This is a genomic window from Enterobacter cloacae complex sp. IR5422 (assembly GCF_049238165.1).
Lineage (GTDB): Bacteria > Pseudomonadota > Gammaproteobacteria > Enterobacterales > Enterobacteriaceae > Enterobacter > Enterobacter roggenkampii.
This window is the reverse complement of record NZ_JBMKHT010000031.1, coordinates 1-53,940: the sequence shown is the minus strand read 5'-3', so window position 1 is coordinate 53,940 and position 53,940 is coordinate 1. Positions and strand designations below refer to the sequence as shown.

Genomic DNA, 53,940 nt, shown 5'->3' with positions numbered 1-53,940 from the left:
CAAAATCAGCCACGAAGAGACGATTTTGGGCTGAAAATTGGAAAATTGAGCCACAGGACGTCGATAAAGGACGGTTTGGGGCGTCATATCGGGAGCTGCGGACCACTTAATCGCAACTTCCTTAACTTTCGCCAGCTTTGCCGTGTGACAGGTTTACGCGCTAAAGGAAAATCAAATGCAGGTCACTATTGAAGGTGTCCAGTATGCTTCTTCCTGCGTCATTTCCTCGCGGATCGGGATTGCAAAAACGATGCACCAGCATACATACGTTCTGAAAGAGGTTAAAGCAGGCGTTCATTGAGTGCCTTTGATAATGTTGAATTTGTGGTGAAATTGCCAAGGGTGAATGGCGTGACCGCTCGTTCTTTTGGCACCGCATACCTAGATCGTTAAGCCTCAAAGCGGTAGATCAGCATTATCCACCACATCCCTTAAAGCCAGTGGCATCCGCTGGGGGTTTGATAATAGATTATGCATCTAAAGAGTTTTATACTCGCCTTTGGTCAAGCAGAAGAGGGTGATGAAATGTTTGCTGAGTATGGCGATGATATTGAAGACGATGAAGATGATGATTTCGACAGAGTTCCTAGGGGTCAGGAGTGTGATCATTGCGATAAAGTTGCAACTCATGCTTTAGGAGATCACTACTACTGCGACGATCACTATGGTGATTAACGTCTAAACCGCCCACGGGCGGTTTTTTATTGGAGCTAATATGCCTCCGCGCACACCAAAAGCCTGCCGTGTTCGCGGCTGCCGTTCCACTACAACAGACTCAACAGGTTACTGCTTTTCCCACAAAGCTGAAGGCTGGCGCCAATATAAGCCAGGCCAAACCAGACAGCAGAGAGGATATGGCACTAAGTGGGAGATTATCCGTGCGCGCATCCTAAAGCGTGACAATGGTCTGTGTCAGAGCCATATCAAGCAGGGGATTGTTAAGCAGGCGTCATGCGTTGACCATATTATTCCGAAGGCACAGGGCGGTACAGACAATGATGCCAACCTGCAGAGCCTGTGCTGGGCATGTCACGCCACCAAGACCGGGAAAGAAGGTCACAGGTGAGAATTGTTGTTATTTAAGATGAGCGAAGGGGAGGGGGAGGTCAAATCTCTGCAACCCTGAGTCTTCCGGACTGCCCGCCTCCTCGAATTTTTTTACCCGCGAAAAATCAAATTTAACCTGGAGTGTCGCTTATGGCTGGAACGACGGGGCGTTCCGGGCGTCGCCCCAAGCCAACGGCGCGCAAGGAGCTGGCTGGTAACCCCGGCAAGCGAGCCCTTAATAAAGAAGAACCAGTTTTCACACCCATTAAAGGCGTTGAACCCCCGGAATGGTTTTCCGAAGACGATGGTATGCCGATGGCCGCCGTCATGTGGGAACTGACCACGAAAGAATTATGCGGGCAGGGTCTCCTCTGTGTAACCGATCTTGCGGTGCTGGAACGCTGGTGTGTGGCATACGAGTTCTGGCGTCGTGCTGTCAAAAACATCGCCCGTGATGGCCTTTCAATCGTTGGGGCCATGGGTGGAAAAATTAAGAACCCGGAACTTACAGCCAAGAAAGAACAGGAATCGGAGATGAGTTCTACCGGTTCAATGCTGGGGCTTGATCCGAGTAGCCGCCAGCGTCTGATCGGTATGGCCGGTCAGAAAAAAACCTCAAACCCATTCCTGAAGATGATCAACTCATGAGCCGGAAATCGTACCCTAACGTTAACGCCGCGAATCAGTACGCCCGCAACGTTGTGCGGGGTAAAGTCCCGGCGTGCCAGTTTGTCATTCAGGCCTGCCAGCGTCATATCGACGATATGGCCCAGGAGAAGAGCCGAAAATTCCGATACCGCTTTGACAAGGATATGGCGGAGAAAGCCGCAAAGTTTATTCAACTATTGCCGCATACCAAAGGCGAATGGGCGTTTAAGCGGATGCCGATCACCCTGGAACCGTGGCAATTGTTCATTGTCTGCTGCGCATTTGGTTGGGTACAAAAAGGCACTAAGCTTCGTCGCTTCCGTGAGGTCTACACGGAAATACCGCGTAAGAACGGTAAATCGGCTATCTCTGCTGGGGTGGCGCTATTTTGCTTTACCTGTGACAACGAATTCGGGGCAGAGGTTTATTCCGGTGCCACGACTGAAAAACAGGCATGGGAAGTATTCAGACCAGCGCGCCTCATGTGCAAACGCACGCCGCTGCTGGTGGAGGCGTTTGGTATAGAGGTGAACGCTTCTAACCTGAACCGTCCGGAGGATGGTGCACGCTTCGAGCCGCTTATTGGCAACCCCGGCGACGGGGCTTCACCACACTGTGCCATTGTCGACGAATATCATGAACACCCGACTGATTCGCTTTACACCACAATGCTGACAGGTATGGGCGCTCGCCGCCAGCCGCTGATGTGGGCTATCACCACGGCAGGCTACAACATTGAGGGGCCGTGCTACGACAAAAGGCGGGAAGTGATAGAGATGCTGAGCAGTACGGTACCGAACGAAGAATTATTCGGGGTTATCTACACGGTCGATGAAGGCGATGACTGGACCGATCCAAAGGTACTGGAGAAAGCAAACCCAAATATGGGCGTGTCGGTCTACCGTGATTTTTTGCTCAGCCAGCAACAGCGAGCCATCAATAATGCCCGTCAGGCTGGCGTGTTCAAAACGAAGCACCTCAACATCTGGGTTGCTGCCCGAGCAGCTTTCTTTAACCTTGTATCGTGGCAGAACTGCGAGGATAAGACCCTTACGCTGGAGCAATTTGAGGGACAGCCGAGCGTGCTGGCGTTCGACCTGGCACGCAAACTCGACATGAACAGCATGGCGCGTCTGTTTACGCGGGAGATTGACGGTAAAACGCATTACTACTGTGTCGCACCGAGATTCTGGGTACCCTATGACACGGTGTTCAGCGTCGAAAAAAATGAAGACCGTCGTACTGCTGAGCGTTTTCAGAAATGGGTTGAGATGGGATTGCTGACGGTAACGGATGGTGCTGAGGTTGATTATCGATACATTCTGGAAGAAGCCAAAGCAGCGAACAAACTCAACCCGGTTAGCGAATCACCAATAGACCCGTTCGGCGCAACTGGCCTCTCCCATGATTTGGCAGATGAAGGTCTTAACCCCATCACGATCATCCAGAACTACACCAATATGTCTGACCCGATGAAAGAGCTTGAGGCAGCTATTGAATCTGGGCGTTTTCATCATGACGGAAACCCAATCATGAGCTGGTGTATCAGCAACGTCGTCGGGAAATACCTTCCAGGTAACGATGACGTGGTTAAGCCTATCAAGGAGCAGAACGAAAACAAAATCGACGGCGCTGTAGCGCTGATAATGGCAGTCGGTCGGGCAATGCTTAAAGAGCCTGGCGATTTCCTTTCATCACTTGATCCGGACGATGACCTCTTAATTCTATGAAATCACTTATTACTGATGTTATCGGGCTTGCCGGTTTCGGCTTGCTTACGTCCGGGGTTTACCTGCGGTTTGGTCTTGCCCCGGCACTCATGTTCGCAGGTGGGCTAATGGTGCTGTGCGCCCTGGCTATGGCCAGAGGGGGTAAACGTGCTGCTTGATGCCTTATTCAGAAGTGAATCACTGGAGAACCCATCCACACCAATAACGGGTGATTCGATTGATACCGATGGTTTATTTCGTGCTGATGTTTATGTGAGTCCTGAAACAGCTATGAAGCTGGCTGCGGTATATGCCTGTATTTATGTCCTGTCATCAAACCTTGCTCAGATGCCGCTGCACGTCATGCGAAAACACAACGGTAAGGTTGAACCTGCGCGGGACCATCCGGCATTTTATCTTGTTCATGACGAGCCAAATACCTGGCAGACCAGCTATAAATGGCGCGAGTTAAAGCAGCGTCACATCCTCGGGTGGGGTAACGGGTACACCTGGGTAAAACGTGATCGTCGAGGTGAAATTACTTCACTGGATTGTTGTATGCCGTGGGAGACAACGCTGATTAATACCGGCGGGCGATACATCTACGGGGTTTACAACGAAGAAGGTGCGTTCGCGATTAACCCTGATGACATGGTTCACATCCGTGCGCTGGGGAATAACCATAAGATGGGGCTTAGTCCTGTAATGCAGCATGCTGAAACTATCGGCATGGGAATGAGCGGGCAGAAATACACTGAGAGCTTTTTCAGTGGGAATGCCAGACCTGCAGGGATTGTTTCAGTCAAAACACCGCTCCAAAAAGAAAGTTGGGGCTGGCTTAAAGAGCAGTGGCAAAAGGCGGCGCAGGCATTACGCAGCCAGGAAAATAAAACCATGCTGCTTCCTGCTGACCTGGACTATAAGGCGCTGACAGTTTCCCCTATCGATGCCCAGATAATCGATATGTCAAAGCTCAACCGGTCGATGATTGCCGGAATTTTTAACGTGCCGGCGCATATGATTAACGACCTGGAGAAAGCCACCTTCAGCAATATTACTCAGCAGGCCATCCAGTTCGTCCGTTACTCCATGATGCCCTGGGTAACTAACTGGGAGCAGGAGCTCAACCGCCGTCTTTTTACCCGCTCCGAGCTTGCTGCCGGGTATTACGTCAGGTTTAACCTCACGGGGCTTTTACGCGGTACCCCGCAGGAACGAGCACAGTTCTATCACTTCGCCATTACTGACGGCTGGATGAGCCGCAACGAAGCCCGCGCTTTTGAAGACATGAACCCAGTCGATGGCCTGGATGAAATGCTTGTCAGCGTCAATGCCGCTAACCCGGCAGACAATTTCAAAACCACCGAAACCAAAGAGGATAAAACCGATGAGTGATCGCGAGACTCGCTGTTACAGCGGTGAGGTCCGTGCCGAACAGCAGGGGGAGCAACCCACGCGCATTATCGGTTACGGATCGGTGTTTAACAGCCGCTCTGAGCCCCTCTGGGGATTTCGCGAAATTATCAAACCCGGAGCATTCGATGATGTGCTTGGCGATGATATCCGCGGGCTGTTTAACCATGACCCTAACTTTATTCTCGGTCGCAGCGCTTCCGGAACATTAAGTGTTAGCGTCGATGACAAAGGGCTCCGCTACGACATTGCGGCACCTGACACCCAGACCATTCGCGATCTGGTGCTTGCACCGATGATGCGCGGGGATATCAATCAGTCTTCTTTTGCATTCCGTATCGCTCATGATGGCGAGAACTGGTACCAGGACGACGAAGGGATCGTCATTCGCGAAATTAACCGTTTTTCACGCCTCTTTGACGTGAGTCCGGTGACCTATCCGGCATATCAGGAAGCTGATTCAGGAATTCGTTCCATGAAAGCCTGGCAGGAAGCGCGCAACAGCGGCGCGCTGGCGCAAGCCATTAACCAACGAATGGCGCGTGAGCGCCTGCTGACTCTTCTTAACGCGTAAGGAAAAACCATGAAACTGCACGAACTGAAGCAAAAACGAAACACGATCGCTACCGATATGCGTGCATTGCACGAAAAAATTGGTGATGCCACCTGGACCGATGAGCAGCGTACACAGTGGAATGCTGCAAAATCTGAACTGGATAGTCTGGATGAACGGATTAAGCGTGAAGAGGAATTGCGCCGCCAGGACCAGACGTATATTGATGGCCATGAAGGAGAACAGCGCCAAAATTTGGGTAATGACCCGGCTAACCCGCTAGCAAAACCCGATGAACGTCGAGCTGCAGCCTTCGATAAGTTTTTACGTCATGGCTTTGGTGAACTTTCTTCTGAAGAACGCCAGGCGATTAAAGAACTGCGCGCCCAGGGTACCACGCCTGATGCGAAGGGCGGTTATACCGTGCCAACTCAGATGTTGAATAAAATTGTGGACTCCATGAAGGCCTACGGTGGCATCGCCAGCGTGGCGCAAATCCTCAACACCTCCAATGGACAGGACATAACCTGGTCAACATCAGACGGTACAGCTGAAGAGGGGGAGCTGCTGGGCGAAAACACGGAAACAACCGAAGAAGACGTGACGTTTGGCACGGCAATTCTGGGTGCCAAAAAGTTGTCATCCAAAATCATCAAGGTTTCAAACGAGTTGCTGCAGGACAGCGGTGTTGATATTGAAGCTTATCTGGCGTCGCGCATTGGTCAGCGTATTGGGCGCGGTGAAGCAAAATATCTGGTTCAGGGTACCGGAGCAGGAACGCCAGTGCAGCCAAAAGGCCTCGTGGCTTCAGTTTCCGGGACGGTGAATACTGCCGCAGCTGCCTCGTTCACCTGGCAGGAGATGAACAAACTTAAACACGCAATCGACCCGGCTTATCGCGGTGGGCCAAAGTTCCGTTGGGCGTTTAATGATTCGACGCTTCAGGTGATCGAGGAGATGGTGGATGGGCAGAACCGCCCGCTGTGGCTTCCGGATGTGGCAGGCGGTACCCCGGCCACCATTCTGAATATTCCGTATGTGATCGACCAAGCGATTGACAGTATTGCCGCGGGTAAAAAATTCGCGTTCCTCGGCGATTTCGATCGCTTTATCGTGCGACGTATTACCTACATGACGCTTAAACGCCTGGTAGAACGTTATGCTGAGTACGATCAGACCGCCTTCCTGGCATTCCATCGCTTCGATTGTGTGCTGGAAGATGTGGCAGCCATCAAAGCGCTGGTGGGTAAACCTGCGTAACAGCATTACCGTCGTTTAAAAACTCACTGCCGCGAAAGCGGTTTTTTTATGCCCGTCTTACGGCGGGCATGGAGATATCTATGCTCCTGACACTGGAAGAAATTAAGCACCAGCTGCGGCTTGAGGAAGATTACAACGAAGAGGATGAGCACCTGACGCTGTTAGGAAAAGCTGCACAGGCCAGAACAGTGAGTTTTCTTAATCGCACTCTTTATTCGGAGAGTACAGGCGTTCCAGACACCGATCCTGACGGGGTGGTTATGACAGATGACATCAGGTTGGGGATGTTGCTACTGGTCACTCACTTTTACGAAAATCGTTCATCTGTATCAGAAGTTGAAAAAACAGAGATGCCTCAGTCATTCACCTGGCTTGTTGGCCCTTATCGGTTCATTCCGTTATGAAACTTCGTCAGGCGCAAACCAGCGCGACATACCTGCTTCCCGATCCGGGAGAGCTGGATAAACGGGTTCATATCAGAAAACGTGTTGATGTACCTGCTGCTGATTTCGGTACCGAGCCTGAATACCCGGTGTCATTTCCTGTCTGGGCAAAGGTGGTTCAGACCAGCGCTACGACATACCAGGAAACAGCTCAGACTGACAACGTCATCACACATTACATAACCATCCGCTGGCGAAGCGGTATCACATCAGATTTTGAGGTAGTGCAGGGCGATCAGGTGTTTCGCGTTAAGCGGGTGCGGGACCTGAACAGTAAACGCCGATTCCTGCTTCTTGAATGCACCGAACTTGGCGCTGAGTCAGTGACAGCCGGAGGGAACAGCAATGGCAACTCCCTTTTTTCACGTTGATTTTGAACAGCCTAATGAAATGCGTTTTAACCGGGCGCGCGTTCGTCGGGCGTTTATTCATATTGGTCAGCGGCACATGCGCGATGCCCGCCGTCTGGTGATGCGACGGGGACGATCTGAACCGGGTGAAAACCCAGGCTATCAGAGCGGCCGCCTGGCGAAATCCATCGGTTTTATGGTTCCCAGGGCAAGTAAAAACCGTCCAGGTTTTATGACCCGCATTGCTCCTAACCAGCGCAACGGACAGGGCAACAGGTTAATCACTGGCGACTTCTACCCTGCATTTCTTTTTTACGGTGTTCGTGGTGGCGCTAAACGTCGCCGTAGTCATCATCGTGGTGCTTCCGGCGGTAGCGGCTGGCGCATGGCTCCGCGTAACAACTTCATGGTAGAGACGCTGAAAAGAAACGGCCCGTGGACGCGCTATTACCTGGCGCGCGAGTTGCGCCTCTCACTGAAAACGGAGAAACGCCGCTGATGAAGCTGACCCCTATTATTGCCACGCTTCGCGCCCGCTGCGACATTTTCCAGAACCGGGTGGCCGGTGCTGCTCAGTTCAGGGATTTGCCTGAAGTTGGCAAAATGCTTTTACCTGCAGCCTATGTCGTGCCGGGGGATGATTCCCCCGGTGAGCAGAAAAGCCAGACTGATTACTGGCAGACACTAAGGGAAGGTTTTTCCGTTATCGTTTTTGTCAGCAACGGGCGGGACGAACGTGGACAGTTTGCGTCCTTTGACGTGGTACACGAAGTCCGCCAGATGCTCTTTAAAGCATTGCTGGGGTGGAATCCCGAAGAGGACGGAAACCCTATTGTCTATGACGGAGGCACGCTTCTTGATGTTAACCGTCACGAGCTGAGCTATCAGTTCGACTTCGTTGTAGAGACGGAAATCAACGAAGCTGACACCCGTCAGTACGACGAACTCGGCGATCTGGACGAGTTTAAAAACCTCTCCATCGATGTTGACTTTATCGACCCCGGAAACGGACCAGACGGCAATATCGAACACCACACGGAATTCACTCTCCCTACCTGAGGATAAACATGTTTGTGAAACCCCAAAAAGGGCGGTCAGTTCATGACCCTGCCCGAGGCGATCTTTTGCCTGAAGAAGGGCGAAACGTTGATGAAAGCCAGTACTGGTACCGTCGGGAACTCGACGGAGATATCGAAATTGTTCAGCCATCGAAAGAGGCTGAAACTAAAAAAAAGGTGAGCGCTAAATGACAGTCTCTATGAACAACATTCCGTCTGATCTCCGGGTTCCGCTGTTCTATGCTGAAATGGACAATAGCGCAGCGAATACCTCTCAGACCAGCGCGCCATCGTTACTGATTGGTCATGCAAACGCAGGGGCAGCCATTGCCACGAATGAGCTGGTCTTCATGCCGTCGAAAGACTACGCCATCCAGCAGTGTGGTGCTGGTAGCCAGCTGGCACGTATGGTTGAAGCCTATCGACTCACCGACCCGTTTGGTGAACTCTGGGTGGTTGCTGTACCTGATACAGGAACAGCCGCCACCTTTACCCTGACGGTAACAGGAGCTGCCACGGGTTCCGGCGTGGTCAGTCTGTACATCGGCCGCCGTCGCATTCAGGCTAATGTCACTACCGGCGATACTGTCACGGCTATTGCATCAGCAATTGCTGCTGCCATAACTGCTGACGGACAGACACCTTTTACCGCCTCTGCCAATAACGGTGTAGTAACGCTTACCGCCCGTCATAAAGGCACCTGGGCAAACGACATTCCGATCACCCTTAACTACTACGGTTTTAGCGGAGGGGAAGTGCTGCCAGCGGGGGTACTTATTGCCGTCGCCTCGGGGGTGGCAGGTGCTGGCGCCCCTGTACTGACCGGGGCAATTGCCGCAATGGGTGACGAGCCGTTCGACTATATCGGGCATCCGTTCAACGATACCGCATCAATGAACGCCTTTACACTGGAGATGAACGATACCAGCGGTCGCTGGAGCTGGTTGCGCCAGATTTACGGCCACGTGTATACGGCAAAAATCGCCGCTGTAAGTGACCTGATCACGGTCGGCGATATGTTCAACGATCCGCATGTGACGCTTGCAGGTTATGAAAAAACTGTTCAGTCCTGTCCAGATGAACTGGCGGCAAGCCGAACTGCCCGCGCTGCGGTATTCCTGCGTATCGATCCTGCCCGCCCGACTCAAACGGGAGAGCTGACAGGGATGTTACCGCCCCCAACGGGCAAGCGTTTCATCCGTACTGAGCAGCAATCGTTACTGACTCACGGTATCGCTACTGCATATGCAGAAGGAGGTGTGCTTCGTATTCAGCGCGATATCACCACCTACAAAAAGAACGCTTACGGCGTGTCGGATAACAGCTATCTGGACAGCGAAACGCTGCATACCAGTGCGTACGTGCTCCGTCGCCTGAAGTCCGTTATTACCAGCAAGTATGGCCGTCATAAACTGGCGAATGATGGTACACGATTCGGCCCCGGCCAGGCGATTGTCACCCCTGCGGTCATTAAGGGTGAGTTGCTGGCAACGTATCGCCAGATGGAGCGTGAAGGGATCGTAGAAAACTATGACCTGTTTAAAGCGCACCTGATTGTTGAGCGCGATGCGAATGACCCGACCCGCATCAACGTACTTTATCCACCTGATTACGTTAACCAGTTGCGTGTCTTCGCGCTGCTTAATCAGTTCCGTCTTCAGTATCAAGAGGAGTCCGCGTAATGGCACGCATTGCAGGTACCTGTTATTTCAAAATTGACGGTCAGCAGTTATCGCTGACCGGCGGCATTGAGGTGCCAATGAACAAGACGGTCAATGACGACATCATTGGCATGGCCGGGGACGTAGACAGAAAGGAAACTCATCGCGCCCCTTACGTTAAGGGCACCTTTAAAGTGCCGAAAGACTTCCCGGTCAGCAAGGTGACGACATCAGACCAGATGACGATTACCGCCGAACTGGCTAACGGTCAGGTTTATGTTCTGTCATCCGCCTGGCTGCATGGTGAAGCCAACCATAACGCTGAAGAAGGTACAGCGGATCTTGAATTCCACGGTGAAGAGGGAGATTACCAGTAATGAAAGAACTTGAGCTGAGCAACCCAGTCAATGCACATGGTGAAACAATCAGCGTCCTGGAGATTAGCGAGCCTACGGGGAAAGACGTTCGTGAGCTGGGTTACCCCTATCAGATGAACCAGGACGAGTCGATCAAACTTCAGGCGCACATTATTGCTAAATACATCGTCAGGCTGGCAAATGTCCCCCTGAGCACCGTTGATCAAATGTCTCCAGGGGACCTGAACTCGGCAGGCTGGCTTATTGCTGGTTTTTTCCTCCAGGGCTGACGGCGGAGTATCTCACCGACCGCTTTTTTGACTGCGCCAGCTACTGGCGCATTAACCCTTTTGAACTGCTGAATATGCCAGTCAGTGAGCTTCCGTTACTGGTCAGCCAGGCAAACAGAATAGAACAGGAGAAACGTCGCAATGGCTGAGTTTGAATTGAAAGCGCTGATCACCGGCGTGGATAAGCTTTCTCCTGCGCTTTCACGAATGCAGAAAAACATTCGTGGTTTTAAACGTCAGGCCGAAGAGGCATCGAAGGGCGGAATTGCTCTTGCTGGTGGCCTTGCAGCAGGGCTGACTGTTTCACTCAAGGCTTTCGCCGATCAGGAAAATGCGGCAACGGGTCTGAAAGTGGCGATGATGCAGGCCAATGGTGAGGTCGGTAACAGTTTCGAAAAAATCAATAAACTTGCCGTGGGGCTCGGTAATCAGCTGCCGGGTACCACGGCTGATTTTCAGAACATGATGCAAATGCTGGGTCGCCAGGGTATTCCGGCAGAAAACATTCTGGGCGGGGTGGGGAAAGCGACAGCGTACCTTGCCGTTCAGCTGAAAAAGACACCTGAAGCTGCGGCTGAATTTGCCGCGAAAATGCAGGACGCCACCGGCACCGCTTCAGATGACATGATGGGGTTATTCGACACCATCCAGAAGGCATTTTATCTGGGGGTGGATGATACCAACATGCTGTCTTTCTTCACCAAGACCAGTTCTGTTCTGAAGATGGTAAACAAAGATGGGCTAAAAGCGGCTCAGGGTCTTGCGCCTATAAGCGTGATGATGGATCAGATGGGCATGCAGGGTGAGTCAGCAGGTAACGCCCTTCGTAAAGTCATTCAGTCAGGCCTGGATGTTAAGAAAGTCAACAGCGTGAATAAAGTGCTCGAGCGTCAAAAACTCGGAGTGAATCTTGATTTCACCGACGGTAAAGGCAGTTTCGGCGGTATTGATAAGATGTTCACGCAACTGGCGAAGCTCAGGAACTTGACTGATGTGAAACGAACCGGGGTGTTAAAAGCGTTGTTTGGTGACGATGCGGAGACGCTCCAGGTTGTTAATGCCCTTATCGACAAGGGTAAAGACGGCTATGACCAGGTTCAGCAGAAAATGAACCAGCAGGCCAGCCTGAATAAACGTGTTGAAGCACAGCTTGGAACCCTTGCTAACCTCTGGGAAGCTATGACCGGCACCGCAACTAATGGACTGGCAGCGATCGGAAGTGCTTTCTCAGGTGATACAAAAAATCTGACGATCTGGCTTGGCGATTTGGGCGAAAAGTTCACTACTTTCGCCGACCAGAACCCGAGGGTTATTCGCAGCGTAGCAGGTCTTGTTGCCGGTCTTGCCACCCTTAAGCTGGGAATTATGGGCGTCGGGAAGGCTATAACGATTGCCAGCAGGCTGGCATCGATGACGCCGCTTGGGATGATCCTCACAGGAATAGCAATGGCCGCTGGGCTAATTGTCTCAAACTGGGATGTGGTTGGTCCCTATTTTAAACAAATGTGGGATTTCATCAGCCCACTTTTTGAATTTGGCTGGGAGCTCATAAAAACCGCATTTTCGTGGACGCCGCTTGGGATGGTAATTAATAACTGGGGGCCGGTGGTGAAATGGTTCCAGGATATGTGGGAGAAGCTGAAACCCATTATCGAATGGTTCTCTGATGGGGCAAGCGATACGGTCGCTGCCGCTAACGCTGCACAATGGGGCGCTGGTGGTTATGGGGCTTATGGCACCGGCGTGGCTAGCCCTGGTTATAACCCTTACCAGATTAAACAGGGGGCGTCGGCTCAGCCTCAGGGAACGGTAACAGTCCAATTTGAGAATGCACCGCCTGGCATGAAGGTAACTGATACGCGCGCTTCCGGTATCGATGTAAACCACGATGTGGGGTATACGCGGATCGGAAGAACAGGAATGGGTGGGTGATTTCAATTGGGAATATTCTGAAATATGGTGATATGATTTCTTCCCTCATTTCTGATGGACAAGAAAAATGTCATATATTGATTCAAACTTAATTGGCAATGAAGAAGTAATTTATCGTGGGAAGGTTACTCTCTGGGCTTGGCTTCCGTGGATTGTGTGGGGCCTGATTCTTGGTTTCGCAACCCTTGTGGGATTTGTATTGATCCCTTTGGGTTATTTCATCTTACGTTCTAATGAAGCCGCTATCACGAACAAACGATTGATTGCCAAATCTGGTTTAATCAAACGGGATACAGTCGAGATACCAATTAAGAAAATTTCGAGCCTTCAAATTAAGCAAGATATTTCAGGACGACTACTTGGATATGGTTCTTTGGTCATCAGCGATACTGGTGCAGTTCATGCCCCCATTCGGTATATCAAAGACCCGATGAAGTTCAGACAACGTTTTTTTGAACTTCAGGAAGAGATTGAAAATAAACAATCTTAATCAAAACCCGCTTCGGCGGGTTTTTTTATATCTGGAGAATCTATGGCGTGGAAAGACAGACTGCAGGAAGCGTCATTTAGGGGCGTTCCATTCAAGTTTGAAGGAGAAGGGGCTCCGGTAGGGCGTCGTGTTGAAACCCATGAATACCCAAACCGGGACAAGCCCTACACGGAAGACCTGGGCAAAGTTACTTTCCGCCCGAACATTACCGCTTATGTTGTTGGCGATAATTGCTGGGAACAGCGTGACAGGCTTATTGAAGCGCTGAACAAACCGGGGCCGGGGATTCTGATACACCCCACTTATGGGGAATTGAACGTCTGCGTAGATGGTGAGATTAAAGTCAGCTCGACATCCGGCGAAGGGAGAATGGTACGGTTTGATCTCCAGTTTGTTGAGGCAGGAGAACTTTCTTACCCGACATCCGGCGCTGCTACGGCTAATACTCTGGTGTCTTCATGTTCGGCGCTTGATGACTGTATCAGCGATAACTTCGGAAAATTTGGTATGGAAGGCATGCCAGATTTTGTGCAGAACGGCGTGGTTGAAGATGCTAGAGGCATGCTTGGCTATGTCTCTGAAAAAATGGCGCTGGTGGATGCCGGAATATCTTCTGCAGCGCGATTATTGCAGGGTGATATTTCCGTGTTACTCCCGCCTCCATCATCAGGTAAGGGTTTCATTGAACAGTTACAGTCAATGTGGCGTTCAGGAAACCGGCTGGCAGGAAATGCCAGCGATTTATACACCATGATCAAAAACTTCTCCGGCATTTCGCTGGGCAGCGATCTTTCTCCTCGTGGTGTCTGGAAGACGGACAGTAAAACGACGTACAACCGAAAGGAACAGGGTAACTATGTTGCCAGTGCTATTCGCACAACAGCCATAAGTGAAGCGGTTTACACGGTCACGTCGCTTCCGGCATCAATACACAAGAATAATGAGCAGAGCGGGCAGAGCGCTGGCTGGCCTTCGGTGACACACCCCGCGCTGAACAATGCTCCGGATGAAACGACATCTGTGGATGTTTCGACCTGGGACGAGCTCGTTGATATTCGCGACACCCTGAATACTGCCATTGATAAAGAAATGGCCAGAGCCACAGATGACCGTCTTTTTCTGGCGCTGCGTCGTGTGAAGTCTGACCTCAACAGTGACATCAAAAAACGTCTGTCGCAGACAGAAAAAACGGTTGAACGCACTCCGCCTGAGGTTTTACCAGCGCTGGTACTGGCGGCAACCTGGTTTGATAACGCTGCACGGGAGTCTGACATTGTCAGGCGCAACGCGGTCACACATCCCGGCTTTGTGCCGGTTTCACCCCTGAGGGTTCCGGTGCGATGAACGATGACGTAACGCTGAGAGTGAACGGACGCGAATGGGGGGGATGGACTTCTGTAAGAATTGGGGCTGGCATCGAACGGCTGGCGCGAGATTATAGCGTAGAGATTACCCGCGAGTGGCCTGGGGGCGATGGTGTGACATCGCTGCAACTACGGGTGAAAAATGGTGATCGTGTAGAGGTTTTGATCGGTGACGATCTCGTAATAACTGGCTGGGTGGAGGCAACACCCGTTCGCTACGATGCACGCTCAATCAGTACCGGAATCAGTGGCCGCAGCATTACAGCAGACCTCATAGACTGTGCTGCCGATCCTACCCAATTTAACGGTCTTTCCCTGATACAGGTTGCCGCCTCGCTCGCAAAGCCATTTAACATTGATGTGGTGAACGCTGGAGCCCCTTCTTCTGTCATCCCCGGTGTGCAGCCCGATCACGGTGAAACGGTTATCGAAGTGCTCAATAAAATGCTGGGACAGCAGCAGGCGCTGGCCTATGACGATCCCAAAGGGCGTCTTGTTATTGGTGGCATAGGCTCTACGCGCGCCCATACCGCGCTGGTGCTGGGAAAAAACATTATTTCCTGTGATACCGAAAAGAGCATCCGGGAGCGCTTTTCCACGTATCAGGTCTCCGGCCAGCGAGCAGGTAACGATAATGACTTTGGTGCTGCGACCACTACTGCACTTCGGGCTAAAACCACCGATGCAGGCATAGGGCGTTATCGTCCGATGGCCGTTCAGCAGACGGGGCAGGCAACCGGCGCGAGCTGTATCGCCCGCGCAGAGTTTGAAGCCCGGCAGCGCGCAGCACGTACCGATGAAACAACCTACGTGGTCTGGGGCTGGAGACAGGGAGACGGAACCCTGTGGCAGCCAAATCAGCGTGTCATGGTTTTCGACCCGGTTTGCGGCTTCAACAACAGCGAACTCCTCATCTCTGAAGTGACATTCACTAAAGATAACAACGGCACATTGACTGAGCTGCGTGTCGGTCCTCCTGATGCCTATCTTCCCGAACCGGAAGACAAGCAAACGAAGGGTATAAAAAAACGCAAAGCGAAAGAGGAGCCGTTCTGATGGGAGCTATACAAAGCCTTCAGCGTCAGGTTCTGAGCCTTATCGGGCGTGCGGTGGTGAAGAGTATCAACGCTGCCAGCAAATGCCAGACGGTCGATGTCGAATTACTGGCAGGCCAGGGAAAGGCAGGCATTGAACATCTTGAGCCCTATGGTTTTACATCCCGAGCTAAATCCGGCGCAGAGGCCGTTGTGCTCTTTCCGGATGGCGATCGATCCCATGCTGTAGTGGTGAGTATCTCCGATCGCCGGTACCGAATTAAAGGACTGAAAACCGGAGAGGTTGCTTTCTACGATGACCAGGGCCAGACAGTCACCCTCACAAGAAATGGCATCGTGATCGATGGTGGTGGAAAAGTCATCACCTTCAAAAATGCCCCTAAAGCCCGTTTTGAAATGGATATCGAATCGACAGGACAGATAAAGGACTTATGTGATTCTTCTGGTCTGACAATGGCCGCAATGCGCGTGACCTATAACGGGCACAAACATAAGGAGAACGGAAATACCACTGACACACCTGATACGGAAATGGAGGCGTAATGGAGCTCTGGTTAACAGTAAACGGAAAAACCGTCAGTGCCAGCTCTCAGCTCGATCCGCTCACCCGCGCAGTGGTGATTTCTTTATTCACTCACCGGCGCGCCGATCCTGATGACAATGTTGATGTACCTATGGGGTGGTGGGGGGATACCTGGCCTGTTGTTGCGAACGACCGATATGGTTCAAAACTCTGGTTACTGCAGCGCAGCAAACTGACGAATGCACTCGTGAATACTGTTCGTAACTATCTGCGTGATGCTCTCCAGTGGATGCAGGAGGATGGCGTGGTGACGCGTATCGACATTGATATCCAGCGAACGGGTATTAACGAACTGGGAAACAAGATTGTTCTCTGGCGCCGGGATGGGCCTGTAACTATTTCCTTTAACGATCTGTGGAGCGTAATCACCAATGGCGGACAGTGAATTCCGGCGGCCAACGCTGGCCGAAAATATTAGCATGATCCGCACAGACCTTTTTGCCCGTCTCGACATCAATGATGAGCTTCGTCGTATGGATGAAGATGTCAGGGCTAAGGTTTATGCGGGGGCTCTGCATACGGTCTACGGCTATATCGATTACCTGGCAATGAATATGCTGCCTGACCTTTGCGACGAATCATGGCTTTACCGTCACGCAGCAATGAAACGCTGCCCTCGAAAAGATGCCGTGGCCGCGTCTGGTTTTATGCGCTGGGACGGCGTATCGAACGGGCTGAAGGTGAGCGCCGGGGCGGTAATTCAGCGTGATGACCTCGTGCAGTATACGGCGCAGGCAGATGCTACAAGTGCGGGCGGCGTTCTTCGCGTCCCCGTTCTTTGCAGTGTGACAGGCATGACCGGAAATATGGATGACGGGGAGACGCTTTCACTGGTTTCGCCTGTTAATGGACTCCCTTCCGGGGGCCTGGCAGATACGATAACCGGCGGCTTTGATATTGAAGATCTTGAGGTATGGCGCGCCCGTGTTCTTGAGCGTTACTACTGGACCCCGCAGGGGGGCGCTGACGGCGATTACATTGTCTGGGCAAAAGAAGTTCCAGGTGTAACCCGCGCATGGACCTACCGGCACTGGATGGGAACGGGAACGGTTGGCGTTTTGATAGCCAGCAGTGACCTGATTAACCCTATCCTGGATGATGCAACGGTTGCAGCAGCCCAGGCTCATATAGAACCTCTGGCACCGGTTGCGGGTTCAGACCTTTATGTGTTCAAGGGAACGCCAAAAACGGTCAACTACACAATCGACCTGAATCCTGACACGCCTGAAATACGCGCGGCCGTGGAGGCTGAACTCCGATCATTTCTGTTGCGGGACGGCTATCCGGAAGGAACCCTGGAGCTTTCCAGGACGAATGAGGCCATTTCTATTGCTGCGGGTGAGTACAGCCATAAACTTCTTTCGCCAACAGCAGATACGCCGATCGCGAAAAATGAACTTGCCGTTCTGGGGGTAATAACGTGGGCGTGAGCAATGATGATTATGTCCAGCTTCTGGGGGCGCTGCTGCCTCCTGGCCCTGCATGGTCAGTTGACGATGTGGCGATAAGTGGCGCTGCTCCGTCTTTACTCAGGGCGCATCAGCGTGGGGACGAGCTCATGCTGGAGATCGACCCACGAACGACAACAGAGCTTATTGACCGATGGGAGCGGTGCTGTGGTCTGCCTGACGAATGTATTCCCTCCGGAACACAGACTTTGCGGCAGCGGCAGCAGCGCCTTGACGCCAGGGTCAACCTTGCTGGTGGTATTAATGAAGATTTCTATCTTCGCCAGCTGGCAGCACTGGGTAAGCCAGGAGCCACGATCACGCGTTATAACAATGGTCCATTTAAATGCACATCATCGTGTGTCGATGCGACCTACTCGACTGAATGGCGGTATTACTGGCAGGTCAATATGCCTGCTTCAACAGATGCCACTTGGATGACCTGCTCAGACAATTGTGAAACACCGGTTCGCTACTGGGGCGACACGGTTGCTGAATGCGTTATCAACAAACTCTGCCCGTCACATACCTACGTAACTTTCAAATATCCGTAACCGGAGACACTATGCATCGTATTGATACATCTACTGCGCAGAAAGATAAATTCGGCGCGGGGAAGAATGGCTTTACCCGTGGGAATCCACAGACAGGAACCCCGGCAACAGAGCTTGATGACGATTACTTCGACATGCTGCAGGAGGAGCTTGCTGGCGTGGTGGAGGCAACTGGAACTGCACTGGATAAATCTAAACACAACCAGCTTCTGACTGCGCTTAAATCATTACTACTTAGTCGCGCACATCCATTTGCTGATATCAAAGGTGATGGCACTGCTGCAGTAGCTGAAGCTCTCGCAAACCTTGGTTTGGGGGATAGCGATGGATTTGTAGGTCGTCTGCTTGCACCGCCGATGCGATTGACGGCATCGGGGGTATACACCCCCTCGCCTGAAGCCAAATATGCTCTTGTTGAATTGCAGGCTGCCGGAGGTAATGGCGGGAACGCCCCAGCGACGGGAAGCGGCGTTGTAGGTATTGGCGATGGAGGGTCAGCAGGTGGTTACGCCAAATTCCTTGTAAAGATTAGAGATATCACTAACTTCAATTACACCGTCGGGGTTCACGCATCGACATCAAATTCTGCCACTGTTGGGGGAAGCACGTCATTTTGCGGTGTTACTTGCGCAGGCGGAAAAGGCGGAACCCTTGCAGTGACTTTTTCTGGCTCATCGCCGGTGCAATCACGTGGCCTCATGGGCGGTAATGTCACAAATGCCGGAACAACGCCATTGACTTTAATCGAATCCATTCAGGGGGGGGCGAGCGGTAACGCCCTGTACACGACCCCAGGAAACTCAGTATCGGGCAATGGCGCATCCAGCAGGTTTGCACAGGGCCCCATTGGTATAGGTGGAACCAGTGGAAATGGCACTAATGCTAAAGATGGGGCGGGAGGTAGTGGCGCAAACAGTGCCCAATACCCTGGCGGAGGTTTTACGGGTGGATTAGGTGGTGATGGGCTTATTATTCTATGGGAGCTTGCATAATGATAAAGCGGTATGCACTGGTAAAAGATAGTGTTGTTGAAAATCTGGTTTCCTGGAATAGTGAAGGGGAACTCTTCTCTGAATTTGTAACCGTAGAGCTGAATGATGATTCCGTTGCAAGCGTTGGCTGGTCATACGACGGAAAAGAATTTATGCCACTGCCTGAACCAGAAAAAACACACGAGGAACTGATCGCAGAAGCTGATGCGGAAAAACAGTCCCGACTTGATTATGCCTCCAGTAAGATCGTCATATGGCAAACGAAGTTGCTCATAGGCCGGAAGTTGACCTCGGACGAAACGGCATCACTTAATGCCTGGATGGACTATATTGATGCAGTCACTGTGATAGATACAGAAACTGCGCCAGATATCACCTGGCCTGAAAAACCTGCATAAGGGTAAAATGCCGCCGCCCGTCGTATGCAAGAACGGGCGGCTGGTAGCCCAGTGTTCATGCCCGAGCAAACGTCGGGAATATTACCCGAACAAGATTTACAGGCCAACCTGGCGAACGGTCGGGAACTCAGAAACCGGCAATATAGCATACTCATGCAGAATCGTTATTCCCCCCTAGATGCTCGAATTTTTTCATCGATCCACGTTTCCACCTCCGCAGATACCCATCTTACTGATCGACCTATTTTTATTGATTGCGGAAATTCACCCGCGTTCAAGTACCATCAACAACAAAAATGACAACAAAATATTCCTAAAAATATTCCATCGTCATTAACATATTGAATTTAAAAATTATTTAGCCAGTTATCTGACTATTCAAACATCTCCTCCAGCATGCGGTTTAGCTTTTCCCGATCGCTTTTGCTGGCATCACTATTCAAGCCGTTCGCCTGCATCGGCTTTACCTTCACTTCGGCATCAGGAAAAATTTTGTGCACCCGCTTTGTTAGTTCAGCCAGGATGATCTCTCCGGCCCCCTGGAGCCCCTCAACATTTCGCTTGTCATAAACCAGTTCAACAAACATACCGATCCTCTTAAAAGTGAAAATTGCCTGTGCTTGATCTGTTTTTATAAAAATACTACTGTATATGTATACAGTCAATGAGCGAGTGAGGGTGCGTTTATGCCTCGTCAACCGGATATTCGTGCTGCTTTTATTGCGGCCATACAGCAAAACCCGAAGGGCTATCTCTGCCTGCATACAGACAAATTCATCGCTGAACTGCAGGAAAGGAACTGGCATTTCAGCCAGGCGGATGCAAATTCATGGATCGAGCGATACCAGCCGGACTTCGCCGATAAGACGACAAAAGGAAGCGAGAACCGGTACTGGATCCTGCGTAACATGGGGAGGGTTTTCTAATGGGCTTTCCTTCACCAGCAATGGATTACCAGGAACAACGGTTAACCATCGATCTGTTATGCGGAATTGATGGAAACTGCAGGGTAATAGAAACGTCATGCGGTTGGGCTGTCATTAACGTTGCCATGAGGTCAGAGCAGGGAGATACGCTACTGGTAAGAATGGATAACAGGAACGAGTTTGCAAAGCTATACGGAGCGGCATTGATAACCGAAGATGGTGAAGTGATAGAAGGTGACGCGCTGGATGATGTAACTGTATATGGCGTACTGACTCACACCCTTAACATTATAGGGGAGGACAAGTTACCCACTATATAACCGGATAACCACTAAACTGCCTTCCCCAAAATAAAAACTAAGGCAATGAAAATTATGGAGAATTTTAAACATGAAAACTATAGTTAATCAGCCAGTAAAACAAAGCTAACTGGCTGATTAACAAGGGTTAGTTTGAGGTTGTTGAGCTTTGCTTGTGGAACAGCTCCCTGAACACCGGATAAATGTCATCCTGGTCACGGATATGCTGCATGGCAAAATTATCGAACATCGACTGCAGATGCTCATACTCCCGCCACAGGGTCTGGTGCGCACGACGGGTGATTTCGATATAGCTGTAGTAACGCACGACCGGCAGAATTTTCTTCGCCAGAATCTCGTGACACAGCGGCGAGTCGTCGGCCCAGTTATCGCCATCCGACGCCTGCGCGGCATAAATGTTCCACTGTGCCGGGTCGTAGCGCTCTTTGACCACTTCATCCATCAGCTTCAGCGCGCTCGAGACGATGGTGCCCCCGGTTTCCTGCGAGTAGAAGAACTCATGTTCATCCACTTCTTTTGCCTGGGTATGGTGACGGATATAGACCACCTCGACGTTCTTATAGGTTCTGCTCAGGAACAGATAGAGCAGGATATAAAAACGCTTCGCCATATCCTTCGTGGCCTGGTCCATCGAGCCGGACACGTCCATCAGACAGAACATCACCGCCTGGCTGGAGGGCTCAGGGCGTTTCTCGTAGTTCTTGTAGCGCAGGTCGAAGGTGTCGATAAACGGGACCCGTTCGATCTTCGCCCTCAGCTCTGCAATCTCTTTACGCAGGCGCTCCTCTTCCAGCAGTTGCGCCGGTTCCGTATTTTCCACCACCTTCAGGCTGCTCTCCAGCTCGCGCAGTTCGCGACGTTTGCCTGCCGTCATGGCCGTGCGTCGCGCCAGCGAGTTCTGCAACGAACGCACGACGCTGATGTTGGCGGGCACGCCGTTGGCGGTATAGCCCGCGCGGTGGGTTTTATATTCATTAAGCTGACGATGCTGATTCTTTTTCAGATTCGGCAGCGCCAGGTCTTCGAACAGCAGGTCGAGATATTCATCTTTTGAGATCTGGAAGACAAATTCGTCCTGACCTTCACCGTCCTGGCTGGCCTGTCCCTGACCGCTTCCTGAACCACCGCCGCCGCCCTGAGGGCGCTCAATTCTGTCGTTCTGAACGAAGTGGTCATTACCTGGGTGTACGCGATGGCGCAGGCCGCCTCGCCCCTGATGAAACATCGGTTCGCTGATGTCATCGGTGGGGATGGAGACAGACTCGCCGCTGTCGACGTCGGTCACCGAGCGTTTGTTGATGGCCTCGGAGATAGACTGTTTAATTTGCGCTTTATAACGACGCAAGAAGCGCTGGCGGTTCACCGTGCTCTTGTTTTTGCCGTTAAGACGCCGGTCAATAAACCAGGTCATATACCCCCCGTACTGCATTTGCCAACTTGCATTTTGTAGGCCCGGCAGGCGCTAAGCGCCGCCGGGCACTTGTTTTAAGACGATTTACGCACGCGCAGGTACCATTCGCAGAGCAGGCGGACCTGTTTGCGGGTGTAGCCTTTTTCCATCATACGGTCGACAAAATCGTCGTGTTTTTTCTGTTCATCGGTTGAGGTTTTGGCGTTAAACGAGATCACCGGCAGCAGCTCTTCGGTATTGGAGAACATTTTCTTCTCAATGACCGTGCGCAGCTTCTCGTAGCTGGTCCAGTTCGGATTGCGCCCGTTGTTATGCGCTCTGGCGCGCAGGACGAAGTTCACAATCTCGTTACGGAAGTCTTTCGGGTTGCTGATCCCGGCAGGCTTCTCGATTTTTTCCAGCTCCGCGTTCAGGGATTCACGGTCAAACAGCTGGCCGGTATCCGGGTCGCGGTACTCCTGATCCTGGATCCAGAAGTCAGCGTAGGTGACATAACGGTCAAAAATGTTCTGCCCGTATTCTGAATAGGATTCCAGGTAGGCCGTCTGGATCTCTTTGCCAATGAACTCGGCGTATTTCGGGATCAGGTAACCTTTCAGGAACTCAAGGTAGCGTTCAGCCTGCTCCTGCGGGAACTGCTCGCGCTCGATTTGCTGCTCCAGCACGTAGAACAGATGCACCGGGTTGGCCGCCACTTCCGCATGGTCGAAGTTAAAGACGCGGGAGAGGATCTTAAACGCGAAGCGCGTGGACAGACCGTTCATCCCTTCATCAACCCCGGCGTAGTCGCGATACTCCTGATACGACTTCGCTTTCGGATCGGTATCCTTCAGGCTCTCACCGTCATAGACGCGCATTTTCGAGTAGATGCTGGAGTTTTCCGGCTCTTTCAGGCGCGACAGGATGGAGAAGCGAGACAGCGTTTCCAGCGTGCCCGGCGCGCACGGCGCATGCACCAGCTCACTGTGGTTAAGCAGTTTCTCGTAAATTTTGATCTCTTCGGAGATCCGCAGGCAGTAAGGCACCTTAACGATGTACACGCGGTCAAGGAAAGCCTCATTGTTTTTGTTGTTACGGAAGGTCACCCATTCAGATTCGTTCGAGTGGGCAAGAATGATCCCGTTAAACGGCAGGGCGGAGATACCTTCCGTCCCGTTGTAGTTTCCTTCCTGAGTGGCCGTCAGCAGCGGATGCAGCACCTTGATGGGCGCTTTAAACATCTCGACGAACTCCATAATCCCCTGGTTAGCCCGGCACAGCGCGCCGGAGTAACCGTAGGCATCCGGGTCGTTTTGTGCGAAGTTTTCCAGCTTGCGGATGTCGACCTTACCGACCAGCGCCGAAATATCCTGGTTGTTCTCATCACCGGGTTCCGTTTTAGCGATGGCGATCTGTTCCAGGATCGACGGCCAGACTTTCACCACGCGGAATTTGGTGATGTCGCCACCAAACTCGTGCAGGCGTTTTGCCGCCCACGGCGACATGATGGTGCCGAGGTAGCGACGCGGGATGCCGTACTCTTTATCCAGAATCTGCGCATCTTCCTGCGGATTGAACAAGCACAGCGGGTGGTCATTCACCGGGCTGCGCTCGCCGTTGGCGCTCAGGACATAGATAGGCACGCGCTGCATCAGCGACTTCAGGCGTTCCGCCAGCGAGGATTTACCGCCGCCCACGGGGCCGAGTAAATAGAGGATCTGTTTCTTCTCTTCCAGACCCTGAGCGGCATGCTTCAGGTAGGAGACTATCTGCTCTATGGCATCTTCCATGCCATAGAACTCTTCAAACGCCGGGTATCGGGCGACCACCCGATTCGAAAAGAGACGGGAAAGCCGGGGTTCCAGGGCAGTGTCAACCATGTTTGGCTCACCAATAGCCATCAATAGCCGTTCTGCCGCATTGGCATAGGCACTGCGATCTTGCCGACAGATGGTAAGAAACTCCTGCAGTGTGAACTCTTCGTCCTTGGCAGCTTCATAGCGCTGGCGATAGTGATCGAATATATTCATGGCATGCCGTCCTTTCGTTTTTTAGCACAGGATAAGAGCCGTTCGTATGAGTAGTGGAGGCTCCCGGAAGAGAATCTCTCGCACCTCACTGCCAGAGCAGCAACCTGTGTGCCAGGTCAGACGCTAAGAACCGCAGGGTGTTCAGGAAAACTCTTCTTAAATTAAAGCGTAGATGGCATTTGCAAAACTTGCATGCCCATAAAATCTACTTTCAATGACATATCAATAACTCATCCAAAAATTTCCACTCTGGTAATAAGGCAAAAGCACATTTTTCATTCAGCGGTCATGTAAATGAAAGCCGGTTGTCATCTGATAAGTTAAAAATAATGGGTTAATCAGACTGATTAGCAGGCAAAAAATTTTGGGATGTACGGGAATGGCGGTTACACTTCACCCGCTGATTATTTGACTACAGGAAAGAATGGATTGTGACCAAACTCAAACTTCTGGCATTAGGCATCCTTGCCGCGACCGCAGTAAGCACCGCACAGGCGGAAAGTCAGTGGACGGTTGGCGCGGGTGTTGGCGTCATTAACAGCCCGTACAAACAGTATGACCGTGATGTTTATCCTGTGCCGGTTATCACCTATGAAGGCGATAACGTCTGGTTCCGTGGGCTCGGCGGCGGCTACTATCTGTGGAACGATACGGCCGATAAGCTCTCCATCATGGCGTACTACGATCCTACGCACTTCAAGCCGGGTGACAGCGACAGCCACGCGCTTCGCCAGCTCGACAAGCGTAAAAGCTCGATGATGGCCGGCCTCTCTTATGTGCATAACACCCAGTATGGCTTCCTGCGTACGGCCCTGGCAGGCGATACGCTGGATAACAGCAACGGCTTTATCTGGGATCTGGCGTGGCTGTACCGTTACACCAACGGTGGTCTGACCCTGACGCCGGGTATCGGTGTGCAGTACAACAGCGAGAACTACAATGACTACTATTATGGCGTCTCTAAAAACGAGTCCCGTCGTAGCGGTCTGAAGAGCTACAGCGCAGATGACGGCTGGGATCCGTACCTGGAGCTGACCGCGAGCTATAACTTCCTTGGCGACTGGAGCGTGTACGGTACTGGCCGTTATGAGCGTCTGAGCGATGAAGTGAAAGACAGCCCGATGGTCGATAAGTCCTGGGCAGGCATCTTCTCTGTCGGTGTGACCTACAAGTTCTGATTGCGCACTTATATTGTGCAATTGGTGCATCAAAACGGGGCGCTTGCGCCCCGTTTGCTTTAGTGTGGTGCAGCGAGATTATCGCTTAATAATGCGGATCGTCTGACCTAAACGAGATGGCTTTTCTTCACTCGCTTTCTGCGGGGTAGTCACGCAGGCCGTTTCCACGCAGACAAACGTTTTATAACCGTCGTCAGGCACGTCGGCCATGCTGACAGACAGTGCAGGGCCCGGGTTCCAGCCCACCACGTTGCTGTGATGGTGATGTACTACCTCAATGCCGCGGTTCAGGGCACCGTCGTGGATCATGCTGCATGCTTCCGGATGCAGATAGACGCGGTCGGTACGGTCAGGAAACGCCTGAACGCCGTCGCTGAGTTTGCCTTCTTTCGCGTTGTCGACTTTATCGATAAAGGTATCGCCCAGACCGCTCACCTTCACAGCGCTGATGTCACCCACGTTGAAATAGGTGTGCAGGGCGGAGGTGGTTTCGAACTCGCCGTGGGCTTCCAGTTCGATTTCACAGGTTTTACCCAGCTTAAAGCGGGCGTACAGGGTGAAATCGTGCGGCCACAGAGCGCGGGTTTCGTCATTTGCCTGCAGCTCAAAGGTCAGCACGGCGCCGCTGTCGTCTTCGTTATGCGCTTTCAGGGTCCACTGCTGGTTACGGGCAAAACCGTGAGAAGGTAAACCCGGCTGTGCGGACGGGCCGAACCACGGCCAGCAGATCGGTACGCCACCACGGATTGCAGCCCCTTTTTTGAAGGAGGTCGCATCACTGAGCCACAATCCCTCAACTTCACCTTCCGGCTTCCAGGAGAGCAGGTGGGCGCCGTTCAGCGCCACGGAGGCCTTAACGCGCGGATGGTCAACGACGATAACGTCAGCACCGTCAATCTGGCGGCGGGAGAGCACAGGGGTAAGTTGTTCGACTACCGGAAGTGCAAAAATTTTATTAATCATTAAGCAATCCTCTGTCTTATAAATAAAAAAGGCGACCGAAGTCGCCTTTTTGGATCAAACACTCATCTCAACTTATTTGGAGATGTGAGCGATCAGGTCCAGTACTTTGTTAGAGTAGCCGGTTTCGTTGTCGTACCAGGATACCAGTTTAACGAAGTTGTCGTTCAGTGCGATACCTGCTTTAGCATCGAACACAGAAGTGCACACTTCGCCGTTGAAATCGGTAGATACAACGTCGTCTTCGGTGTAACCCAGAACGCCTTTCATTGGGCCTTCGGAAGCAGCTTTGATTGCTTTCTTAATTTCTTCATAAGAAGCAGCTTTTTCCAGACGAACGGTCAGGTCAACAACGGATACGTTAGGAGTTGGAACGCGGAACGCCATACCAGTCAGTTTGCCATTCAGTTCTGGCAGTACTTTACCTACAGCTTTAGCCGCACCGGTAGAGGATGGGATGATGTTCTGAGCCGCGCCACGGCCGCCGCGCCAGTCTTTGTGAGACGGGCCATCAACGGTTTTCTGAGTAGCGGTGGTTGCGTGAACGGTGGTCATCAGACCTTCGATGATGCCGAAGTTGTCGTTGATAACTTTAGCCAGCGGTGCCAGGCAGTTGGTGGTGCAGGATGCGTTGGAAACGATGTCCTGGCCAGCGTAAGTTTCGAAGTTTGCACCACGAACGAACATTGGGGTGTTGTCTTTGGAAGGACCCGTCAGAACAACTTTCTTCGCACCCGCAGTGATGTGTTTACGTGCAGTTTCGTCGGTCAGGAAGATACCGGTTGCTTCAGCAACAACGTCAACACCAATTTCGTTCCATTTCAGGTTAGCTGGGTCTTTCTCAGCAGTAACGCGGATGGTTTTGCCATTTACAACCAGGTGGCCGTCTTTCACTTCAACGGTGCCGTCGAAACGACCGTGAGTTGAGTCGTACTTCAGCATGTACGCCATGTATTCAGCGTCCAGGAGATCGTTGATACCAACGATTTCGATGTCAGAACGTTTCTGAGCAGCACGGAAAACAATACGGCCGATACGGCCAAAACCGTTGATACCTACTTTGATAGTCATATATTCCACCAGCTATTTGTTAGTGAATAAAAGGTTGCCTGTAAAATTACAAAAACCTTACGCAGCGTCAAGCGGAATCGTGTCAATCATTGCGACAAATCAATCCTGTGACTAACGTTTGTGCGACTGACTCGCCTCACTTTCCCTTTGAGCTTGCAACCACATGGGGGCTGCGCCCGGAATTTTAAAGTCCTCGCAGGATAAAAATGTGAATATGATCACAATTGCCTGACCGCCTTTTCGCGACACATAAGTTTAGATCAAAAGTGCACGCAAGGGTGTTAATGTTTTGTTAGAATGCGGGGTAAAAGATGTCTGTTTCTACAGCGAGATGTAAGCATATGTCGAACCAACGTAACCCCGACGATTTGAAAAAAAACCTCACAGAAATGCAGTTTTACGTGACGCAAAACCACGGGACGGAACCGCCGTTCACCGGGCGTTTACTGCACAACAAGCGAGACGGCGTCTACCACTGCCTGGTCTGTGATGCTCCGCTGTTCAATTCCCAAACGAAATTTGATTCGGGCTGCGGCTGGCCGAGCTTTTACGAGCCGGTGAGCGATGAGGCTATCCGCTATCTGACCGACTCGTCCCACGGTATGGTACGCACCGAAATTCGCTGCGGCAACTGCGATGCGCACCTTGGACACGTCTTCCCGGATGGCCCTCAGCCAACGGGCGAGCGTTTCTGCGTGAATTCAGCCTCAATGAGCTTCACTGACGACGAAAACGGCGACCAGATCAAGGGTTGAAAAAACGATTCAGCAAATTATTCCTTTAAAAGGGCGGGATTGTGAATATTGAAGACATGATTAGCGGTATGACGCCGGAGATTTATCAGCGTCTGGTCACCGCCGTAGAGCTGGGAAAATGGCCCGATGGCGTCGCGCTGACCCCGGAGCAAAAAGAGAACAGCCTGCAGCTGGTGATGCTGTGGCAGGCGCGCAACAACACCGACGCGCAGCACATGACGATCGACACCCATGGTCAAATGGTGATGAAGAGCAAGCGTGAGCTGAAAGAGGACTTTGGTATCATCCCGAAGCCGATTGCGACTTTCAAATAATGCTCTCATGTAGGCCGGGTAAGCGCTAGCGCCACCCGGCACGCTACACTTTAGTGCGGGATCCCGAGCGACGCCGCCAGCTGCTTCGCTAACTGGTTTTCGTCATCCGCGCCGTACTCCCAGAACATCGCCCCGGCGAGACCTTTCTCTTTGATGTAGTCCGCTTTGATCGCCACGGATCGCGGGTTCTCATACGAAATCGCAAACAGCGCGTTGCCATCGGCACCCTTCACCGAAAGCCACGGCACCTTTGCCTGGTCGTCCCAGTGTTCAGTAAAGCGTTTCTGCGGATCGTTCAGCAGCTTTTTGACGATATCGTTGTACTTCACGTAGGTATCTTTGGTCAGGTCATAGCCGAGCGACTTGAACAACCCGATCTCCTGCGGCCCGAAGTAGGGCTGAGTGGCCGGATTTTTTTGCGCATCGGGTTTCGTCCAGTCAATGCCCGGCTCCACGGCGCGTTTCGGTACGCGGCCATAGAAACCAATCCCGAGATTCATCTGCTGTGGCTTCAGCCCGGCGGCCAGATAGTTGTTCACCACAAAATCGACGCTGTATTTGTCCGCGGCGGCCACCGTCGGCCAGGCGCTGGAGTCGTACAGGTTGGCGTTGAAATACTGCGTGCCGTACGCCATGTCGTAGGTCATCAGGTTGATGTAGTCGAGCAGGGGCGCAATCGCTTTCACATCCACCCAGCTTTTCGGACTTTCCGCATTCGCGCCTACCGCAATGGTCACCAGCTTTTTATGCCCGAACGCGTCGCGCATCTCCTTCAGCAGGGCGGTAAAGTTATCCCTGTCGGCGGGCTGGCTAGCCACCAGGCCCCAGGCGCCGTTGACCGGATACTCCCAGTCGAGGTCGATCCCGTCCAGACCATATTTTTCAACAATCTCCTGCGCGGAGCGGATGAACACCGCGCGGCTCTCTTGGGTTGCCGCTGCGCCAGAGAAACCACGCGCGCCCCAGCCGCCGACGGAGAGCAGGACCTTAAGATTTGGGTTTTGCTTACGCAGCGTGGGGATTAAGGCCAGATCGGACGCCACTTTTGGCGATAGCCAGATTTGATGCAGCTTCGCCGGATCTTTCAGCGCGGCGTTGGTTTCGTCTTTTTCGTCGTTATAGACCAGACCAAACGAGTAGTTCAGGTGGGTGATCTGGCGAACGTCCAGCTTATTGATATCGCCACCCGGTCCGGCGGTGACGTCGCCACCCCCGTTAAAGTAGCCCACGGACATCAGGGAACTGGCGGAGGCAACTGACGCGCAAAGCAAGGGTAAGGCTGCCAGCAAGGGCAAACGTTTCATACAAGTTCCTCTTTGACTTAATAAAAATAACCACGCCACGGAAAAGGCGTGGCGAAAAAACAGCCTGAAGAGAATAGCATTGCCGCTTCGCTGAGGTTGCGAGGGAGTTCACTTTATGGGGATCGGAGGGGGAGTTTTGCCGGGTGGCGCTGACGCTTACCCGGCCTACAAAACCAAAGAAGTCGGCCGGGTAAGGCGCAGCCGCCACCCGGCTTAAAAGGCCTAAGCCTGGGTTTCCAGCCAGTCTTCGAGCGTATACAGCGTCGCGCCTTCCGCAGCCATATCCATAAACGCCTGAGCGCTGTCCTGCGGGTGAATGTTCACCCCGCGGCAGCCGTCGGTGATGACGCTGACGGTGTAGCCAAGCTGAAGCGCATCCAGCACGGTGAACTTCACGCAGTAGTCCGTTGCCAGCCCCAGTACAATCAGCTCGGTGATTTCATGGTGACGTAACCAGGCGTCCAGCGCCGTTTTCTGGCGATGCCCGTTATCAAAAAACGCGCTATAGCTGTCGATAGCCGGGTTTTCACCTTTATGGAACACCGCGTCGATGGCTTTCTGGTTCAGGAGCGGATGTAACTCCGCGCCTTCCGTTTGCTGTACGCAGTGATCCGGCCAGAAAGTTTGCGCCAGCCCGTCGAGTTCACCCTGGGTGAAGGGCTCAACATTGTGCTGGCTGGCAAAGCTGCCGTGATTTGCCGGGTGCCAGTCCTGGCTTGCGACAACTGCTTCACCACGGGCTTTGCACCAGTCAATCAGCGTGTTGGCCACGTCAACGGTGCTGTCACCTTCGGCGACGGCCAGCGCACCGCCCGCGCAGAAATCATTTTGCAAATCGACCAGGAGCAGGGCGCGTTGCTTCATGAGACCTCCTTATTCGTCAGGCGTCAGTTCGCCGCGCAGGTTTTGCATCATCGCGCTGCGAATGGACTGAATGTCCAGATCCTGACTCAGTAAATAGTGAAGTTTAGTCAGCGTTGCCTCAACGGTCATATCGAAACCACTGATCACGCCCGCATGCGCCAGCGCGTTGCCGGTGGCATAGCCGCCCATATTCACTTTACCGGACATACACTGGGTCAGGTTCACCACCACAATTCCGCGCTCGCTGGCTTCCTGAAGCTCTTTCAGAAACTCGCCGTTTTGCGGCGCATTGCCTACGCCGTAGGAGCGCAGGATCAGCGCTTTCACCGGCTGGCGCAGGAAGTTACGCACCACGTCCGCAGAGATACCCGGATAAATGGTCACCACGCCAATCGGTTGCGGGGTAATCGGATGCACAATCAGCTCGCCCGCGGTGTTCGGCGCAGGAGGGGTTCCCAGACGACGGATATGAATCCCGGCCTCCAGCAGCGGCTGCAGGTTGGGTGAGGCAAAGGCGTCAAAGCCGTCAGCGTGGGCTTTGGTGGTGCGGTTCCCGCGATACAGACGGTTGTTAAAGAACAACGACACTTCGTTAATCGGGTAATTCGCCGCCACGTACAGGGAGTTCAGCAGGTTGATCTGCCCGTCAGAGCGCAGCTCCGCCAGCGGAATTTGCGATCCGGTGACGATAACCGGCTTGCTCAGGTTCTCCAGCATGAAGGAGAGCGCCGAGGCGGTAAATGCCATGGTGTCGGTACCGTGCAGGATCACGAAACCGTCGTACTGGTCGTAATGGGCTTTAATATCATCCGCGATGTGCTGCCAGTCTTCCGGCGTCATGTCGGAGGAGTCCATCAGCGGCTCGTATTCGTGGATGGTGAAGTCAGGCATTTCCGGACGGTGGAATTCGGGCATCAGCGCAAGCTGACGCTGCAGGTGGCCGGAGACGGGGATATAGCCGTTTTCAGAGCGCTGCATACCGATGGTACCGCCAGTGTAGGCTACATAAATCGATTTCTTCTGCATGGTAGTGAGTTCTTGTTCTTCAAAAGAAAAAAATCCCCTCTTCGTAGGAAGAGGGGACGGTTTTTAACGGACGTTCGCGCAGGTCAGGCAAAACGCGTAACGACTCTGTGGATCGTTAAAGGCCGCAAGCTTATCGCTTTCTGCCTTCATCGCTTTTGCCGCCGTGGCGACCGGCGCAGGCAGATAAGCCTGCAGCGCCTCCGGCAGCATGGCGCGTACCGAGCCGGACATGCTGTCCATGACCATATCGAAGAACGACGGTTCGTCCTGGTAATACTCGATATGCCACTGCTTCAGCTTCGCCAGTTCGGCGGCTTTCTTCACCGCGTCATCGAAGTCGCCAAGGCTGTCCACCAGTCCGTTGCTCTTCGCATCCTGACCGGTCCAGACGTGGCCCTGCGCAATCTGGTCGATCTGCTCAGGCGTCTTTTTGCGCGAGTCGGCGACCAGGGTGATAAAGCGTTTATAGCCGTTCTCAATGCTGAGCTGCATCATCTCAGAGACTTCCGGCGGCAGGGATTTGGTCACCGCGACATCCGCGAGCGGAGAAGTCGCTACGCCGTCAGTATGCACGCCCAGAGAATCCAGGCTGTTTTCTACGGTGTTGATCACCCCGAAGATGCCAATCGAGCCGGTGAGCGTGCTTGGGTTCGCCACGATGTAGTTGGCTGGCGTTGAGATCCAGTACCCCCCGGAGGCGGCCATTCCGCCCATGGAGACGACGACAGGCTTACCGGCGGCGCGGGCCGCGGCCAGTTCAGCGCGGATCACTTCGGAGGCGCTGACGCTACCGCCAGGGCTGTTGACCCGCAGGACAATCGCCTTCACTTTCGGATCGAGGCGCGCATCGCGGATTTGTGACGCGGTGGTGTCGCCGCCCACGTTCCCCGGGGTCTCCTGGCCGTCCATGATCGCACCGTTAGCAAAGACCACCGCGACGCTGTCCCCGTTCTCATCCGGTTTCTTCGTCGAGTAATCATACATGCTGATGGCGCTGTAATTTTTGTCCTCTTTGCTCCAGCCAAACTGTTTGCTCAGGGATTTTTCAATCTCGGCGCTGGTGCCCAGGGCATCAACCAGTTTGTTATCGAGCGCGTATTTCGCGGTATCGCCGTCAACCTTACGCAGGCCTTCCAGCACGCCCTGCGCGCCAGGGAACACCTGCTCAGGCGTAATCTGACGGTTAGCGGCAACGGTGCCGAGATAGTTCTGCCACAGCTCGCCAATCCAGCGGCTGTCCGCTTCGCGGGCGGCAGGGGACATATCGTCGCGGATAAACGGCTCCACGGCGGATTTGTACGTGCCGACGCGGAAGACGTGGGTGGTGACCTTCAGCTTATCGAGCAGCGATTTATAGTACAGGCCGTTGGTGGCAAAGCCGTGCAGATCGACCGCACCCTGCGGGGAGAGCCAGATCTTATTGGCGAAGCTCGCCAGATAATATTGCCCCTGGCTGTAGCTGTCGCCCACGGCAATGACCGGCTTGCCGCTGTCGCGGAATTCGCGCAGCGCTTTACCGATGTACTGCATAGAGGGCTGGTCGCCGCCGGCAAAATCTTTCAGATCCAGCACGATGCCGGTGATGTTGCGGTCATCTTTCGCCTGACGGATGGCATCGACGATATCGAACAGGGAGTTTTCCTGCAGGCGGTCGGACGTGGCGCCAAACAGCTGACGGCCGATCACACCCAGACGGTTGCTGGCTGACGGTTTATCAACGATGACGCCGGTGATATCGAGTAACAGGGCCCCGCGAGTCGAATGCTGCGCCTGATTTGCGTTGCTGAGGTGCATCCAGATGCCCGCGCAAACCAGAACCAGCAGGATGAAGAAGATATTCATCACCAGGTTGCGGACGAAGTTGAGCAGTCGCCACGTCCATTTAAAGAAACCGGCAATAATTCGCCAAAGGGTTCGCATGTATTCTCCCTAACCAGAAAATGACTGTTTCCGTCGCCACTGGACGGTAATGTTGGGTTATCGTAATGACCCAACCGCCACTTGTCAGCAGGAATCGCCTGCCAGGCTGTAACAAAATCTGCCGTCGTGTTAATTTTGTGAGTAAATTTCAAGAAAGGAGTTAACCAATGGACGCACTCGAACTGCTTGTTAACCGCCGTAGCGCTTCCCGTCTGGCCGAACCTGCCCCGGCAGGCGAGCAGCTGGAGAACATTCTGCGTGCCGGCATGCGTGCCCCCGATCATGGCACGCTGCAGCCGTGGCACTTCTTTGTGATTGAAGGCGAAGGTCGCGATCGTTTCAGTAAACTGCTGGAGCAGGGGGCGGTGGCCGCAGGGCAGGATGAGAAAGGAATCGATAAGGCGCGTAATGCCCCGTTCCGCGCCCCGATGATCATCGCTGTCGTGGCAAAATGCCAGGCGGATCATAAAGTCCCGGTCTGGGAACAGGAAATGTCTGCGGGCTGTGCGGTGATGGCGATGCAGATGGCCGCCGTCGCGCAAGGCTTTAACGGTATCTGGCGCACCGGTGCGCTGACCGAAAGCCCGGCGGTCCGGGACGGTTTTGGCTGCGGTGAGCATGACAAAATTGTCGGTTTCCTCTATCTCGGTACTCCGCAGCTTAAAGCCTCCAGCACCATCAGCGTGCCGGACACCACGCCTTTCGTCAGCCGTTTCTGATAGCGCGCGCTAAACTGTCTGGATTCTGAGCATCTGCCGCAGAATTCAGACAGTCATACTTACCTCTTTATGGAATGAGCGCTACCATAGCGCGATTGAGATGACAGGAGACGTCCATGAGCGAGCAAACCATTCGTTTAACGCAGTACAGCCACGGAGCCGGTTGCGGTTGTAAAATTTCCCCGAAAGTGCTGGAGACCATCCTGCACAGCGAACAGGCGAAGTTTGTCGACCCGAACCTGCTTGTCGGCAACGAAACGCGTGACGATGCAGCGGTTTATGACCTGGGTAACGGCACCAGCATTATCAGCACCACCGACTTCTTTATGCCGATTGTCGACAACCCGTTCGATTTCGGGCGTATTGCGGCCACCAACGCCATCAGCGATATCTTCGCCATGGGCGGCAAACCGATTATGGCGATCGCTATTCTGGGCTGGCCGATCAACACCATCCCGCCGGAAGTAGCCCGTGAAGTGATTGATGGCGGCCGTTTCGCCTGCCAGCAGGCGGGGATTGCGCTGGCCGGTGGTCACTCTATCGATGCGCCGGAGCCGATCTTCGGCCTGGCCGTGACCGGCGTGGTCCCGACCGAGCGCGTGAAGCGCAACAGTACCGCGCAGGCGGGCTGCAAGCTGTTCCTCACCAAGCCGTTGGGCATTGGCGTGCTGACCACCGCCGAGAAAAAATCCCTGCTCAAACCGGAGCACAAAGGGCTGGCAACGGAAGTCATGTGCCAGATGAACCTCGCGGGTGCGGCGTTCGCCAATATCGACGGCGTGAAGGCGATGACCGACGTGACCGGTTTTGGTCTGCTGGGGCACCTCTCCGAAGTGTGTCAGGGCGCGGGCGTGCAGGCGCAGGTCTGGTATCAGGACGTGCCGAAGCTGCCGGGCGTGGAAGAGTATATTGCTCAGGGCGCGGTCCCGGGCGGTACCCAGCGCAACTTCGCCAGCTATGGTCACCTGATGGGCGAAATGCCAGAAGAATGGCGCAACCTGCTGTGCGATCCGCAAACCTCCGGCGGCCTGCTGCTGGCGGTCACGCCGGAATCCGAAGCCGAGGTTCAGGCCACGGCCGCCGAGTTCGGTATTACCCTGACGGCGATCGGCGAGCTGGTGACCGCGCGCGGTGGCCGACCGATGATTGAGATCCGTTAATTCGATGCGGTTGTTTATTGCCGAAAAGCCGAGCCTGGCCCGTGCCATTGCTGATGTGCTGCCCAAGCCGCATCGCAAAGGCGACGGCTTTATCGAATGCGGTAACGGGCAGGTGGTCACCTGGTGTATCGGTCACCTGCTTGAGCAGGCGCAGCCGGATGTCTATGACAGCCGCTACGCCCGCTGGAATTTAAACGATCTGCCCATCGTGCCGGAAAAATGGCGCCTGCAGCCCCGACCTTCGGTGACCAAACAGCTCAACGTGATCAAGCGCTTCCTGCATGAAGCCGATGAAATTGTGCACGCGGGTGACCCGGACAGGGAAGGACAGCTGCTGGTGGATGAGGTGCTGGACTATCTTGAACTGGCGCCGGAAAAGCGCCAGCAGGTGCAGCGCTGCCTGATCAACGACCTCAACCCGCAGGCGGTGGAGCGTGCGATCTCGCGCCTGCGCGCCAACAGCGAATTTATTCCGCTGTGCGTCTCGGCGCTGGCCCGCGCGCGCGCGGACTGGCTGTACGGTATCAACATGACCCGCGCCTACACCATCCTCGGGCGCAACGCGGGCTATCAGGGCGTGCTCTCCGTGGGGCGCGTGCAGACGCCGGTGCTGGGGCTGGTCGTGCGTCGTGATGAAGAGATTGAGAACTTCGTCGCCAAAGATTTCTTTGAAGTGAAAGCGCATATCGTCACGCCTAAAGACGAACGCTTTACCGCCGTCTGGCAGCCGAGCGATGCCTGCGAGTCATATCAGGATGAAGAGGGGCGTTTGCTGCACCGTCCGCTGGCGGATCATGTGGTTAACCGCATTACCGGACAGCCCGCTATCGTCACCAGCTATAACGATAAACGGGAATCAGAACCCGCGCCGCTGCCGTTCTCGCTGTCGGCCCTGCAGATTGAGGCCGCGAAACGCTTTGGCCTCAGCGCGCAGAACGTGCTGGATATCTGCCAGAAGCTCTATGAAACCCACAAGCTGATCACCTATCCGCGTTCGGATAGCCGCTACCTGCCGGAAGAGCATTTTGCCGGTCGTCATTCGGTGATGAACGCCATAGGCGTGCACGCGCCGGATCTGCTGCCGCAGCCGGTGGTGAACCCGGACACCCATAACCGCTGCTGGGACGACAAAAAGGTGGACGCCCACCACGCGATTATCCCGACGGCGCGCGCCAGCAGCGTCAACCTGACGGATAACGAAGCGAAGGTCTACAACCTGATCGCTCGTCAGTACCTGATGCAGTTCTGCCCGGACGCGGTGTTCCGTAAATGCGTGATCGAACTGGAAATCGCGAAAGGGAAATTCATTGCGAAAGCCCGTTTCCTCGCAGAAGCAGGCTGGCGCACGCTGCTCGGCAACAAAGAGCGTGACGAAGAGAACGACGGCACGCCGCTGCCCGTGGTGGCCAAAGACGACGAGCTGCTGTGCGAGAAAGGGGAAGTGGTGGAACGCCAGACCCAGCCGCCGCGCCATTTTACCGATGCGACGCTGCTTTCCGCGATGACCGGCATCGCCCGGTTCGTGCAGGATAAAGATCTGAAGAAGATCCTGCGCGCCACCGACGGTCTGGGCACGGAGGCGACCCGCGCGGGGATCATCGAGCTGCTCTTTAAGCGCGGTTTTCTTGAGAAAAAGGGGCGCTATATCCATTCGACCGAGCCGGGCCGCGCGCTGATTCATTCCCTGCCGGAGCTGGCCGCCAGGCCGGACATGACCGCGCACTGGGAATCGGTGCTGACGCAGATCAGCGAGAAGCAGTGCCGCTATCAGGACTTTATGCAGCCGCTGGTGGGGACGCTTTACCAGCTGATCGATCAGGCGCGCAGCACGCCCGTGAAAACGTTCAGAGGGATGGTTGCACCCGGTGGTGGAGCGAAGAAACCGTTTAAAAAGAAAAAGAGCGCGGCCGCTTCTTAACCCGTAGGCCGGGTCAGGCGAAGCCGCCACCCGGCGAAAGACAGCTCTGCGGCCTGAAAAAAGCCCGGTGGCGGCTACGCCTTACCGGGCCTACAGGGCGAGAACGCCGCGAAAACTTAAATCACACCCTGCCCAATCATCGCATCCGCCACCTTCACGAACCCGGCGATATTCGCCCCACGCACGTAGTTGGTTTGCGATGCTTCACCGCCGTACTCCACGCAGGCGTGGTGAATATCCAGCATGATATGGTGCAGGCGCGCATCCACTTTCTCCGCCTTCCAGCCGAGACGCGCGGCGTTTTGCGCCATTTCGAGGCCGGAGGTTGCCACGCCGCCCGCGTTGGCGGCCTTGCCCGGTGCAAACAGCACGCCTGCCTCCAGGAACAGGTCCGTCGCGTCGATGGTGGTCGGCATGTTTGCCCCTTCGGCGACCGCTTTTACGCCGTTGCTAATCAACGTGCGCGCGGCTTCAGCATCCAGCTCGTTCTGCGTGGCGCACGGCAGGGCGATATCCACCGGCACGCCCCACGGCTGTTTACCTTCGAGGTAGGTCAGGCCAAACTCCCGGGCGTAATCCGCCACGCGTCCATCGCGGCTGGCTTTGATTTCACACAGGCGCGCCAGCTTCTCTGCCGTGAAGCCCGCTTCATCCACCACCGTTCCGCTGGAGTCAGAGGCGGTCACCACGCGAGCGCCAAACTGCATCGCTTTCTCAATCGCGTACTGCGCCACGTTACCGGAGCCGGAAACGGCTACGCGCATGCCTTCGAAGCCTAAGCCGTGACGCTTGAGCATGGCCTCTGTGAAGTAAACCAGGCCGTACCCGGTCGCTTCCGGGCGGATCAGGCTCCCGCCAAACGACAACCCTTTGCCGGTAAAGACGCAGGCGCTGTTGTTGGAGAGCTTTTTCATCATCCCGGCCATAAAGCCTACTTCACGTCCGCCCACGCCGATATCACCGGCAGGCACGTCGGTGTCCGGGCCGAGGTGACGGTAGAGTTCGGTCATCAGCGCCTGGCAGAAACGCATCACTTCACCTTCGCTTTTGCCTTTCGGGTCGAAATCGCTGCCACCTTTTCCGCCGCCCATGGGCAGCGTGGTCAGTGCGTTTTTAAAGGTCTGCTCGAAGCCGAGGAATTTCAGAATCGACAAATTCACGGACGGATGGAAACGCATGCCGCCCTTAAACGGGCCGATGGCGGAGTTAAACTGGACGCGCCACGCGCGGTTAACCTGCACCTGATTGCGATCGTCCACCCACGTCACGCGGAACTGGATCACGCGCTCTGGCTCGACCAGGCGTTCGAGCAACGACATCTGGCGATAGCGCGGGTTTTGTTCAAGGAAGGGCCACAGGGTGGTCATCACTTCACGCACGGCCTGGGCGAACTCGCTTTGGTGCGGGTCGCGCTGCTGAACATGGGCAAGGAAACTTTCCAGAGAGCGTGTCTGATCCATAGATATAAGAACCTCTTATAATAATGTTTGTATATGACTTATGCGTTTTGTGTTGTTTTTTTGACTATACCACCCGTACCGCTTTGTGTGGCAAGCAGAAATTCAGGACGAAAGGGAAATTAATGACAGGTGCTCCGTCATAACCAAAAGCGATGACGAGATAAATTAAAGGTTCCGCGCGGGTTTACCGTTATAGTCATTATCAAGGGAACAACAGGAAGATGTGTCTATGAACCGTTATGTACTTACCGCGTTATGTTTGATCTTTACCGCAGGCGCGCAGGCTGACCGCATTCGCCCGGACGTGGAAGTGAATGTGCCGCCAGAAGTGTTTAGCTCCAGCGGCCAGCGCGCGCAGCCGTGTAACCAGTGCTGCATCTACCAGGATCAAAACTATTCTGAAGGGGCCGTCGTGAAGGCGGAGGGCGTGCTGTTGCAGTGCCAGCGCGACGAGCGCGCCATCAGCACGAACCCGCTGGTCTGGCGTCGCGTAAAACAATAAACGCCTCCAGCAGGGGAATATCCGCGGGGGCTAAGGCGTAGCCAAACGCCTCTTCCGGCGTACACCACGCCAGCGCGCTGTGGTAGTGCGCCGTGAGCGCACCGCTAAACGCAGGAACGTGCCAGGCGTGCAGGTTGATTAAGCGCTGCGAGACCTCGCGCTGGTGGCTTGCCACGTATTGCGCAGGCCGCGCTTCAATACCCAACTCTTCACGCAGCTCGCGGATAAGCGCCTCGGGCTGGGTTTCACCCGCCTCGACTTTGCCGCCTGCAAATTCCCACATGCCAGGCTGGTCGGCATGGGCAGGGCGCTGCGCCAGTAAAATTTTGTCGTCTTTTTCGATGATGGCGGCAACGACATCGAGTGTTTTCAGCATGGTCGTCAATAATTGATAGCGAAAAAAGACATATTATCGTGCCCTTTCTCAGAGTCCAGCTATCAGGAGAATCAGGTGAAAGAGACTACCGCCTGGGTTGCCCCTATCGAATCCCTTCCCGCCAGCCTTAAACCCATTGCCGTGATGCAGAAAAAGCATTTTGGCGCCGTGCTGAATCCCACGCGCTGGTGGGGGCGCATGCCGCGTCTGTTCTGGCTGGTCGCGCTGTTCGTCGGTTTTCTGGAGCGTCGTCGCGCGCGCCTGACGCCCGTTCTTCGTTCGCTGCTCATGACGCGGGTGTCCCAGCTCTGCCACTGCGCTTTCTGTATTGATGCCAACAGCCTGCGGCTGGCCGAGCGCTGCGGAGCGCTGGAAAAGGTGCAGGCCGTGAGCGACTGGCAGGGTTCCGCCTTGTTCACGGAGCAGGAGCGCGCGGCGCTGGCCTACGCCGAGGCGGTGACCGCCACGCCGCCCCGGGCGGATGAGGCCATCAGAACGGCGCTGAAGCGCCACTTTACGGATGACGCCATCACCGAGATGACGGCGCTCATTGCCTTTCAGAATCTCTCTGCCCGCTTTAACGCCGCGCTGGATATTCCGGCGCAGGGGCTATGCGCCACCTTTAACGAGACGCCCCATGCTTGATCGCCATCTTCACCCGCGGATAAAACCGGCGCTGAATCGTCTGGTCTCCGTGCTGGACAGGCCGGGCATCACGCCCGACGGATTGACCCTGGCCGGGTTTGCCATCGGCGTGCTGGCGCTGCCGTTTCTGGCCCTCGGCTGGTATCCGGCGGCGCTGGTCGCCATCGTGCTTAACCGCCTGCTGGACGGTCTGGACGGGGCGCTGGCGCGCCGCAGAGGGCTGAGCGATGCGGGGGGATTTCTCGATATCGCGCTCGACTTTCTGTTCTACGCCCTGGTGCCGTTTGGCTTTGCGCTGGCAGCACCGGCGGAAAATGCGCTGGCGGCCGCCTGGCTGCTGTTTGCGTTTATCGGGACCGGCAGCAGTTTTCTGGCGTTCGCGGCCCTGGCCGCGAAGCACGACATCGACAACCCCGGCTATGCGCACAAGTCGTTTTATTACATCGGCGGGTTAACGGAAGGGACGGAGACCATCGTGCTGTTTGTGCTGTGCTGCCTTTTTCCTGCGCACTTTACGCTCTTCGCGTGGGTATTCGGCGCGCTGTGCTGGCTGACCACCACAACGCGCATCTGGAGCGGCTACGTGACGCTGAAGTCACTTAACCCTTAGCGCGCGCTTTCAGGCCCGCGCTCACCGGTCGTCACCGGGTTCTGCGGATGACTGCTCCATTCGTACCAGCCGCCGTCATAGACGGCGATATTCTTCCAGCCCATCGCCCGGGCGTACATAAAGGTTTCAGACGCCCGCCAGCCGGTGCCGCAGTAAAACGCGACGTGCTGTTCCGGCAGAATATTCCAGCGCTTCCACTGGGCGGCGATGTCGTCAGCGCTGCGCATGGTGCCATCCGGGTTATGGAAATCCTCCATGTGGGTGGCATCGCTGCCCGCGTGACCCCAGCGGGCACCGGCAATTTCACCTTTTGGCTTGATGTAGCTGTAGCCGCTGGTTTCGCCGATGAACTCCGGCCACGAGCGTATGCTGACCAGAGAGGCATCCTGACGGTGCAGCATGCCGCGCGCCTGTTCCATATCCACCATCAGCTGCGGCTGACCGGGGATCGGCGCGCCGAAATCGGGGGCGGGCGTCACTTTACCGGGCGTACCGCGCTCAACCGGCAGGCCTGCATCTGACCACACCTTCCAGCCGCCGTCGAGAATACGCACATCCTTCACGCCCGCATACAGCATAATCTGCGCCACGCGCGCGGCGGCGTAGACGTCGCGGCCATACAAAATGACGGTAGTATCGTGACGGATCCCGTGCTTCGCCAGCATCGCTCTCAGCTTGTCGTCGGAGACTTTATTCCACAGCGGTTCGCTTTCCACCTCGTTGGTGTCGATATAGCCCGCGCCGGGAATGTGGTTCAGCAGGTAAAACTTCGGTGCACCCCAGGCGGCCTCAATCACTTTCCAGTCGCCCGCCGGTGCGGCAACCACGGGTTTACCCTGCTGGAGCCGGTGGATCCACTGCGGGTAAACCAGCTGTTCAAAGTGAGGCAGGCGCTGAAGGCGCTCGGGCGTCTGCAGAGCATCGCTGAGCAGCGAAACGTGGCGGTACCCGGCTTTCTCCAGGCGGGCTTTCACCGCCTGGTTATCGTTCTCGTCGCCGTACAGGGCGATGGTCGTCGCAGGGGTAAGCTGATGCTGTTTTGCCCACAGCGCAATCTGCTCGTCGCTCATGGCGCTGAGCCAGGCGGCAGCAAGGTTGAGCGCGGCGGGTTCATGCCCGGAGGGGCCGCTGAGCGTCTGCGGCCAGCCGTTATAGAAGGCGCTGGCGCGTGTGTCGACAGGCGTGCCGTGCTGTGCCTGAAGCTGAGACAGCGTGATGGCGTTGGGCATATCAGCCGCCAGCGAGGAAAAGGAAGCGAGGCCGCAGAGCAGGGCCAGCGCGGTCAGTTGAGAAACACGTTTCATCGAATAACCTGACGTCAGTAAAAGAGGGGGGCATTGTCGTCTCTCCCGAATCGGAAAACATTGCGTTAGCACATTATTGCCAGCGAGAAATCTCAATCAGCTCGCCGCCGGGTGGAATATCGTCCCCATCGTGCGTGACCAGCACCGCCGGAATATTGCGCGCGCGGACGGCGTCAAACACCCATGCCCGAAACGTGGCGCGTAACGCTTTATCGAGGCGGCTGAACGGTTCATCCAGCAGCAGCGCCTGCGGCTCCGCGAGCAGGGCCCGCAGCAGGCTGACCCGGGCGCGCTCCCCGCCGGAGAGGGTGGCTGGATCGCTGGCGTAATGGCCGCTCAGCCCGGCGGAATCCAGCGCCTGCTCGACCGCCTCCCGCCGCGCGTGTCCGGTGATGCGCTCGGGCAGCGCCAGCAGCAAATTCTGCCCGACGCTGAACTGGTCGAACAGCAGCGCGTCCTGAAAGAGAATACCCAGCCCGCGGGACTCCACGGGAAGCGCGTCGCAGCGACGCGCGTCGAGCCACAGTTCGCCCCGCGCCTGGAAATCGTCTGACAGCGAGCCGACCATCCAGGCAAAAAGGGTCGACTTTCCGCTGCCGGACGGCCCCATCAGAGTGACGATCTCCCCGCGGGGCACGCAAAAACTGACCTCGCGGAAAAGCGGTTCGATGGTGAGATTTTTTACCTTCAGCATTAACGTAACCCTTGTCGGTAGCGGCCCACGAGCCGGGATAGCAGGGCAGCTGCACCAAACACCGAGCCCGTGACCAGCAGTAATCCCAGCGCCCGGTTAGCGAGAATCGGGATGCTGCCTCCGCTGCTGAGCGCCACGGTTTCGGTGGTCAGCGTGGCGAAACGCCCCGCGCCCAGCCACAGCGTCGGCATATATTGCGCCATGCTGACGGAAAAGCCGGTGGCAAAGGCCAGTAGCGCAGGGCGCACCAGCAGCGGGCATTTCAGCAGTAAAAAGATTTTTGTCCGCCGCCAGCCGAGCGTTCTGGCGGTGAGAATAAGCCGGGGATCGATCCGGCGCCAGGCGGGTTGCAGCACCAGCAGCATCCACGGCAATACCCACAGGAGATGGCTCCAGACCACGGCGGCGTAGTGCCCGTCGATGCCCAGGTGCAACGCAATCGCATACTGGCCGGTAACAAGCGGGAGGGCCGGAAGGGCGAGCGGTAACCACACCCACAGTGCGCCGCGCTGCGGGCCCCACTCCAGCCAGAGTAACCCGACGACCAGGCCGGTCAGGCTTGAAAGCAGACCGAAGGAGAGGCTGCTCCCCACCGGGCCAACGTCATCCCGTTGCGCCAGCATCAGCAGTACCGCGGCGCACAGGACGCCGCAGGCGGGCAGAAACCCGCTCAGTGCCCGCTCAGGCAGCACGCGCTGCGACCGGGGACGCGTTCCGGTGAGGTCCGCAAGTGTGCGAACCCATGCCTTCCAGAGTCCGTATCCCAGAGCGGCAAGCGCGGCCAGCAGCAGAAGGAGAAGCAGGCACAGCAGCGTCCCTTTTGCCTGCTGCTGCGCGTCGCCCTGGCTTAACCACTGCCAGGCCAGCACGGCCAGGGTAGGCGGGTTGCCGGGCCCGAGAACGATCGCCACGTCCACGACCGACAGCGACCATGCCAGCACCGCCAGCATGATTGCTCCGAGGACGGGCGCGATAGCTGGCAGAATCAGCCAGCTCAGCGTCTGAAATCGCCCGTAGCCGAGCGTCTGCAGGACGATCTTCTGCTGCGCGAGCCGTTTTTCCGGCAGTACGGCATAAATCGCCCACAGGACAAACGCGCTCTCTTTGACCGCGAGCGTCAGCCCCAGCCCTACGCCGTAGCGGTCAAACGGCGGCGAACAGACGGTGCAGACCTGATAAAACAGGCCGCCCTCGGCAAACAGCAGTAGCGCGCCGGTGGCGAACGCTGCATGGGGGATCGCCAGCAGCCACGGCAGGCGGGTTGTGAGACGTCGCCAGCGTTTCCCGGGCCAGAGAAGGCTGACGAGGAGAAGAGCAATGAACAACGCCCCCAGCGTGGCGATGAGCGTTGAGACCAGCGTGGCGACGGCCGCCTGCGGGAGCTGCGGATCGTTCAGCAGCCGCTGCCAGTTTGTCAGCGAAAACGCCGGGGCAAGCAGCATGGTGCCGGCGGGCAGGATCGGCAGATAAATCACAGCCATCGCCAGCCAGACGAGCCCGCTCAGCGGGTGCCGTAACGACGCAGCCATTCCTGCTCCAGCGCGTTCACCCAGGCGGACTGCGGCTCGGCAAGCACCTTCGGCAGCCCCTGAGGCGTGTGGGCCAGCAGCTGTCTGGCTTCTTCTTCGGGCAGCGTTTTCGCATCCAGCACGCTCGGATCGCCCCAGATGGCCGGGTCAGCTTTGCGGATCTGCGCCTGCGGCGACAGCAGGAAATTGGCGACCATTTTCGCCCCCGCGCTCGCGCTGGCGTTGGCCGGAATCGCCACAAAATGGACGTTGCCGAGCATCCCGCCCTGAAAACCAAAGCTATAGCTGTCGGCGGGCAGTTCGCCGCTCGCCACTTTCTGCTGCGCATGGGCCGGGTTAAAGGTCAGCGACAGATTCAGGCTGCCGCTGGCAAGCAGGGCATCCATCCGTGCAGGAGAAGGGGGAAAATCTTTCCCTTCGCGCCACAGCAGCGGGTGGAGCGTGTCCAGATAATCCCAGAGCGGGGCCGTGACCTCGGCAAAGGTGCTATCGGGGGCCTTTTGCAGCGCCTCCGGGTGAGCGGTTAGCGTCATCAGCAGCTGCTCAAGAAATGCCGTGCCGGTAAAATCGGGCGGGCGAGGATAGCTGATCTTGCCCGGATGCTGCTGCGCGTAAGCCAGCAGCGCCTGAGGATCCACAGGCGGCGTCGGCATGCTGGCTTTGCGGGCGATAAAGGTCAGCTGCGCGCCGCCCCACGGCGATTCCGCGCCGTCTGTGGGGATAGCAAAATCCTCCGTAACCGGTTTGCGGGTATCAACATAGCGCCAGTTGGGCAACGTCTGCGCCCATCCGGTCTCCAGCAGGTTTGCCTCTTTCAGCGTGCGGAAGTTCTCGCCGTTAACCCACAGCAGGTCGACGGAGCCGTTGGTCTTACGCCCCGCGGCGGCTTCGGTCTGAATACGTTTTACCGCGTCGGCAGCATCCGCCAGCGGGACAATTTTAAGGGTAATGGCATAGTGCGTTTGCATCTCGCCGCTGACCCACTCCAGATAGCGGTTGACCGCCGGATCGCCGCCCCAGGCGTTAAACCAGACGGTCTGGCCTTTGGCCTGTTGCTGAATGGCCTGCCAGCCGTCGGCGGCATACAGAGGGGCCGCCAGCAGCAGCCCGGTCAGAAACGCGCAAAAACGCACACGGCGCATAATGCCTCACTTTTTAGCAGACGGGAGATAACGGGAAAACAGCCGGCGGGTGACCAGCGGCAATAACCCCAGTAGTGTAAAGGCGAATAGCATGCCCGGCGACAAAATATCGCGCAGCGAGGTCACTTTTCCCAGCTCGCGCCCGGCGTTCAGAAAGATAATCGTGGCGGGCAGCATGGCGAGCTGGCTGACCCACCAGTAGCGAAATACTCCCATGCGGGTCAGCCCCATCAGCAAATTCACCAGGAAAAACGGGAACAGCGGCATCAGGCGCAGGGCAAAAAGAAAGTTCGCGCCGTCGCGCGCCATGCCGGTATTCACCGTACCCATCTGCCTGGCAAACCGCCGTTGCACCCAGTCGCGCAAAAGATAGCGGCTGGCGAGCATCGCCAGCGTGGCCCCAAGCGTGGAGGCAAACGAGACCAGCACAGTGCCTTCCCACAGGCTAAACAACGTCCCGCCCAGCAGGGTCAGGATCGCCGCGCCGGGGATCGAGAGGGCGGAGACCGCCACATAGACCGCAAAGAAGATCAGCGCGCTGCGCAGCGGCGCGTGGTCGACATAGGAGAGTAATGCCTGCTGGTGCGTTTTAATCCCTTCCAGGGAGAGGGTTCCCGGCGGAAGCATGATAAACGCCAGAATAAAGGCGCCCAGAAGGGCGCACAGGAAGAGTGTTTTTGAAAGGTTCACGCGTCATTACAGCTTGAATTTAGCCCACACCGGCGCGTGGTCAGACGGTTTTTCCATGCTGCGGATGTCGTAGTCGATCCCGGTTTCGATGCAGCGCTCGGCCAGCGGGGAACTGGCCAGCAGCAGATCGATACGCAGGCCGCGGTTGTCGTCAAAGCCTTTGGAGCGGTAGTCGAACCAGGAGAAGCGATCCTGCGTTTCCGGGTTGGCATTGCGGAACGTATCCACCAGGCCCCAGCCCAGCAGGCGCTCCATCCACTCACGCTCTTCCGGCAGGAAGGAGCATTTGCCGGTGCGCAGCCAGCGTTTGCGGTTCTCTTCGCCAATACCGATATCGAGATCCGTCGGGCTGATATTCATGTCGCCCATGATCAGCACCGGATTCTCTTTTTTGAGTTCGGTGGTCAGGTAGTCCTGCAGATCCTGATAAAACTTCGCTTTAGCCGGGAATTTGGTCTCATGGTCACGGCTCTCACCCTGCGGGAAATAGCCGTTGATGACCGTGATATTGCCGATCGCAGAAGGGACTTCCGCCATGATAATACGACGCTGGGCTTCTTCACCGTCGCCCGGGAAGCCGCGACGCACGGAAACCGGCGGCGCTTTGGTCAGCAGCGCGACGCCATAGTGACCTTTCTGGCCGTGATAAAAGACGTTGTAGCCGAGTTTCGCCACCTCTTCGAGGGGGAACATGTCGTCGTGAACCTTTGTCTCCTGCAGGCCGATCACATCTGGCTGATGTTGCTCAACGATAGCTTCAAGCTGATGAGGGCGGGCACGCAGGCCGTTGATATTAAAAGAGACAAATTTCATAGTCGCTGCCAGTGCAAGGTGAATAGTGCAAGGATGGTAGCAGAATTTGCGTCAACTGTTACCGGCTTCGACCAATAACTGCAACAGATAATGCCGGTGGTGCAATATTTGCACCATTCTGACGCGCTTCGCCCCCAAAGAGGGCGTAAATGGCCGATAAATTTCGCGAGCGATCACAATTCCAGAATTATATTTGGCCTGTGCATACTCTTTCTGATTTTCATGCGGCAAAGCGCCGCTTGTCGTAAAAATATTCACTTTTTATGCAATAACAGTGAATAACTCCAGGTTGTAACTTATTGATATTCTGTTCTCTCAACCCGTTTATGCATTTTTATCGCTGGCTGGCACGAAGGCTGCAATCTACATTCACAGTGCAAACACTCAATTATTTAACATTCAAATAACCTTTTATTTACCGGATGAGGTCGCTATGTCTCTGTCAATTACGCGTGAAAATTTCGATGAATGGATGATGCCGGTTTACGCTCCGGCGGCTTTTATTCCGGTTCGTGGGGAAGGCTCGCGCCTGTGGGATCAGCAGGGTAAAGAGTATATCGACTTTGCCGGTGGGATTGCGGTGAACGCGCTGGGGCATGCCCACCCGGCGCTGCGTCAGGCGCTCAATGACCAGGCAGCGAAGTTCTGGCATACCGGCAACGGCTTTACCAACGAGCCTGCGCTGCGCCTGGCCAAAAAACTGATCGACGCGACGTTTGCCGAAAAAGTCTTTTTCTGTAACTCGGGGGCGGAAGCCAACGAAGCGGCGCTGAAGCTGGCGCGCAAATATGCGCACGATAAGTTTGGTACCCACAAGAGCGGTATCGTGGCGTTTAAAAATGCCTTCCACGGACGCACGCTCTTTACCGTCAGCGCGGGTGGCCAGCCTTCCTACTCGCAGGATTTCGCACCGCTGCCGCCGGATATCCGTCACGGTATTTATAACGATCTGCAGTCTGCGAGCGAGCTGATTAACGACACCACCTGTGCGGTGATCGTCGAGCCGATGCAGGGTGAGGGTGGCGTGCTTCCGGCGAAAAAGGAATTCCTGCAGGGGCTGCGCGAGCTGTGCGATCGTCATAACGCGGTGCTGATTTTCGACGAAGTGCAGACCGGCGTGGGCCGCACCGGCGAGCTGTATGCCTATATGCACTACGGCGTCACGCCGGACGTGCTTTCGACCGCCAAAGCGCTGGGCGGCGGCTTCCCGATTGGCGCAACGCTGACCACCGATAAATTCGCCAGCGTGATGACCGTCGGCACCCACGGCACCACCTACGGCGGCAACCCGCTGGCCACTGCCGTTGCCGGACAGGTGCTCGACATCATTAATACCCCTGAGGTGCTGAAGGGCGTTAAGCAGCGCCACGACTGGTTTGTTGAGCGCCTGAATGCCATCAACGGCAAGGTTGGCCTGTTTAAAGAAATTCGTGGCCTGGGGCTGTTAATCGGCTGCGAGCTCACCGCTGAGTTTGCCGGAAAAGCTAAACTTATTTCACAGGAAGCGGCAAAAGTGGGTGTGATGGTGCTGATTGCCGGTGCCAACGTCGTGCGTTTTGCTCCCGCGCTGATTGTCAGCGAGGAAGAGGTGCAAACCGGTCTGGACCGCTTTGCGCTGGCGTGTGAAAAGGTGAAATCCGGGGTGTCATCATGATGGTCATCCGTCCCGTTGAGCGCGGCGATCTCGCCGGGCTCATGCAGCTTGCCGGTAAGACGGGAGGCGGGCTGACCTCGCTTCCTGCCGATGAAAAAACGCTGTCGGCGCGCATTGAGCGCGCCCTTCAAACCTGGCAGGGGACGTTGCCAAAAAGCGAACAGGGGTATGTGTTCGTGCTGGAAGACACCGACACGGGGACCGTGGCCGGGATCTGCGCCATCGAAGTGGCCGTCGGGCTTAACGACCCGTGGTACAACTACCGCGTCGGCACCATGGTTCATGCCTCGAAAGAGCTGAACGTCTATAACGCGCTGCCGACGCTGTTCCTCTGCAACGACCACACGGGCGCCAGCGAGCTTTGCACGCTGTTCCTCGACCCGGCGTGGCGCAAGGAGGGCAACGGCTATCTGCTTTCCAAATCGCGCTTTATGTTTATGGCCGCCTTCCGCGATCGCTTTAACGAAAAAGTGGTTGCGGAGATGCGCGGCGTGATCGACGACACCGGCTATTCACCGTTCTGGGAGAGCCTGGGCGAGCGCTTCTTCTCGATGGAGTTCAGCCGGGCGGACTATCTCTGCGGCACGGGTCAGAAAGCCTTTATTGCCGAACTGATGCCGAAGCATCCTATCTATACCCATTTCCTCAGCCCGGAAGCGCAGGCGGTGATCGGCGAAGTGCATCCGCAAACCGCGCCTGCCCGCGCGGTGCTGGAGAAAGAGGGCTTCCGCTACCGTAACTATGTCGACATCTTTGACGGCGGGCCTACGCTTGAGTGCGATATCGACCGCGTACGCGCGATCCGTAAAAGCCGGCTGGTTGAGGTCTCTGAAGGCCAGCCCGCGCCGGGCGACTGGCCCGCATGCCTGGTGGCGAACGAAAATTACGCCAACTTCCGTGCGATGCTGGTGCGGACCAACCCGAAATGTGAACGTCTGGTGCTGACGGCTGCAGAACTGGATGCCCTGAAATGTAACGCCGGCGATAAGGTTCGCCTGGTGCGTCTCTGCCCTGAGGAGAAAACAGCATGACATTATGGATTAACGGTGACTGGGTCACGGGCGAAGGCGAACAGCGCGTAAAGACCAATCCGGTAGGAAAAGAGGTGCTCTGGAAGGGGAACGACGCCAGCGCCGCGCAGGTGGAACAAGCCTGCCATGCCGCTCGCCGCGCGTTCCCGGCGTGGGCAAAACAGCCTTTCGCCGTGCGCCAGGCGCTTGTTGAAAAGTTTGCCGGGCTGCTGGAGGCCAATAAGGCCGAACTGACGCGCATCATCGCGTCTGAAACCAGTAAACCGCGCTGGGAAGCGGCAACCGAAGTGACGGCGATGATCAACAAAGTCGCCATCTCGGTGAAGGCGTACCACACCCGCACCGGCGAACAGCACACCGAGATGCCGGACGGCGCGGCCACGCTGCGCCACCGTCCGCACGGCGTGCTGGCGGTGTTTGGCCCGTACAACTTCCCGGGGCATCTGCCGAATGGCCACATTGTGCCCGCGCTGCTGGCGGGCAATACCGTGATTTTCAAGCCGAGCGAGCTCACCCCATTAACCGGCGAGGCGGTGGTGAAGCTGTGGGAACAGGCTGGCCTGCCGCCGGGCGTGCTGAACCTGGTGCAGGGCGGACGCGAAACCGGCCAGGCGCTGAGCGCGCTGAGCGATATCGACGGCCTGCTGTTTACCGGCAGCGCCGGGACGGGCTATCAGCTGCATCGCCAGCTGGCGGGGCAGCCGGAAAAAATCCTTGCTCTCGAGATGGGCGGCAACAACCCGCTGATTGTGGAAGACCCTGACGATATCGACGCCGCGGTGCACCTGACGATTCAGTCCGCCTTTATTACCGCCGGACAGCGCTGCACCTGCGCCCGCCGCCTGCTGGTGAAACGGGGCGCGCAGGGGGATGCGTTCCTCAAACGTCTGGTTGAGGTGAGCGCGCGTCTGGTGCCAGCCGCGTGGGATGCCGATCCGCAGCCGTTTATCGGCGGGCTGATTTCCGAGCAGGCCGCGCTGAACGTGCTGAAGGCCTGGCAGGACCACGTCGCGCGCGGCGCGAAAACCCTGCTCGAACCGAAACAGGTTCAGCCGGGTGCCTCGCTGCTGACGCCGGGCATCGTTGAGATGAGCGGCGCGAGCAACGTGCCGGATGAAGAGGTCTTTGGCCCGCTGCTGTGCGTCTGGCGCTATGACGATTTTGACGACGCCATCGCAATGGCCAATAACACCCGCTACGGTCTGTCGAGCGGGCTGATTTCGCCGCATCGCGAGAAGTTTGACCAACTGCTGCTGGAAGCGCGCGCCGGGATTGTGAACTGGAATAAACCGCTCACCGGGGCCGCGAGCACCGCGCCGTTCGGCGGCGTGGGCGCGTCGGGGAACCATCGCGCCAGCGCGTGGTATGCCGCCGATTACTGTGCCTGGCCGATGGCGAGCCTGGAAACCCCGGCGCTGACGCTGCCGGAAACGCTTAATCCGGGGCTGGACTTTACCGGAGGGGATCGTCATGAAAGCGCGTGAAGTCAACTTTGACGGGCTGGTGGGGCTGACGCACCACTACGCCGGTCTCTCTTTTGGTAATGAAGCCTCCACGAAGCACCGCTTTCAGGTTTCCAACCCGAAGCTGGCGGCGAAGCAGGGGCTGCTTAAGATGAAAGCGCTGGCGGATGCCGGTTTCCCGCAGGCGGTGATCCCGCCGCAGGAGCGTCCGAACGTGGCGGTGCTGCGTCAGCTCGGCTTTAGCGGTACCGATGAGCAGGTGGTCGAAAAAGCGGGGGCGCAGACGCCGCACCTGCTCTCGGCGGCAAGCTCCGCCTCTTCGATGTGGGTCGCCAACGCGGCAACCGTCGCGCCGTCAGCCGATACGCTGGATGGCAAAGTCCACCTGACGGTGGCGAACCTGAATAACAAGTTTCACCGCGCCACCGAAGCGGAAACCACCGAGCGCGTGCTGCGCGCCATTTTCAACCAGGACGCCCATTTCGCGGTGCATCAGGCCCTGCCGCAGGTGGCGATGTTTGGCGACGAAGGTGCGGCCAACCATAACCGCCTGGGGGGCGATTATGGCGAGCCGGGTGTGCAGCTGTTTATTTACGGGCGAGAAGAGGGGGGCCACGTCGCGCCAACCCGTTATCCTGCCCGTCAGACGCTGGCGGCCAGCCAGGCGGTTGCCCGCCTGAACCAGGTGAATCCTTCCCAGGTGATTTTTGCCCAGCAGAACCCGCATGTGATCGACCAGGGCGTGTTCCACAACGACGTGATTGCCGTTTCTAACCGCCAGGTGCTGTTCTGCCACGAGCAGGCGTTTGCCCATCAGGAAAAGCTGCTCGCCACGCTGCATGAGCGCGTGCACGGCTTCACGCCTGTCCAGGTGCCAACGGAGGCGGTGAGCGTGCAGGACGCGGTTGAAACGTATCTGTTCAATAGCCAGCTGCTCAGCCGCGATGACGGCAGCATGATGCTGGTCCTGCCGCAGGAGTCCCGGGATCATCAGGGCGTATGGCGCTACCTGACCGAGCTGGTGAAGGCGGATAACCCGATTGACGAACTGCGCGTGTTTGACCTGCGTGAAAGCATGGCCAACGGCGGTGGTCCAGCCTGTTTACGTCTGCGCGTGGTCTTGACTCAGGACGAAATGCAGGCGGTTAATCCGGCGGTCATGATGAACGATACGCTCTTTACGCGCCTGAATGACTGGGTCGATCGCTACTATCGCGACCGTCTAACGCAGGCCGATCTGGTTGACCCGCAGCTTCTGCGCGAAGGTCGCGAGGCGCTGGACGCGTTGTCGACAATCCTGCAGCTGGGATCGGTTTATCCGTTCCAGCGCTAAAGGAGTGGGTATGGAAAATTTACTGGCGCTGACCCTGGCCGATGAAACGCCAGAACAGAAAGAGGGGGATGGCCCCTCATTTCGCTGGCGGTGGCTGGGGCGCGGGGTGCTTGAGCTGACGCCGACCGCAAAGAGCGATCTCTCGCTGCTGCTTTCAACGGGCATTCACGGGAATGAAACGGCGCCCGTTGAGATTGTCGATCTGCTGCTGCGCGCGCTGTATCGCAATGAAATTGCCCTGAAGTGCCGCGTGCTGGTGGTGCTCGGCAATCCCCCTGCGCTGGCGCAAAATAAACGGTATCTGGTGAGCGACATTAACCGCATGTTCGGCGGGCGCTGGTCGCAGTTTCCGCAGAGTGACGAAACGGCGCGGGCAGCGTGGCTGGAGAACGTGGTGACCGCGTTCTTTGCCGCTGCGGGTCCCGTGCGCTGGCATCTGGATCTGCATACGGCCATCCGCGCGTCCTACCATGTCCGCTTCGGCGTGCTGCCGCAGCGCAATCAGCCGTGGGAGGAAGATTTCCTGAGCTGGCTGGGAGATGCCGGGCTGGAGGCGCTGGTGTTTCACCAGTCGCCGGGCGGAACCTTTACGCACTTCACCTGTGAGCACTTTGGTGCGTTGTCCTGTACGCTGGAGCTGGGGAAAGCGCTGCCGTTTGGGCAAAACGATCTCACCCGCTTTGCGCCAACGCATCTCGCCCTGCGGGCGCTGCTGGGCGGGTCGGCTCCCGAGCCTACGCATCAGACCGTTGAGCGTTACCGGGTCGTACAGCAGATCACGCGCCGCAGCGATGCCTTCCTGCTCCACATGGCCGCACACACCCTCAACTTCACCCCGTTCCGCAAAGGGGCGCTGCTGGCCGAGGATGGAGAGGAACGTTACGAGGTGCAGAAAACCACCGAGTATGTTTTATTCCCTAACCCAACCGTCGCGTTTGGCCTGCGTGCCGGGCTGATGCTGGAAAAAATATCCTGAACCTTTCCCCTCTCATCATCCGGGAGGGGAAGTTAAATACCTTTTCTTAGCAATTAAAGCGCGTGAACGTGTTTTGCAGAATATTCCTGGTGAATTGCTTTATTATTCACCTTCACTCCGTTATACTTTTGCTAAGGAAGGTGCGAATAAGTCCGAGATGTGAGATCATCGTGTTGTAACCTGAACCCAGAATGAGTAACCGGATGAGCCAGCAACTGACTTTTGCCGACAGTGAGTTTTCCAGTAAACGCCGCCAGAC

61 protein-coding genes are annotated in these 53,940 nt (G+C 55.8%); 43 read left to right on the top strand and 18 right to left on the bottom strand.

Going from position 1 to position 53,940, the window contains the following annotated elements; all coding sequences use genetic code 11:
- The 27 genes from ACOTXT_RS15445 to ACOTXT_RS15315 all read left to right on the top strand — a co-directional run.
- Positions 1 to 192: hypothetical protein (locus tag ACOTXT_RS15445; RefSeq protein ID WP_421625345.1), on the top strand; the 192-nt coding region annotated here is incomplete at its 5' end.
- A gap of 279 nt (positions 193 to 471) precedes the next feature.
- Positions 472 to 675: a hypothetical protein gene (locus ACOTXT_RS15440; RefSeq protein WP_154816492.1), complete on the top strand. Its 204-nt coding sequence runs from the start codon at positions 472 to 474 to the stop codon at positions 673 to 675.
- 40 nt (positions 676 to 715) lie between these two features.
- On the top strand, positions 716 to 1,066 hold the full coding sequence (locus ACOTXT_RS15435; RefSeq protein WP_074168478.1) for an HNH endonuclease: 351 nt from the start codon (positions 716 to 718) through the stop codon (positions 1,064 to 1,066).
- Between the two features lie 131 nt (positions 1,067 to 1,197).
- Positions 1,198 to 1,695 (top strand): phage terminase small subunit P27 family, encoded by a 498-nt coding sequence (locus tag ACOTXT_RS15430; RefSeq protein WP_063616953.1) that lies wholly within the window; start codon positions 1,198 to 1,200, stop codon positions 1,693 to 1,695.
- A complete protein-coding gene (locus ACOTXT_RS15425; protein ID WP_421625344.1) occupies positions 1,692 to 3,425 on the top strand; it encodes a terminase large subunit in 1,734 nt (577 codons plus the stop codon). The genes ACOTXT_RS15430 and ACOTXT_RS15425 overlap by 4 nt, the downstream gene beginning before the upstream one ends.
- Positions 3,426 to 3,572: 147 nt before the next feature.
- Positions 3,573 to 4,799, top strand: coding sequence for a phage portal protein (locus ACOTXT_RS15420; RefSeq protein ID WP_228861452.1), 1,227 nt, complete (start codon positions 3,573 to 3,575; stop codon positions 4,797 to 4,799).
- Positions 4,792 to 5,391: an HK97 family phage prohead protease gene (locus ACOTXT_RS15415; RefSeq protein ID WP_063929921.1), complete on the top strand. Its 600-nt coding sequence runs from the start codon at positions 4,792 to 4,794 to the stop codon at positions 5,389 to 5,391. The genes ACOTXT_RS15420 and ACOTXT_RS15415 overlap by 8 nt, the downstream gene beginning before the upstream one ends.
- Before the next feature lie 9 nt (positions 5,392 to 5,400).
- Positions 5,401 to 6,630, top strand: a complete 1,230-nt coding sequence (locus ACOTXT_RS15410) for a phage major capsid protein (RefSeq protein ID WP_063929920.1) — start codon at positions 5,401 to 5,403, stop codon at positions 6,628 to 6,630.
- Between the two features lie 80 nt (positions 6,631 to 6,710).
- Entirely contained in the window at positions 6,711 to 7,034 is a 324-nt protein-coding gene (locus ACOTXT_RS15405) for a head-tail connector protein (protein ID WP_063929919.1), read from the top strand.
- Positions 7,031 to 7,444 (top strand): phage head closure protein, encoded by a 414-nt coding sequence (locus ACOTXT_RS15400; RefSeq protein WP_063929918.1) that lies wholly within the window; start codon positions 7,031 to 7,033, stop codon positions 7,442 to 7,444. Before ACOTXT_RS15405 ends, ACOTXT_RS15400 begins: the two co-directional genes overlap by 4 nt.
- Positions 7,419 to 7,922, top strand: coding sequence for a hypothetical protein (locus tag ACOTXT_RS15395; protein WP_395994765.1), 504 nt, complete (start codon positions 7,419 to 7,421; stop codon positions 7,920 to 7,922). Before ACOTXT_RS15400 ends, ACOTXT_RS15395 begins: the two co-directional genes overlap by 26 nt.
- A complete protein-coding gene (locus tag ACOTXT_RS15390; protein ID WP_421625343.1) occupies positions 7,922 to 8,482 on the top strand; it encodes a phage tail terminator protein in 561 nt (186 codons plus the stop codon). Before ACOTXT_RS15395 ends, ACOTXT_RS15390 begins: the two co-directional genes overlap by 1 nt.
- An 8-nt stretch (positions 8,483 to 8,490) precedes the next feature.
- Entirely contained in the window at positions 8,491 to 8,673 is a 183-nt protein-coding gene (locus ACOTXT_RS15385) for a DUF2635 domain-containing protein (RefSeq protein ID WP_063929915.1), read from the top strand.
- Positions 8,670 to 10,163 carry a phage tail sheath subtilisin-like domain-containing protein gene (locus ACOTXT_RS15380; RefSeq protein WP_421625342.1) on the top strand — a complete coding sequence of 498 codons (1,494 nt, stop codon included), beginning with the start codon at positions 8,670 to 8,672 and terminating at the stop codon, positions 10,161 to 10,163. The genes ACOTXT_RS15385 and ACOTXT_RS15380 overlap by 4 nt, the downstream gene beginning before the upstream one ends.
- On the top strand, positions 10,163 to 10,519 hold the full coding sequence (locus ACOTXT_RS15375) for a phage tail tube protein (RefSeq protein WP_045888763.1): 357 nt from the start codon (positions 10,163 to 10,165) through the stop codon (positions 10,517 to 10,519). The genes ACOTXT_RS15380 and ACOTXT_RS15375 overlap by 1 nt, the downstream gene beginning before the upstream one ends.
- Positions 10,519 to 10,788, top strand: coding sequence for a phage tail assembly protein (locus tag ACOTXT_RS15370; protein ID WP_063929912.1), 270 nt, complete (start codon positions 10,519 to 10,521; stop codon positions 10,786 to 10,788). The genes ACOTXT_RS15375 and ACOTXT_RS15370 overlap by 1 nt, the downstream gene beginning before the upstream one ends.
- Positions 10,755 to 10,937 carry a hypothetical protein gene (locus ACOTXT_RS15365; RefSeq protein ID WP_071788931.1) on the top strand — a complete coding sequence of 61 codons (183 nt, stop codon included), beginning with the start codon at positions 10,755 to 10,757 and terminating at the stop codon, positions 10,935 to 10,937. The genes ACOTXT_RS15370 and ACOTXT_RS15365 overlap by 34 nt, the downstream gene beginning before the upstream one ends.
- Positions 10,930 to 12,720, top strand: a complete 1,791-nt coding sequence (locus ACOTXT_RS15360; protein ID WP_421625341.1) for a phage tail tape measure protein — start codon at positions 10,930 to 10,932, stop codon at positions 12,718 to 12,720. The genes ACOTXT_RS15365 and ACOTXT_RS15360 overlap by 8 nt, the downstream gene beginning before the upstream one ends.
- Before the next feature lie 67 nt (positions 12,721 to 12,787).
- Positions 12,788 to 13,210 (top strand): PH domain-containing protein, encoded by a 423-nt coding sequence (locus ACOTXT_RS15355; RefSeq protein WP_063929910.1) that lies wholly within the window; start codon positions 12,788 to 12,790, stop codon positions 13,208 to 13,210.
- Positions 13,211 to 13,252: 42 nt separating this feature from the next.
- On the top strand, positions 13,253 to 14,554 hold the full coding sequence (locus tag ACOTXT_RS15350) for a DNA circularization protein (RefSeq protein WP_421625340.1): 1,302 nt from the start codon (positions 13,253 to 13,255) through the stop codon (positions 14,552 to 14,554).
- Positions 14,551 to 15,630 carry a phage baseplate assembly protein gene (locus ACOTXT_RS15345; RefSeq protein WP_063929908.1) on the top strand — a complete coding sequence of 360 codons (1,080 nt, stop codon included), beginning with the start codon at positions 14,551 to 14,553 and terminating at the stop codon, positions 15,628 to 15,630. The genes ACOTXT_RS15350 and ACOTXT_RS15345 overlap by 4 nt, the downstream gene beginning before the upstream one ends.
- A complete protein-coding gene (locus ACOTXT_RS15340) occupies positions 15,630 to 16,172 on the top strand; it encodes a phage baseplate assembly protein V (protein WP_063929907.1) in 543 nt (180 codons plus the stop codon). The genes ACOTXT_RS15345 and ACOTXT_RS15340 overlap by 1 nt, the downstream gene beginning before the upstream one ends.
- Complete coding sequence (locus tag ACOTXT_RS15335; protein WP_023294014.1) at positions 16,172 to 16,597, top strand: phage GP46 family protein; 426 nt, start codon at positions 16,172 to 16,174, stop codon at positions 16,595 to 16,597. The genes ACOTXT_RS15340 and ACOTXT_RS15335 overlap by 1 nt, the downstream gene beginning before the upstream one ends.
- Positions 16,584 to 17,642 (top strand): baseplate J/gp47 family protein, encoded by a 1,059-nt coding sequence (locus ACOTXT_RS15330; RefSeq protein WP_023294013.1) that lies wholly within the window; start codon positions 16,584 to 16,586, stop codon positions 17,640 to 17,642. The genes ACOTXT_RS15335 and ACOTXT_RS15330 overlap by 14 nt, the downstream gene beginning before the upstream one ends.
- Positions 17,633 to 18,214 (top strand): YmfQ family protein, encoded by a 582-nt coding sequence (locus ACOTXT_RS15325; RefSeq protein WP_074168477.1) that lies wholly within the window; start codon positions 17,633 to 17,635, stop codon positions 18,212 to 18,214. The genes ACOTXT_RS15330 and ACOTXT_RS15325 overlap by 10 nt, the downstream gene beginning before the upstream one ends.
- Positions 18,215 to 18,225: 11 nt before the next feature.
- Positions 18,226 to 19,206 carry a carbohydrate kinase gene (locus ACOTXT_RS15320; protein ID WP_421625339.1) on the top strand — a complete coding sequence of 327 codons (981 nt, stop codon included), beginning with the start codon at positions 18,226 to 18,228 and terminating at the stop codon, positions 19,204 to 19,206.
- Complete coding sequence (locus tag ACOTXT_RS15315; protein ID WP_421625338.1) at positions 19,206 to 19,604, top strand: tail fiber assembly protein; 399 nt, start codon at positions 19,206 to 19,208, stop codon at positions 19,602 to 19,604. The genes ACOTXT_RS15320 and ACOTXT_RS15315 overlap by 1 nt, the downstream gene beginning before the upstream one ends.
- A gap of 164 nt (positions 19,605 to 19,768) precedes the next feature.
- On the opposite strand, the gene ACOTXT_RS15310 is transcribed toward ACOTXT_RS15315, so the two are convergent.
- Entirely contained in the window at positions 19,769 to 19,882 is a 114-nt protein-coding gene (locus ACOTXT_RS15310; protein WP_084832436.1) for a helix-turn-helix transcriptional regulator, read from the bottom strand.
- A gap of 96 nt (positions 19,883 to 19,978) precedes the next feature.
- Complete coding sequence (locus ACOTXT_RS15305) at positions 19,979 to 20,191, bottom strand: DinI family protein (RefSeq protein ID WP_063929905.1); 213 nt, start codon at positions 20,189 to 20,191, stop codon at positions 19,979 to 19,981.
- 99 nt (positions 20,192 to 20,290) lie between these two features.
- Between ACOTXT_RS15305 and ACOTXT_RS15300 the strand changes: the two genes are divergently transcribed.
- Positions 20,291 to 20,530 (top strand): hypothetical protein, encoded by a 240-nt coding sequence (locus ACOTXT_RS15300; RefSeq protein WP_063929904.1) that lies wholly within the window; start codon positions 20,291 to 20,293, stop codon positions 20,528 to 20,530.
- Positions 20,530 to 20,850, top strand: coding sequence for a hypothetical protein (locus ACOTXT_RS15295; protein WP_063929903.1), 321 nt, complete (start codon positions 20,530 to 20,532; stop codon positions 20,848 to 20,850). Before ACOTXT_RS15300 ends, ACOTXT_RS15295 begins: the two co-directional genes overlap by 1 nt.
- Before the next feature lie 127 nt (positions 20,851 to 20,977).
- Here ACOTXT_RS15295 and ACOTXT_RS15290 read toward each other — a convergent pair whose 3' ends face one another.
- Together ACOTXT_RS15290 and yeaG are read right to left on the bottom strand one after the other, a co-directional pair.
- Positions 20,978 to 22,261, bottom strand: a complete 1,284-nt coding sequence (locus ACOTXT_RS15290) for a YeaH/YhbH family protein (protein ID WP_045336165.1) — start codon at positions 22,259 to 22,261, stop codon at positions 20,978 to 20,980.
- 74 nt (positions 22,262 to 22,335) lie between these two features.
- Positions 22,336 to 24,270 (bottom strand): protein kinase YeaG, encoded by a 1,935-nt coding sequence (gene yeaG / locus ACOTXT_RS15285; protein ID WP_008500713.1) that lies wholly within the window; start codon positions 24,268 to 24,270, stop codon positions 22,336 to 22,338.
- Positions 24,271 to 24,701: 431 nt separating this feature from the next.
- Here yeaG and ACOTXT_RS15280 point away from each other — a divergent pair, with 431 nt between their 5' ends.
- Positions 24,702 to 25,448, top strand: a complete 747-nt coding sequence (locus tag ACOTXT_RS15280) for a MipA/OmpV family protein (RefSeq protein ID WP_021241048.1) — start codon at positions 24,702 to 24,704, stop codon at positions 25,446 to 25,448.
- A gap of 78 nt (positions 25,449 to 25,526) precedes the next feature.
- Here ACOTXT_RS15280 and ACOTXT_RS15275 read toward each other — a convergent pair whose 3' ends face one another.
- Both ACOTXT_RS15275 and gapA read right to left on the bottom strand, forming a co-directional pair.
- Positions 25,527 to 26,411: a D-hexose-6-phosphate mutarotase gene (locus ACOTXT_RS15275; RefSeq protein WP_021241049.1), complete on the bottom strand. Its 885-nt coding sequence runs from the start codon at positions 26,409 to 26,411 to the stop codon at positions 25,527 to 25,529.
- Positions 26,412 to 26,483: 72 nt separating this feature from the next.
- Positions 26,484 to 27,479, bottom strand: a complete 996-nt coding sequence (gapA, locus tag ACOTXT_RS15270; RefSeq protein ID WP_006809136.1) for a glyceraldehyde-3-phosphate dehydrogenase — start codon at positions 27,477 to 27,479, stop codon at positions 26,484 to 26,486.
- A 341-nt stretch (positions 27,480 to 27,820) separates the two neighbouring features.
- On the opposite strand from gapA, the gene msrB reads away from it, so the two are divergent.
- Both msrB and ACOTXT_RS15260 read left to right on the top strand, forming a co-directional pair.
- The gene (msrB, locus tag ACOTXT_RS15265) at positions 27,821 to 28,234 is read left to right on the top strand and encodes a peptide-methionine (R)-S-oxide reductase MsrB (protein WP_008500710.1); all 414 of its coding nucleotides are present in this window, start codon (positions 27,821 to 27,823) and stop codon (positions 28,232 to 28,234) included.
- Positions 28,235 to 28,275: 41 nt separating this feature from the next.
- A complete protein-coding gene (locus ACOTXT_RS15260) occupies positions 28,276 to 28,548 on the top strand; it encodes a YeaC family protein (RefSeq protein ID WP_196095980.1) in 273 nt (90 codons plus the stop codon).
- Between the two features lie 50 nt (positions 28,549 to 28,598).
- On the opposite strand, the gene ACOTXT_RS15255 is transcribed toward ACOTXT_RS15260, so the two are convergent.
- From ACOTXT_RS15255 to sppA, 4 genes are all read right to left on the bottom strand, one after another.
- A complete protein-coding gene (locus tag ACOTXT_RS15255) occupies positions 28,599 to 29,852 on the bottom strand; it encodes a glycoside hydrolase family 18 protein (protein WP_023343914.1) in 1,254 nt (417 codons plus the stop codon).
- Between the two features lie 222 nt (positions 29,853 to 30,074).
- Positions 30,075 to 30,716 carry a bifunctional nicotinamidase/pyrazinamidase gene (pncA, locus tag ACOTXT_RS15250; RefSeq protein WP_021241052.1) on the bottom strand — a complete coding sequence of 214 codons (642 nt, stop codon included), beginning with the start codon at positions 30,714 to 30,716 and terminating at the stop codon, positions 30,075 to 30,077.
- A gap of 9 nt (positions 30,717 to 30,725) precedes the next feature.
- Positions 30,726 to 31,742 carry an asparaginase gene (gene ansA / locus ACOTXT_RS15245; RefSeq protein ID WP_008500705.1) on the bottom strand — a complete coding sequence of 339 codons (1,017 nt, stop codon included), beginning with the start codon at positions 31,740 to 31,742 and terminating at the stop codon, positions 30,726 to 30,728.
- 63 nt (positions 31,743 to 31,805) lie between these two features.
- Positions 31,806 to 33,662 (bottom strand): signal peptide peptidase SppA, encoded by a 1,857-nt coding sequence (gene sppA, locus ACOTXT_RS15240; protein WP_069598137.1) that lies wholly within the window; start codon positions 33,660 to 33,662, stop codon positions 31,806 to 31,808.
- Between the two features lie 167 nt (positions 33,663 to 33,829).
- Between sppA and ACOTXT_RS15235 the strand changes: the two genes are divergently transcribed.
- The 3 genes from ACOTXT_RS15235 (at position 33,830) to ACOTXT_RS15225 (ending at position 37,459) form a co-directional block, all read left to right on the top strand.
- Entirely contained in the window at positions 33,830 to 34,381 is a 552-nt protein-coding gene (locus ACOTXT_RS15235; protein ID WP_045353688.1) for an NAD(P)H nitroreductase, read from the top strand.
- Between the two features lie 116 nt (positions 34,382 to 34,497).
- On the top strand, positions 34,498 to 35,541 hold the full coding sequence (selD, locus tag ACOTXT_RS15230) for a selenide, water dikinase SelD (RefSeq protein WP_008500702.1): 1,044 nt from the start codon (positions 34,498 to 34,500) through the stop codon (positions 35,539 to 35,541).
- A gap of 4 nt (positions 35,542 to 35,545) precedes the next feature.
- Entirely contained in the window at positions 35,546 to 37,459 is a 1,914-nt protein-coding gene (locus tag ACOTXT_RS15225) for a DNA topoisomerase III (protein ID WP_032651511.1), read from the top strand.
- A 116-nt stretch (positions 37,460 to 37,575) separates the two neighbouring features.
- Here ACOTXT_RS15225 and gdhA read toward each other — a convergent pair whose 3' ends face one another.
- Entirely contained in the window at positions 37,576 to 38,919 is a 1,344-nt protein-coding gene (gene gdhA, locus ACOTXT_RS15220; RefSeq protein WP_008500700.1) for an NADP-specific glutamate dehydrogenase, read from the bottom strand.
- 229 nt (positions 38,920 to 39,148) lie between these two features.
- Here gdhA and ACOTXT_RS15215 point away from each other — a divergent pair, with 229 nt between their 5' ends.
- Entirely contained in the window at positions 39,149 to 39,421 is a 273-nt protein-coding gene (locus ACOTXT_RS15215) for a YnjH family protein (RefSeq protein ID WP_045415133.1), read from the top strand.
- Here ACOTXT_RS15215 and ACOTXT_RS15210 read toward each other — a convergent pair.
- On the bottom strand, positions 39,381 to 39,797 hold the full coding sequence (locus ACOTXT_RS15210) for a pyrimidine (deoxy)nucleoside triphosphate diphosphatase (protein ID WP_028015711.1): 417 nt from the start codon (positions 39,795 to 39,797) through the stop codon (positions 39,381 to 39,383). The genes ACOTXT_RS15215 and ACOTXT_RS15210 overlap by 41 nt on opposite strands.
- A 75-nt stretch (positions 39,798 to 39,872) precedes the next feature.
- Here ACOTXT_RS15210 and ACOTXT_RS15205 point away from each other — a divergent pair, with 75 nt between their 5' ends.
- The gene (locus ACOTXT_RS15205; protein ID WP_069598138.1) at positions 39,873 to 40,442 is read left to right on the top strand and encodes a carboxymuconolactone decarboxylase family protein; all 570 of its coding nucleotides are present in this window, start codon (positions 39,873 to 39,875) and stop codon (positions 40,440 to 40,442) included.
- Positions 40,435 to 41,052 carry a CDP-alcohol phosphatidyltransferase family protein gene (locus tag ACOTXT_RS15200; RefSeq protein WP_047745199.1) on the top strand — a complete coding sequence of 206 codons (618 nt, stop codon included), beginning with the start codon at positions 40,435 to 40,437 and terminating at the stop codon, positions 41,050 to 41,052. The genes ACOTXT_RS15205 and ACOTXT_RS15200 overlap by 8 nt, the downstream gene beginning before the upstream one ends.
- Here the strand turns inward: ACOTXT_RS15200 and ACOTXT_RS15195 are convergent.
- From ACOTXT_RS15195 to xthA, 6 genes are all read right to left on the bottom strand, one after another.
- Positions 41,049 to 42,356: a sulfurtransferase gene (locus ACOTXT_RS15195; protein ID WP_219369634.1), complete on the bottom strand. Its 1,308-nt coding sequence runs from the start codon at positions 42,354 to 42,356 to the stop codon at positions 41,049 to 41,051. The genes ACOTXT_RS15200 and ACOTXT_RS15195 overlap by 4 nt on opposite strands.
- Before the next feature lie 73 nt (positions 42,357 to 42,429).
- Positions 42,430 to 43,050, bottom strand: a complete 621-nt coding sequence (locus ACOTXT_RS15190) for an ATP-binding cassette domain-containing protein (protein WP_333164423.1) — start codon at positions 43,048 to 43,050, stop codon at positions 42,430 to 42,432.
- On the bottom strand, positions 43,050 to 44,579 hold the full coding sequence (locus tag ACOTXT_RS15185; protein ID WP_333164426.1) for a thiamine ABC transporter permease: 1,530 nt from the start codon (positions 44,577 to 44,579) through the stop codon (positions 43,050 to 43,052). The genes ACOTXT_RS15190 and ACOTXT_RS15185 overlap by 1 nt, the downstream gene beginning before the upstream one ends.
- Entirely contained in the window at positions 44,552 to 45,712 is a 1,161-nt protein-coding gene (locus tag ACOTXT_RS15180) for an ABC transporter substrate-binding protein (RefSeq protein WP_063615653.1), read from the bottom strand. The genes ACOTXT_RS15185 and ACOTXT_RS15180 overlap by 28 nt, the downstream gene beginning before the upstream one ends.
- 15 nt (positions 45,713 to 45,727) lie before the next feature.
- Complete coding sequence (locus ACOTXT_RS15175; RefSeq protein WP_069598143.1) at positions 45,728 to 46,411, bottom strand: TVP38/TMEM64 family protein; 684 nt, start codon at positions 46,409 to 46,411, stop codon at positions 45,728 to 45,730.
- 6 nt (positions 46,412 to 46,417) lie between these two features.
- The gene (gene xthA, locus ACOTXT_RS15170; RefSeq protein ID WP_008500688.1) at positions 46,418 to 47,224 is read right to left on the bottom strand and encodes an exodeoxyribonuclease III; all 807 of its coding nucleotides are present in this window, start codon (positions 47,222 to 47,224) and stop codon (positions 46,418 to 46,420) included.
- Between the two features lie 433 nt (positions 47,225 to 47,657).
- On the opposite strand from xthA, the gene astC reads away from it, so the two are divergent.
- The 5 genes from astC to astE are packed head-to-tail and all read left to right on the top strand — an operon-like array spanning position 47,658 to position 53,681.
- Positions 47,658 to 48,878, top strand: a complete 1,221-nt coding sequence (astC, locus tag ACOTXT_RS15165; protein ID WP_008500687.1) for a succinylornithine/acetylornithine transaminase — start codon at positions 47,658 to 47,660, stop codon at positions 48,876 to 48,878.
- On the top strand, positions 48,875 to 49,909 hold the full coding sequence (gene astA / locus ACOTXT_RS15160; RefSeq protein WP_008500686.1) for an arginine N-succinyltransferase: 1,035 nt from the start codon (positions 48,875 to 48,877) through the stop codon (positions 49,907 to 49,909). Before astC ends, astA begins: the two co-directional genes overlap by 4 nt.
- Positions 49,906 to 51,393 carry a succinylglutamate-semialdehyde dehydrogenase gene (astD, locus tag ACOTXT_RS15155; RefSeq protein WP_021241066.1) on the top strand — a complete coding sequence of 496 codons (1,488 nt, stop codon included), beginning with the start codon at positions 49,906 to 49,908 and terminating at the stop codon, positions 51,391 to 51,393. Before astA ends, astD begins: the two co-directional genes overlap by 4 nt.
- The gene (gene astB, locus ACOTXT_RS15150) at positions 51,380 to 52,705 is read left to right on the top strand and encodes an N-succinylarginine dihydrolase (protein WP_213373988.1); all 1,326 of its coding nucleotides are present in this window, start codon (positions 51,380 to 51,382) and stop codon (positions 52,703 to 52,705) included. The genes astD and astB overlap by 14 nt, the downstream gene beginning before the upstream one ends.
- Positions 52,706 to 52,715: 10 nt before the next feature.
- A complete protein-coding gene (astE, locus tag ACOTXT_RS15145; RefSeq protein WP_023292683.1) occupies positions 52,716 to 53,681 on the top strand; it encodes a succinylglutamate desuccinylase in 966 nt (321 codons plus the stop codon).
- Positions 53,682 to 53,940 lie beyond the last annotated feature (259 nt).

What these genes read in the sequence shown, in the direction of transcription:
- ACOTXT_RS15380 (WP_421625342.1), top strand. Translation starts at nt 8,670, where the DNA reads ATGACAGTCTCTATGAACAACATTCCGTCTGATCTCCGGGTTCCGCTG.
- ACOTXT_RS15350 (WP_421625340.1), top strand. Translation starts at nt 13,253, where the DNA reads ATGGCGTGGAAAGACAGACTGCAGGAAGCGTCATTTAGGGGCGTTCCA.
- astE (WP_023292683.1), top strand. Translation starts at nt 52,716, where the DNA reads ATGGAAAATTTACTGGCGCTGACCCTGGCCGATGAAACGCCAGAACAG.
- astD (WP_021241066.1), top strand. Translation starts at nt 49,906, where the DNA reads ATGACATTATGGATTAACGGTGACTGGGTCACGGGCGAAGGCGAACAG.
- ACOTXT_RS15355 (WP_063929910.1), top strand. Translation starts at nt 12,788, where the DNA reads ATGTCATATATTGATTCAAACTTAATTGGCAATGAAGAAGTAATTTAT.
- ACOTXT_RS15440 (WP_154816492.1), top strand. Translation starts at nt 472, where the DNA reads ATGCATCTAAAGAGTTTTATACTCGCCTTTGGTCAAGCAGAAGAGGGT.
- yeaG (WP_008500713.1), bottom strand. Translation starts at nt 24,270, where the DNA reads ATGAATATATTCGATCACTATCGCCAGCGCTATGAAGCTGCCAAGGAC.
- ACOTXT_RS15435 (WP_074168478.1), top strand. Translation starts at nt 716, where the DNA reads ATGCCTCCGCGCACACCAAAAGCCTGCCGTGTTCGCGGCTGCCGTTCC.
- ACOTXT_RS15340 (WP_063929907.1), top strand. Translation starts at nt 15,630, where the DNA reads ATGGGAGCTATACAAAGCCTTCAGCGTCAGGTTCTGAGCCTTATCGGG.
- ACOTXT_RS15360 (WP_421625341.1), top strand. Translation starts at nt 10,930, where the DNA reads ATGGCTGAGTTTGAATTGAAAGCGCTGATCACCGGCGTGGATAAGCTT.
- ACOTXT_RS15330 (WP_023294013.1), top strand. Translation starts at nt 16,584, where the DNA reads ATGGCGGACAGTGAATTCCGGCGGCCAACGCTGGCCGAAAATATTAGC.
- ACOTXT_RS15300 (WP_063929904.1), top strand. Translation starts at nt 20,291, where the DNA reads ATGCCTCGTCAACCGGATATTCGTGCTGCTTTTATTGCGGCCATACAG.
- ACOTXT_RS15425 (WP_421625344.1), top strand. Translation starts at nt 1,692, where the DNA reads ATGAGCCGGAAATCGTACCCTAACGTTAACGCCGCGAATCAGTACGCC.
- astB (WP_213373988.1), top strand. Translation starts at nt 51,380, where the DNA reads ATGAAAGCGCGTGAAGTCAACTTTGACGGGCTGGTGGGGCTGACGCAC.
- ACOTXT_RS15405 (WP_063929919.1), top strand. Translation starts at nt 6,711, where the DNA reads ATGCTCCTGACACTGGAAGAAATTAAGCACCAGCTGCGGCTTGAGGAA.
- ACOTXT_RS15400 (WP_063929918.1), top strand. Translation starts at nt 7,031, where the DNA reads ATGAAACTTCGTCAGGCGCAAACCAGCGCGACATACCTGCTTCCCGAT.
- ACOTXT_RS15235 (WP_045353688.1), top strand. Translation starts at nt 33,830, where the DNA reads ATGGACGCACTCGAACTGCTTGTTAACCGCCGTAGCGCTTCCCGTCTG.
- ACOTXT_RS15305 (WP_063929905.1), bottom strand. Translation starts at nt 20,191, where the DNA reads ATGTTTGTTGAACTGGTTTATGACAAGCGAAATGTTGAGGGGCTCCAG.
- astC (WP_008500687.1), top strand. Translation starts at nt 47,658, where the DNA reads ATGTCTCTGTCAATTACGCGTGAAAATTTCGATGAATGGATGATGCCG.
- ACOTXT_RS15315 (WP_421625338.1), top strand. Translation starts at nt 19,206, where the DNA reads ATGATAAAGCGGTATGCACTGGTAAAAGATAGTGTTGTTGAAAATCTG.
- ACOTXT_RS15225 (WP_032651511.1), top strand. Translation starts at nt 35,546, where the DNA reads ATGCGGTTGTTTATTGCCGAAAAGCCGAGCCTGGCCCGTGCCATTGCT.
- ACOTXT_RS15290 (WP_045336165.1), bottom strand. Translation starts at nt 22,261, where the DNA reads ATGACCTGGTTTATTGACCGGCGTCTTAACGGCAAAAACAAGAGCACG.
- ACOTXT_RS15195 (WP_219369634.1), bottom strand. Translation starts at nt 42,356, where the DNA reads ATGAAACGTGTTTCTCAACTGACCGCGCTGGCCCTGCTCTGCGGCCTC.
- ACOTXT_RS15210 (WP_028015711.1), bottom strand. Translation starts at nt 39,797, where the DNA reads ATGCTGAAAACACTCGATGTCGTTGCCGCCATCATCGAAAAAGACGAC.
- ACOTXT_RS15385 (WP_063929915.1), top strand. Translation starts at nt 8,491, where the DNA reads ATGTTTGTGAAACCCCAAAAAGGGCGGTCAGTTCATGACCCTGCCCGA.
- pncA (WP_021241052.1), bottom strand. Translation starts at nt 30,716, where the DNA reads ATGAAGCAACGCGCCCTGCTCCTGGTCGATTTGCAAAATGATTTCTGC.
- gdhA (WP_008500700.1), bottom strand. Translation starts at nt 38,919, where the DNA reads ATGGATCAGACACGCTCTCTGGAAAGTTTCCTTGCCCATGTTCAGCAG.
- ACOTXT_RS15370 (WP_063929912.1), top strand. Translation starts at nt 10,519, where the DNA reads ATGAAAGAACTTGAGCTGAGCAACCCAGTCAATGCACATGGTGAAACA.
- ACOTXT_RS15395 (WP_395994765.1), top strand. Translation starts at nt 7,419, where the DNA reads ATGGCAACTCCCTTTTTTCACGTTGATTTTGAACAGCCTAATGAAATG.
- ACOTXT_RS15215 (WP_045415133.1), top strand. Translation starts at nt 39,149, where the DNA reads ATGAACCGTTATGTACTTACCGCGTTATGTTTGATCTTTACCGCAGGC.
- ACOTXT_RS15415 (WP_063929921.1), top strand. Translation starts at nt 4,792, where the DNA reads ATGAGTGATCGCGAGACTCGCTGTTACAGCGGTGAGGTCCGTGCCGAA.
- selD (WP_008500702.1), top strand. Translation starts at nt 34,498, where the DNA reads ATGAGCGAGCAAACCATTCGTTTAACGCAGTACAGCCACGGAGCCGGT.
- ACOTXT_RS15430 (WP_063616953.1), top strand. Translation starts at nt 1,198, where the DNA reads ATGGCTGGAACGACGGGGCGTTCCGGGCGTCGCCCCAAGCCAACGGCG.
- ACOTXT_RS15335 (WP_023294014.1), top strand. Translation starts at nt 16,172, where the DNA reads ATGGAGCTCTGGTTAACAGTAAACGGAAAAACCGTCAGTGCCAGCTCT.
- ACOTXT_RS15185 (WP_333164426.1), bottom strand. Translation starts at nt 44,579, where the DNA reads ATGGCTGCGTCGTTACGGCACCCGCTGAGCGGGCTCGTCTGGCTGGCG.
- ACOTXT_RS15410 (WP_063929920.1), top strand. Translation starts at nt 5,401, where the DNA reads ATGAAACTGCACGAACTGAAGCAAAAACGAAACACGATCGCTACCGAT.
- ACOTXT_RS15345 (WP_063929908.1), top strand. Translation starts at nt 14,551, where the DNA reads ATGAACGATGACGTAACGCTGAGAGTGAACGGACGCGAATGGGGGGGA.
- astA (WP_008500686.1), top strand. Translation starts at nt 48,875, where the DNA reads ATGATGGTCATCCGTCCCGTTGAGCGCGGCGATCTCGCCGGGCTCATG.
- ACOTXT_RS15390 (WP_421625343.1), top strand. Translation starts at nt 7,922, where the DNA reads ATGAAGCTGACCCCTATTATTGCCACGCTTCGCGCCCGCTGCGACATT.
- gapA (WP_006809136.1), bottom strand. Translation starts at nt 27,479, where the DNA reads ATGACTATCAAAGTAGGTATCAACGGTTTTGGCCGTATCGGCCGTATT.
- ACOTXT_RS15275 (WP_021241049.1), bottom strand. Translation starts at nt 26,411, where the DNA reads ATGATTAATAAAATTTTTGCACTTCCGGTAGTCGAACAACTTACCCCT.
- ACOTXT_RS15375 (WP_045888763.1), top strand. Translation starts at nt 10,163, where the DNA reads ATGGCACGCATTGCAGGTACCTGTTATTTCAAAATTGACGGTCAGCAG.
- ACOTXT_RS15320 (WP_421625339.1), top strand. Translation starts at nt 18,226, where the DNA reads ATGCATCGTATTGATACATCTACTGCGCAGAAAGATAAATTCGGCGCG.
- ACOTXT_RS15255 (WP_023343914.1), bottom strand. Translation starts at nt 29,852, where the DNA reads ATGAAACGTTTGCCCTTGCTGGCAGCCTTACCCTTGCTTTGCGCGTCA.
- msrB (WP_008500710.1), top strand. Translation starts at nt 27,821, where the DNA reads ATGTCGAACCAACGTAACCCCGACGATTTGAAAAAAAACCTCACAGAA.
- sppA (WP_069598137.1), bottom strand. Translation starts at nt 33,662, where the DNA reads ATGCGAACCCTTTGGCGAATTATTGCCGGTTTCTTTAAATGGACGTGG.
- ACOTXT_RS15295 (WP_063929903.1), top strand. Translation starts at nt 20,530, where the DNA reads ATGGGCTTTCCTTCACCAGCAATGGATTACCAGGAACAACGGTTAACC.
- ACOTXT_RS15200 (WP_047745199.1), top strand. Translation starts at nt 40,435, where the DNA reads ATGCTTGATCGCCATCTTCACCCGCGGATAAAACCGGCGCTGAATCGT.
- xthA (WP_008500688.1), bottom strand. Translation starts at nt 47,224, where the DNA reads ATGAAATTTGTCTCTTTTAATATCAACGGCCTGCGTGCCCGCCCTCAT.
- ansA (WP_008500705.1), bottom strand. Translation starts at nt 31,742, where the DNA reads ATGCAGAAGAAATCGATTTATGTAGCCTACACTGGCGGTACCATCGGT.
- ACOTXT_RS15190 (WP_333164423.1), bottom strand. Translation starts at nt 43,050, where the DNA reads ATGCTGAAGGTAAAAAATCTCACCATCGAACCGCTTTTCCGCGAGGTC.